45 protein-coding genes (1 of these 45 cut by a window edge) are annotated in these 57,671 nt (G+C 71.0%); 25 read left to right on the top strand and 20 right to left on the bottom strand.

The genetic code is table 11. The features are described from left to right. Window positions 1-933: 933 nt before the first annotated feature. On the bottom strand, window positions 934-2,028 hold the full coding sequence (gene recA / locus B0I32_RS04870) for a recombinase RecA (RefSeq protein ID WP_106235312.1): 1,095 nt from the start codon (window positions 2,026-2,028) through the stop codon (window positions 934-936). A gap of 792 nt (window positions 2,029-2,820) precedes the next feature. Here recA and B0I32_RS04865 point away from each other — a divergent pair. Continuing rightward, on the top strand, window positions 2,821-3,159 hold the full coding sequence (locus B0I32_RS04865; RefSeq protein ID WP_181307017.1) for a hypothetical protein: 339 nt from the start codon (window positions 2,821-2,823) through the stop codon (window positions 3,157-3,159). A 144-nt stretch (window positions 3,160-3,303) separates the two neighbouring features. On the opposite strand, the gene B0I32_RS04860 is transcribed toward B0I32_RS04865, so the two are convergent. Beyond that, window positions 3,304-3,498, bottom strand: a complete 195-nt coding sequence (locus tag B0I32_RS04860) for a DUF3046 domain-containing protein (RefSeq protein WP_106235310.1) — start codon at window positions 3,496-3,498, stop codon at window positions 3,304-3,306. A gap of 240 nt (window positions 3,499-3,738) precedes the next feature. Beyond that, a complete protein-coding gene (locus B0I32_RS04855) occupies window positions 3,739-4,227 on the bottom strand; it encodes a VOC family protein (protein WP_106235308.1) in 489 nt (162 codons plus the stop codon). Between the two features lie 87 nt (window positions 4,228-4,314). Between B0I32_RS04855 and B0I32_RS04850 the strand changes: the two genes are divergently transcribed. From B0I32_RS04850 to B0I32_RS04795, 12 genes are all read left to right on the top strand, one after another. Beyond that, window positions 4,315-9,321, top strand: a complete 5,007-nt coding sequence (locus tag B0I32_RS04850; protein ID WP_425438085.1) for an Lhr family helicase — start codon at window positions 4,315-4,317, stop codon at window positions 9,319-9,321. Window positions 9,322-9,526: 205 nt separating this feature from the next. Further along, complete coding sequence (locus B0I32_RS04845; protein WP_181307013.1) at window positions 9,527-10,132, top strand: TetR/AcrR family transcriptional regulator; 606 nt, start codon at window positions 9,527-9,529, stop codon at window positions 10,130-10,132. Beyond that, window positions 10,129-10,878, top strand: a complete 750-nt coding sequence (locus B0I32_RS04840; protein WP_106235302.1) for an ABC transporter ATP-binding protein — start codon at window positions 10,129-10,131, stop codon at window positions 10,876-10,878. Before B0I32_RS04845 ends, B0I32_RS04840 begins: the two co-directional genes overlap by 4 nt. Next, window positions 10,869-12,611: a hypothetical protein gene (locus tag B0I32_RS04835; RefSeq protein ID WP_181307011.1), complete on the top strand. Its 1,743-nt coding sequence runs from the start codon at window positions 10,869-10,871 to the stop codon at window positions 12,609-12,611. The genes B0I32_RS04840 and B0I32_RS04835 overlap by 10 nt, the downstream gene beginning before the upstream one ends. Before the next feature lie 105 nt (window positions 12,612-12,716). Next, window positions 12,717-13,391: a GntR family transcriptional regulator gene (locus B0I32_RS04830; protein ID WP_106235298.1), complete on the top strand. Its 675-nt coding sequence runs from the start codon at window positions 12,717-12,719 to the stop codon at window positions 13,389-13,391. Window positions 13,392-13,483: 92 nt separating this feature from the next. Then, the gene (locus tag B0I32_RS04825) at window positions 13,484-15,100 is read left to right on the top strand and encodes an ABC transporter substrate-binding protein (RefSeq protein ID WP_106235296.1); all 1,617 of its coding nucleotides are present in this window, start codon (window positions 13,484-13,486) and stop codon (window positions 15,098-15,100) included. Continuing rightward, on the top strand, window positions 15,100-16,059 hold the full coding sequence (locus B0I32_RS04820) for an ABC transporter permease (RefSeq protein ID WP_106235294.1): 960 nt from the start codon (window positions 15,100-15,102) through the stop codon (window positions 16,057-16,059). Before B0I32_RS04825 ends, B0I32_RS04820 begins: the two co-directional genes overlap by 1 nt. Further along, on the top strand, window positions 16,052-16,897 hold the full coding sequence (locus B0I32_RS04815) for an ABC transporter permease (protein WP_219911655.1): 846 nt from the start codon (window positions 16,052-16,054) through the stop codon (window positions 16,895-16,897). The genes B0I32_RS04820 and B0I32_RS04815 overlap by 8 nt, the downstream gene beginning before the upstream one ends. Beyond that, a complete protein-coding gene (locus B0I32_RS61360; protein WP_106235292.1) occupies window positions 16,894-17,859 on the top strand; it encodes an ABC transporter ATP-binding protein in 966 nt (321 codons plus the stop codon). Before B0I32_RS04815 ends, B0I32_RS61360 begins: the two co-directional genes overlap by 4 nt. After that, window positions 17,856-18,824, top strand: a complete 969-nt coding sequence (locus tag B0I32_RS61355; RefSeq protein WP_342751710.1) for an ABC transporter ATP-binding protein — start codon at window positions 17,856-17,858, stop codon at window positions 18,822-18,824. Before B0I32_RS61360 ends, B0I32_RS61355 begins: the two co-directional genes overlap by 4 nt. A 50-nt stretch (window positions 18,825-18,874) precedes the next feature. Continuing rightward, complete coding sequence (locus B0I32_RS04800; RefSeq protein WP_219911677.1) at window positions 18,875-20,629, top strand: gamma-glutamyltransferase family protein; 1,755 nt, start codon at window positions 18,875-18,877, stop codon at window positions 20,627-20,629. Next, window positions 20,626-21,372 (top strand): sulfite exporter TauE/SafE family protein, encoded by a 747-nt coding sequence (locus B0I32_RS04795; RefSeq protein ID WP_106235286.1) that lies wholly within the window; start codon window positions 20,626-20,628, stop codon window positions 21,370-21,372. Before B0I32_RS04800 ends, B0I32_RS04795 begins: the two co-directional genes overlap by 4 nt. A gap of 27 nt (window positions 21,373-21,399) precedes the next feature. Here the strand turns inward: B0I32_RS04795 and B0I32_RS04790 are convergent, their stop codons facing one another. The 3 genes from B0I32_RS04790 to B0I32_RS04780 form a co-directional block, all read right to left on the bottom strand. Next, window positions 21,400-22,485 carry a carboxylate-amine ligase gene (locus B0I32_RS04790; RefSeq protein WP_106235284.1) on the bottom strand — a complete coding sequence of 362 codons (1,086 nt, stop codon included), beginning with the start codon at window positions 22,483-22,485 and terminating at the stop codon, window positions 21,400-21,402. 87 nt (window positions 22,486-22,572) lie between these two features. Further along, the gene (locus B0I32_RS04785; protein ID WP_106235282.1) at window positions 22,573-23,223 is read right to left on the bottom strand and encodes a M15 family metallopeptidase; all 651 of its coding nucleotides are present in this window, start codon (window positions 23,221-23,223) and stop codon (window positions 22,573-22,575) included. Between the two features lie 12 nt (window positions 23,224-23,235). After that, a complete protein-coding gene (locus B0I32_RS04780) occupies window positions 23,236-24,384 on the bottom strand; it encodes an ROK family transcriptional regulator (protein ID WP_106235280.1) in 1,149 nt (382 codons plus the stop codon). Between the two features lie 137 nt (window positions 24,385-24,521). Between B0I32_RS04780 and B0I32_RS04775 the strand changes: the two genes are divergently transcribed. Genes B0I32_RS04775 through B0I32_RS04760 form a run of 4 tightly spaced genes read left to right on the top strand, consistent with a single transcriptional unit; the run spans window position 24,522 to window position 29,185 of the window. After that, window positions 24,522-25,838, top strand: a complete 1,317-nt coding sequence (locus B0I32_RS04775) for an extracellular solute-binding protein (RefSeq protein ID WP_106235278.1) — start codon at window positions 24,522-24,524, stop codon at window positions 25,836-25,838. A gap of 2 nt (window positions 25,839-25,840) precedes the next feature. Further along, window positions 25,841-26,848, top strand: coding sequence for a carbohydrate ABC transporter permease (locus B0I32_RS04770; protein ID WP_106235276.1), 1,008 nt, complete (start codon window positions 25,841-25,843; stop codon window positions 26,846-26,848). Then, entirely contained in the window at window positions 26,845-27,696 is an 852-nt protein-coding gene (locus B0I32_RS04765) for a carbohydrate ABC transporter permease (protein ID WP_106235274.1), read from the top strand. The genes B0I32_RS04770 and B0I32_RS04765 overlap by 4 nt, the downstream gene beginning before the upstream one ends. Window positions 27,697-27,742: 46 nt before the next feature. Beyond that, complete coding sequence (locus tag B0I32_RS04760; RefSeq protein WP_106235272.1) at window positions 27,743-29,185, top strand: glycoside hydrolase family 3 protein; 1,443 nt, start codon at window positions 27,743-27,745, stop codon at window positions 29,183-29,185. Window positions 29,186-29,296: 111 nt separating this feature from the next. Here the strand turns inward: B0I32_RS04760 and B0I32_RS04755 are convergent, their stop codons facing one another. Further along, a complete protein-coding gene (locus B0I32_RS04755; protein WP_281262572.1) occupies window positions 29,297-30,490 on the bottom strand; it encodes an ROK family transcriptional regulator in 1,194 nt (397 codons plus the stop codon). 90 nt (window positions 30,491-30,580) lie between these two features. On the opposite strand from B0I32_RS04755, the gene B0I32_RS04750 reads away from it, so the two are divergent. After that, the gene (locus B0I32_RS04750) at window positions 30,581-32,404 is read left to right on the top strand and encodes an endonuclease/exonuclease/phosphatase family protein (RefSeq protein WP_106235268.1); all 1,824 of its coding nucleotides are present in this window, start codon (window positions 30,581-30,583) and stop codon (window positions 32,402-32,404) included. 8 nt (window positions 32,405-32,412) lie between these two features. Further along, complete coding sequence (locus tag B0I32_RS04745) at window positions 32,413-32,862, top strand: RrF2 family transcriptional regulator (RefSeq protein WP_106235266.1); 450 nt, start codon at window positions 32,413-32,415, stop codon at window positions 32,860-32,862. A 22-nt stretch (window positions 32,863-32,884) separates the two neighbouring features. Here B0I32_RS04745 and B0I32_RS04740 read toward each other — a convergent pair whose 3' ends face one another. Further along, window positions 32,885-34,864 (bottom strand): serine/threonine-protein kinase, encoded by a 1,980-nt coding sequence (locus B0I32_RS04740; protein WP_106235264.1) that lies wholly within the window; start codon window positions 34,862-34,864, stop codon window positions 32,885-32,887. Beyond that, complete coding sequence (locus B0I32_RS04735; RefSeq protein WP_106235262.1) at window positions 34,861-36,786, bottom strand: serine/threonine-protein kinase; 1,926 nt, start codon at window positions 36,784-36,786, stop codon at window positions 34,861-34,863. The genes B0I32_RS04740 and B0I32_RS04735 overlap by 4 nt, the downstream gene beginning before the upstream one ends. A 166-nt stretch (window positions 36,787-36,952) precedes the next feature. Between B0I32_RS04735 and B0I32_RS04730 the strand changes: the two genes are divergently transcribed. Next, entirely contained in the window at window positions 36,953-37,732 is a 780-nt protein-coding gene (locus B0I32_RS04730) for a DNA-formamidopyrimidine glycosylase family protein (RefSeq protein ID WP_106235260.1), read from the top strand. Here the strand turns inward: B0I32_RS04730 and B0I32_RS04725 are convergent. From B0I32_RS04725 to B0I32_RS04690, 8 genes are all read right to left on the bottom strand, one after another. Then, window positions 37,729-38,088 (bottom strand): helix-turn-helix domain-containing protein, encoded by a 360-nt coding sequence (locus B0I32_RS04725; protein WP_106236030.1) that lies wholly within the window; start codon window positions 38,086-38,088, stop codon window positions 37,729-37,731. The genes B0I32_RS04730 and B0I32_RS04725 overlap by 4 nt on opposite strands. 286 nt (window positions 38,089-38,374) lie before the next feature. After that, on the bottom strand, window positions 38,375-38,866 hold the full coding sequence (locus tag B0I32_RS04720) for a CinA family protein (RefSeq protein ID WP_106235258.1): 492 nt from the start codon (window positions 38,864-38,866) through the stop codon (window positions 38,375-38,377). A gap of 3 nt (window positions 38,867-38,869) precedes the next feature. Beyond that, window positions 38,870-39,442 carry a CDP-diacylglycerol--glycerol-3-phosphate 3-phosphatidyltransferase gene (gene pgsA / locus B0I32_RS04715; protein ID WP_106235256.1) on the bottom strand — a complete coding sequence of 191 codons (573 nt, stop codon included), beginning with the start codon at window positions 39,440-39,442 and terminating at the stop codon, window positions 38,870-38,872. After that, the gene (gene rimO, locus B0I32_RS04710; protein WP_106236028.1) at window positions 39,439-40,848 is read right to left on the bottom strand and encodes a 30S ribosomal protein S12 methylthiotransferase RimO; all 1,410 of its coding nucleotides are present in this window, start codon (window positions 40,846-40,848) and stop codon (window positions 39,439-39,441) included. The genes pgsA and rimO overlap by 4 nt, the downstream gene beginning before the upstream one ends. A gap of 70 nt (window positions 40,849-40,918) precedes the next feature. After that, entirely contained in the window at window positions 40,919-41,656 is a 738-nt protein-coding gene (locus B0I32_RS04705; protein ID WP_146178040.1) for a helix-turn-helix domain-containing protein, read from the bottom strand. Window positions 41,657-41,762: 106 nt separating this feature from the next. Then, window positions 41,763-44,282, bottom strand: a complete 2,520-nt coding sequence (locus B0I32_RS04700; RefSeq protein ID WP_106235253.1) for a DNA translocase FtsK — start codon at window positions 44,280-44,282, stop codon at window positions 41,763-41,765. Window positions 44,283-44,374: 92 nt separating this feature from the next. After that, complete coding sequence (locus B0I32_RS04695; RefSeq protein ID WP_106235251.1) at window positions 44,375-44,989, bottom strand: response regulator; 615 nt, start codon at window positions 44,987-44,989, stop codon at window positions 44,375-44,377. Then, a complete protein-coding gene (locus B0I32_RS04690) occupies window positions 44,986-49,011 on the bottom strand; it encodes a HAMP domain-containing protein (protein ID WP_425438084.1) in 4,026 nt (1,341 codons plus the stop codon). The genes B0I32_RS04695 and B0I32_RS04690 overlap by 4 nt, the downstream gene beginning before the upstream one ends. A gap of 95 nt (window positions 49,012-49,106) precedes the next feature. Here B0I32_RS04690 and B0I32_RS04685 point away from each other — a divergent pair, with 95 nt between their 5' ends. Beyond that, window positions 49,107-51,575 carry a SpoIIE family protein phosphatase gene (locus B0I32_RS04685; protein WP_181307007.1) on the top strand — a complete coding sequence of 823 codons (2,469 nt, stop codon included), beginning with the start codon at window positions 49,107-49,109 and terminating at the stop codon, window positions 51,573-51,575. Here B0I32_RS04685 and B0I32_RS04680 read toward each other — a convergent pair. The 3 genes from B0I32_RS04680 to B0I32_RS04670 form a co-directional block, all read right to left on the bottom strand. Next, entirely contained in the window at window positions 51,568-52,500 is a 933-nt protein-coding gene (locus tag B0I32_RS04680; RefSeq protein WP_106236024.1) for an aldose epimerase family protein, read from the bottom strand. The genes B0I32_RS04685 and B0I32_RS04680 overlap by 8 nt on opposite strands. A gap of 12 nt (window positions 52,501-52,512) precedes the next feature. Beyond that, on the bottom strand, window positions 52,513-53,472 hold the full coding sequence (locus B0I32_RS04675; protein WP_106235247.1) for a LacI family DNA-binding transcriptional regulator: 960 nt from the start codon (window positions 53,470-53,472) through the stop codon (window positions 52,513-52,515). Between the two features lie 98 nt (window positions 53,473-53,570). Beyond that, window positions 53,571-54,365, bottom strand: coding sequence for an NAD-dependent epimerase/dehydratase family protein (locus tag B0I32_RS04670; protein ID WP_245955587.1), 795 nt, complete (start codon window positions 54,363-54,365; stop codon window positions 53,571-53,573). 238 nt (window positions 54,366-54,603) lie between these two features. Between B0I32_RS04670 and B0I32_RS04665 the strand changes: the two genes are divergently transcribed. From B0I32_RS04665 to B0I32_RS04650, 4 genes are all read left to right on the top strand, one after another. Continuing rightward, window positions 54,604-55,818, top strand: coding sequence for an ABC transporter substrate-binding protein (locus tag B0I32_RS04665; RefSeq protein WP_245955585.1), 1,215 nt, complete (start codon window positions 54,604-54,606; stop codon window positions 55,816-55,818). Further along, window positions 55,815-56,744, top strand: a complete 930-nt coding sequence (locus tag B0I32_RS04660; protein WP_245955584.1) for a carbohydrate ABC transporter permease — start codon at window positions 55,815-55,817, stop codon at window positions 56,742-56,744. The genes B0I32_RS04665 and B0I32_RS04660 overlap by 4 nt, the downstream gene beginning before the upstream one ends. After that, on the top strand, window positions 56,741-57,601 hold the full coding sequence (locus B0I32_RS04655; RefSeq protein WP_106235241.1) for a carbohydrate ABC transporter permease: 861 nt from the start codon (window positions 56,741-56,743) through the stop codon (window positions 57,599-57,601). The genes B0I32_RS04660 and B0I32_RS04655 overlap by 4 nt, the downstream gene beginning before the upstream one ends. 67 nt (window positions 57,602-57,668) lie before the next feature. Next, window positions 57,669-57,671, top strand: the 5' portion of a protein-coding gene (locus B0I32_RS04650) for an IclR family transcriptional regulator (RefSeq protein ID WP_245955582.1). It continues 765 nt past the right edge of the window; only the first 3 of its 768 coding nucleotides appear in the window; it begins with the start codon at window positions 57,669-57,671; its stop codon lies beyond the right edge, outside the window.

Raw genomic sequence — 57,671 nt, 5'->3', positions numbered from 1 at the left:
GCATCAGCGCCGACCGTGCTGGCTCGGCCCCTGCGCGGCCCGGTTTCGCCATCGTGAAAGCTGGCTTCGTCGGCGTGCGGTTCGGCTTCCGCGTTACTTGATCTGCCGGGGCGGCCGCGGGAGCGGCTCGACTTGGCGCGTCTTTCGTAAGCGTCGCCGAGCTGCTCCGTCCCCTCATCGGGATCGGGCTCTCCGGAGCTGCCGCCCCAGCGTCCAGTCTCTTCGCCAGACCATCCGGCCGTGTTCTCGGCATCGTCAGGAACGCGATCAGGCCAGCGGGACCTTTTCCCGGAACGTCCGGGCTTCCTGGCGGATCCGCCGGAGCGGCGTCCCTTGGCCGGCCACCCCGTATCGCCGTCGTTCTGCTCAGGCGCGAACCAGCTGCTTCCGGCCAGCACCTCGGAGTGCCAGTCGTCGGCGGTGTCTACCTTGGAGCGGGCTTCGGCGGACGGCTTATCGCCGCGTGCGGTCGGTGAGACGTCCGGATGCGGCGGACCGTCCTGACCGCCCGCCCCGTCGCCGTCGGCCTCCACGGATGTGCTGGACCCCGAGAGCGTGCTCTCAGGAGCGTTGTGCGGGGTGGCCTGCCGGGTTGGGGGTTCTTCGATGGGAACGTCGGGCTGTGGTCGTGACGCCCCCGATCGAGTGAGGTCCGTCGCCGACGAAAGGCCCGTATCCGACGGAAGGTCTGGGTCCGGCGGAGCTACCGCGTCCGGCGAGGCGGCCGGGTCCGGCGGGGCGGCGGCGGAGGGTTCCGCCGCCTCGACGGCGCGCAGGCGGATGCGTTGCTCGCGCCACTCGTCCACCGACGGCCAGCCGTCCGTGGCCGAACGGGCCAGGTCGCGCCTGCGTGACGAAGTGGGCTCGGGCCCGGCGCCCCGGTCTGGTGGAGGGGGCGCTTGCGAGCGATCCGTGCTGCTCATGCGTGATCGATCAGACGTCACCCGGCTTCGGGGTGGACTTCGAGCCCCGACCCGAAGGAGCGGCTGCGGCCGGAGCCGGAGCGGCGGCGGCCTCGGCGGGGGCGTCGAGACGCGGGCCCACGCCCAGCTTGTCCTTGATCTTCTTCTCGATCTCGTTGGCCATGTCGGGGTGGTTCTTCAGGAAGTTGCGGGCGTTCTCCTTGCCCTGGCCGAGCTGGTCGCCCTCGTAGGTGTACCAGGCGCCGGACTTGCGGACGAAGCCGTGCTCCACACCCATGTCGATGAGGCCGCCCTCGCGGGAGATGCCCACCCCGTAGAGGATGTCGAAGTCGGCGACGCGGAAGGGCGGGGCCATCTTGTTCTTGACGACCTTGATCCTGGTGCGGTTGCCGACCGCCTCCGTGCCGTCCTTGAGAGTCTCGATGCGGCGGATGTCCATCCGGACCGAGGCGTAGAACTTCAGCGCCTTACCGCCGGTCGTCGTCTCAGGGCTGCCGAACATGACGCCGATCTTCTCGCGGAGCTGGTTGATGAAGATGGCGGTGGTGCCGGTGCTGCTGAGGGCGCCGGCGATCTTACGCAGCGCCTGGGACATGAGACGGGCCTGGAGACCGACGTGGCTGTCGCCCATCTCGCCCTCGATCTCGGCCTTGGGCACCAGGGCCGCCACCGAGTCGATGACGATGATGTCGACGGCGCCGGACCTGATCAGCATGTCGGCGATCTCGAGCGCCTGCTCACCCGTGTCGGGCTGGGAGACCAGCAGAGCGTCGGTGTCGACCCCGAGCTTCTTGGCGTATTCGGGGTCGAGGGCGTGCTCGGCGTCGACGAACGCCGCGATGCCGCCGGCCCGCTGGGCGTTGGCCACCGCGTGGAGGGCGATCGTGGTCTTACCCGAGGACTCAGGACCGTAGATCTCCACGATGCGGCCGCGCGGCAGGCCGCCGATGCCGAGGGCGACGTCAAGGGAGATCGACCCCGTGGGGATCACCTCGATGGGAGCTCGGGCGTCGTCGCCCAGTCTCATGACGGAGCCCTTGCCGAACTGCCGCTCGATCTGAGCGAGCGCGGTCTCGAGGGCCTTCTCGCGGTCGTTGATAGCCATGGAACTCCCCCTGGAGGGTCGTGGTCCGATCAGTCGAGTGAAAGCTACGGCCTGCCACCGACAATTTCTGCCGCAGTCGGGGAAGACGTGGCCCGGCTTTCCTATCGTAGCCGAACGGCTGTTCGATCTCAGCAGAAACACGCAGGTCGTCATTGATCATCAGGCCCCTGGAACCCATCCGGCCCCTACGCATGATTCCGCCTCCCGCTGAGAAGCCAGTTGGGGAACCGGCCGGGGAATCTGTCGGGGAATCGGTCGGGGGAACCGGTCGAGGAACTGTCGAGGGCCAGGGCTTGGACATAGGTCCGGGATGGGACGGGGATGAATCTGCGGCTCGGGCTGTGGGGCGCAAACAGGTCGTGTGGAACGGGACTGCACGAGTCCGGAGCTTGGGTCGGAGCTGAAGCGGGGATCGGACCGAGGGCTGGGGGCTGGGGTGCTGAGGGCTGGGGGCTGGGGGGCCGAGGGGCCGAGGGGCCGAGGGCTGAGGGCTGCTGGCGGCGCCCGGGCTGGGGCTGAGGGCTGAGCTGGGCGTGAAGGGGTCCTGAGGTCGTGATGAAGCCGAGGCACAGGTTCGGAGCGGGACCGGAGCCGCGTTCGGAGTTGAGCTCAGAGCGGAGGGCGGCCGGCTGCGTATGCCAGGAGCGCGAGGGACGGAGAGCGGGGTGAGGGCGGGTGCGTGTCCGTGGAAGAACGGCACTCCGATGATGTACGCGGACGGTTGGGCACTGCGTGTTGTCAGGCGCGATGAGCTGGGGAGACTCACTGCAGGGCGACAGTTGGAGGCGGCACGTGGCGAGCGGCTTCACCGGGGAACGACGTGTCCATCTTGAGGCTCTCGCCGAACTGTTGCCCGCCTACGGCCTGGTCAGCCGGATGGTCGGCGCCGAGGATCCGGTGTTGTGGGTGTGGCACCCCCGCACCGCCCGCCAGACGATCGTCTTCGCCACCCCGTCGAACGACGGATGGCAGCTGTTGTGGTCGCCGGGCGGGCAGGGCGCCGCGAACGATCTGGAGCGTGCGGCCATCGCCCTTCGCCGGACACTCGCGGTGGACGAGCCGGACCACTCAGACAACCCAGACAACTCGGATCACCCTGACCATCCAGACCATCCGGGCCGCTCCGGCTAGAGCGTCGCAGCCCTGCCGGTACGCGGCTCGACCGATAGGTCCGCTGAATCAGGACGGTCACCCGCATCCGGTCAATCATCCGATCGGCGCGACCCCACCCCCAGTCTGCGCGACCACCCCGGAGCGACTACAGCACCGACACGATCACCGCAGCTTGGACGAGACGTCCTCCACCTGGCAGACCGCACGCCACACCGTCTTCGCGCTCTCCCCGTCAGCCAGCGCCTGCACCACGGTCCGCCCGCCCAGCGGGGCGATGACGTAGTCGCGGGCCCACGACTCGGCGTACGTCTCGCCGAAGTGGGCGTTCATCCGTCTCCAGAACTCGGTCAGGCGCATGAACTCAAGTATGGAATCCCGGGAGGTGTGGGTAGGACATCCTCATGCCAAAGACCCCCAAGTCTTCACCCCCGAAGACAGCCAGAGCCAAGGCCAACAGAGCCAGACGCCGCCGGTTACTGCGCGCGCTGCGCCAGACCGTACGTGAGGAGAAGGCGGAGCGCGCCGAGCGGCACGCGGGCATCAGACAGGCACCGCGTGCGGGCACACCGCGGACGCGCAGGGCGTCGCGGCGTTAGGTCACATCACCCGCGCGCCGTACATCTCACCGAGATGGTCGGCGAGCAGCTCCAGGCGGGCGCCGTCGGGGTCCTTGAAGTAGATGGAGGCGCCGCTCTCTATCTGGTGCGGCACGCCGGCCATCTCCAGCTTCCCGCGCAGCCGCTCCCACGTGGCGGGGTCGACGGAGATCGCGATGTGGTGGAGCCCGCCGAGCACTTCCTGGTACGGCCCGAGGTCGAGGCCGGGGAAGTCGAAGAAGGCGAGCAGGTTGCCGTTGCCGATGTCGAAGAAGAAGTGGTTGGAGCCCTCGTAGTCGCGGTTTTCGATGATCTCCGTGAGCGGGAACTCCAGGAGTTCCTGGTAGAACTTGATGGTCCGTTCGACGTCGGAGGAGAGCAGGGCCATGTGGTGGAGACCGCGCGCGCTGCTCGAGGGCCGGTGCGGTAACACGTAGCGCTCTCGTATGTCCGTACGGCGGGCTTCGATGGCCGCGTAATCGATGGTCACGGTCGCTGTATGTCCACGCGGGCGGCCCCTCAATCACCCGGCGCCGGGCCAAATGGGTTTTCTGTCGGTGGCGCGAGGCAGGATGAGCTGGTGAGCTCGCTAGCCCAGTTCAGCCAGGTGACCAGGCAATGGTTCGCCGGAGCCTTCCAAGCTCCCACCGCCGCCCAGGAGGGGGCGTGGGAGTCGATCTCGCGTGGCGACAACACCCTCGTCGTCGCGCCCACCGGGTCGGGCAAGACGCTGGCCGCCTTCCTGTGGTCGCTCGACCGGCTGGCCGCCGAGCCTGATCCGGGCGACCAGGCGGGGCGGGCGGGCACGCGGGTGCTCTACGTGTCGCCGCTCAAGGCGCTGGCCGTCGACGTCGAGCGCAACCTGCGCGCGCCGCTGGCCGGGTTGAAGCAGACGGCGCGCAGGCTGGGGCTGCCGGTGCCGGAGATCTCGGTGGCGATCAGGTCGGGCGACACTCCGGCCGAAGACCGCAGGCGGTTCGCGGCCAGGCCGTCCGACATCCTGATCACCACGCCGGAGTCGCTGTTCCTGCTGCTCACCAGCCAGGCGCGGGAGGCGCTGCGGGGTGTGCGGACGGTGATCGTGGACGAGGTGCACGCGGTCGCGGGCACCAAGCGCGGCGCTCACCTCGCCGTCACTCTCGAACGGCTCGACGCCCTGCTCGACAGCCCGGCGCAGCGGATCGGGCTGTCGGCGACCGTGCGGCCGGTGAGTGAGGTGGCCGCGTTCCTGGGCGGCACGCGACCGGCCACCGTGGTGCAGCCGCCGTCGGACAAGCGGATCGAGGTCGAGGTCGTCGTTCCCGTCGAGGACATGACGGAGATGGAGGGGCGGCCGCGCGCGGAGCCGGCGGAGGAGGAGTTCGCGCCGGAGCCGGCCAACCGGTCGATCTGGCCGCACGTCGAGGAGCGGCTGTTCGACCTGATCGAGGCGCACAGCTCCACGATCGTGTTCGCCAACTCCCGGCGGCTGGCCGAACGGCTGTGCACCCGGCTCAACGAGCTGGCCTACGAACGCCAGCACGGCGCCGCCACCGAGGCCGTCGACCTGTCGATCTGGGAGACGGACCCCTCCGCCGGACCGGGCCTGGACACGGGCCCGACGGGCGCCGACCCGAAGGACGGGGCCGGACCGGACGCCGAGGGCGGGGCCGGACCGAAGGCTGAGGGCGGGGCCGGATCCAGAGCTGAGGGCGGGGCCGCGAACGCGGGAGACCGAGGGCCGCGGGAGCCGGGGCCGGGGCCGGTCAGGCGCATGCCCGCCGACATGATGGCGCAGGCCGGCTCCGGCGGGGGCGTCGTGACGGAGATCGTACGCGCTCACCACGGCTCGGTCTCCAAGGAGGAGCGGGCGCAGATCGAGGAAGCGCTGAAGTCGGGCCGGCTGCCGGCCGTGGTCGCCACCTCCAGCCTGGAGCTGGGCATCGACATGGGCGCGGTCGACCTGGTCGCCTGCGTGGAGGCGCCTCCGAGCGTGGCCAGCGGGCTGCAGCGCATCGGGCGGGCGGGTCACCAGGTGGGCGCGGTGTCCAGGGGGGTCATCTTCCCGAAATACCGCGGCGACCTGGTGCAGACGGCCGTGGTGGCCGAACGGATGAAGAGCGGGCTGATCGAGGAGCTGCGCTATCCGCGTAATCCGCTCGACGTGCTGGCCCAGCAGATCGTGGCGATGACCGCGCTCGACGAGTGGACGGTCGACGAGCTCGAAGAGGTGGTCAAGCGGGCCGCCCCCTACGCGACGCTGCCGAGGAGCGCGCTGGAGGCCACCCTCGACATGCTGGCCGGGCGTTACCCGAGCGAGGAGTTCGCCGAGCTGCGCCCGCGCATCGTGTGGGACCGGGTGACCGGCACCCTGCAGGGCCGGCCGGGCGCGCAGCGGCTGGCGGTCACCAACGGCGGCACGATCCCCGACCGCGGCCTGTTCGGCGTCTTCCTGGTGGGCGAGCGGGCCTCCAGGGTGGGCGAGCTGGACGAGGAGATGGTCTACGAGTCGCGCGTCGGCGACGTGTTCGTGCTGGGCGCGACCTCCTGGCGGATCGAGGACATCACGGCCGACCGGGTGCTGGTCTCCCCCGCGCCGGGCCAGCCGGGCAAGCTGCCGTTCTGGCACGGCGACGCGCCGGGCCGGCCGGCCGAGCTGGGGCGGGCGATCGGGCAGTTCCTGCGCGAGCAGGCCAAACAGGATTCCACCGAACGGATGCGCGCCGCGGGCCTCGACGAGTTCGCCTCGGCCAACCTGCTGTCCTACCTCAAGGAGCAGCGCGAGGCGACCGGCTACGTGCCCGACGACCGCACCCTGCTGGTCGAACGCTTCCACGACGAGCTCGGCGACTGGCGGGTGGTGATCCACTCCCCCTACGGCGCGCGGGTGCACGCCCCCTGGGCGCTGGCGATCAACCGGCGGCTGCGCGAGCGCTACGGCATCGACGTGCAGGCCGTCCACTCCGACGACGGCATCGTGCTGCGCATCCCCGACACGCTGGCCGAGCCGCCGACCGACGTGGCCGCGTTCGACGCCGAGGAGATCGAGCAGATCGTCACCGAGGAGCTGGGCGGATCGGCCATGTTCGCCTCCCGGTTCAGGGAGTGCGCGGGCCGGGCGCTGCTGCTGCCGCGCCGCACCCCGGGCCGGCGCAGCCCGCTGTGGCAGCAGCGGCAGCGGGCCGCCCACCTGCTGGGCGTGGCCTCTCAGTACGCCTCGTTCCCGATCGTGCTGGAGACGATGCGCGAGTGCCTGCAGGACGTCTTCGACGTGCCGGGTCTGGTGCGGCTCATGCGCGACATCGCCGCCCGCCGGGTGCGGCTGGTGGAGGTGGAGACCTCGCAGGCCTCGCCGTTCGCGGCCTCGCTGCTGTTCCACTACGTAGGCGCGTTCATGTACGAGGGAGACGCGCCCCTGGCCGAACGCCGGGCGCAGGCCCTGGCGCTGGACACCACGCTGCTGGCCGAGCTGCTCGGCCAGGCCGACCTGCGCGAGCTGCTCGACCCCGACGTGATCTCCGACAGCGAACGCGAGCTGGCCAGGCTCGACCGGCCGCTGCGCGACCTGGAGGACCTCGCCGACCTGCTGCGCTCGCACGGGCCGCTGCTCGCGCCCGACGTGAGCGTGCGCGGCGGCGATCCGGCCTGGCTGGAGCAGCTCGAACGGGCCCGGCGGGCGATCAGGGTGCGCATCGCGGGCGAGGAGCAGTGGGCGGCCATCGAGGACACGGCGCGCATGCGTGACGCGCTGGGCGTGCCGCCGCCCGTGGGGGTGCCGCACGCCTTCCTGGAGCCGGTGCCCGATCCGCTGGCCGACCTCGTCGCCCGGCACGCCCGTACGCGCGGGCCCTTCCACGCCGACACGGCGGCCGCCAGGTTCGGGCTCGGCGTGGCCGTGGTGAGCGACGCGCTGCGGCGGCTGGCCGCGACGGGGCGGGTCGTCAACGGCGAGTTCCGGCCTGGCGGGCGCGGCGAGGAGTGGTGTGACGCGGGCGTGCTGCGGATGTTGCGCCGCAGGTCGCTGGCCAGGCTGCGCAAGGAGGTCGAGCCGGTCGCCCCCGAGACGCTCGCGCTGTTCCTGCCCGCCTGGCACGGCGTCACCGGCTCCGGCGCGGGGAGCGGTGGCGGCGGGCCGCGCGGTGCGGCGATCGGCGCGGCCCGGGCCATGGACGCGCTCGTCCGCGCCGTCGAACAACTCCAGGGAGCGGCCGTCCCCGCCTCGGCGCTGGAGACCCTGGTGCTGCCGTCCCGGGTGCCCGGCTACCATCCGGCCCTGCTCGACGAGCTGACCTCGGCGGGCGACGTGATGTGGACGGGTCAGGGCTCGCTGCCCGGCGGTGACGGATGGGTGTCGCTCTACTTCGCCGACACGGCGCCGCTGCTGATGCCCGAACCCGCCGAGATCACCATGACGCCGGTGCACGAGCAGGTGCTGGAGCTGCTCGGCGGGGGTGGGGCGCTGTTCTTCCGCGGGATCTCCGACCAGCTCGGCTCGCTGGACGACACGACGCTGGTGTCCGCGCTGTGGGACCTGGTGTGGGCCGGGCGGATCTCCGGCGACACCCTCGCACCGCTGCGCGCCACGCTCGGCACCGGGCGTCCCGCGCACCGGCCGGCCACGACGCGGCGGCGCCGGGCCGTGCTGCCCAGCCGGAGCGGCCCGCCCACGGTGGCCGGCCGCTGGTGGTTGCTGCCCTCCCCCGCCGACGACGCCACCCAGCGCGCCCACGCCCAGGCCGAGGTGCTGCTCGAACGGCACGGCGTGGTGACGCGGGGCTCGGTGACATCGGAGCGGCTGCCCGGCGGGTTCACGCCCGTCTACCAGGTGCTGCGGGCGTACGAGGAGAGCGGGCGGTGCCGGCGGGGCTACTTCGTCGAGGGGCTCGGCGGCGCGCAGTTCGCGTTGCCGGGAGCGGTCGACCGCATGCGCGCCATGGCCCCCGGCATCGCCCCAGGCTCTCCACCGGGCGGATCGACTGGCTGGGGGGCCGGTGAGGCCGGGGGCGAGACGACCGGGGGGATCCCGGGCGGGCCCACCAGCGGAACGGCCGGCTGGGGGGCCGGTGGGGCGGGCGAGGCGACCGGTGGGATCGCCGGTGGGATGGCTGGTCAGGCCGCCGGCGGGGTGGCCGGTCAAGCCGGCGGCGGGGTGGCCGGTGAGGCGGCGTTCGGTGGCCCGCGGGCTGGTCGGTGGGCCGGGGGTGGAGAACGGCCTGGGGCTGGGCGGTCCGACGGCGGGCGGCGGGCCGTGGTGCTGGCGTCCGCGGATCCGGCCAGCCCGTACGGGGCCGCGCTTCCCTGGCCGCAGCGTCCCGGCGACGCCGGGCACAAACCGGGCAGAAAGGCGGGCGCGCTCGTCGTGCTGGTGGACGGTCATCTGGTGCTCTACGTGGAACGCGGCGGCAAGACGCTGCTGTCGTTCACCGATGGTGACCGGCTGCAGCCGGCGGTGGACGCGCTGGCCCTGGCCGTACGTGATGGGGCGCTGGGCAAGCTGACGGTGGAGCGGGCCGACGGCGCCTCCATCGTGGACTCCCCGCTGGCCGCGGCTCTGGAGGCGGCCGGCTTCCATCCGACGCCACGCGGGCTGCGACTGCGGGCCTGAGCGAAAGGGGCGGCGCCCAGTGGTGGTGGGCGCCGTCCAGTGGTGGCGGGCGCCGTCCAGTACCGCGCTCGCCCTGGCTGAGGCATTCGCCGCCGAACCTGCGGACCAGCGCGTATCCGCCTTGACGGCGTGCCTTCTCGGACCTGATCGTCCCGATGGTTGATTGCTCTTCCAAAAATTTGAATGACCGTTTAAAGTTTTGGATGTGCAGCCAGAAAGTCGCACGTTCATTGAAGAGGCCCGCCGGGCCCAGATCATCGCGTGTGCCATCGAGGTGATCGCCGAGCACGGCTACGCCAACGCCACCATGGCCAGGATCGCCAAGCAGGCGAAGATCAGCAGCGGCGTGATCTCGTACCACTTCGGCGGGAAGGACCCGCTCATCCAGGCCGTCGTCGCGGAGGTGGCCAAGCTGGCCACCGACCTGATGCTCCCGCGCATCCTGGCACAGCCCTCCGCGACGGAGGCGCTGCGCGCGTACATCGAGGGCAACCTCGAGTTCATGCGGCTGCACCGCAAGCCCCTCCTGGCGCTGGTGGAGATCGTCACGCACGCCCAAGGCGGGGAAAGCGGCCCGGGGCCGTACGCCGAGCAGGCCGAGGTGGCCATCACCGACCTGGAGAAGATCCTGCACTGGGGCCGGCAGGCCGGCGAGTTCCGCGACTTCCACCAGCGGACCATGGCCATCGCCATCCGGGGAGCCATCGACGCCGTGCCGGGGCGTCTCTTTCACGACCCCGACTTCGACCTCGACCTGCTCACCCGTGAGCTGGTCGCCACCTTCACCATCGCGACCAGGAGACAACCATGACAGCGGCCTTGGAGATCAAGGGCTTAGCCAAGACCTTCGGCGACAAAACCGCCGTGGACCACGTCGATCTGACCGTCCCTCAGGGTTCCTTCTACGGCCTGGTCGGGCAGAACGGCGCGGGCAAGACGACCACGCTGTCCATGGCGGTCGGCCTGCTGCGGCCCGACTCGGGAGCGGCGTGGATCTTCGGCTCGGACGTCTGGTCCGACCCGGGGAAGGCCAAGCAGCTCGTCGGCGTGCTGCCGGACGGCCTGGCGATGCCCGAGCGGCTCACCGGGCGTGAGGTGCTCACCTATCTCGGCCTGCTGCGCGGGCTGAGCAAGGAGGTGGTGGCCGAGCGGGTCGAGGAGCTGCTGTCGGTGCTGGAGCTGGACAGCGCGGAGAAGACGCTCGTCATCGAGTACTCCACGGGCATGCGTAAGAAGATCGCTCTGGCCACGGCACTGTTGCACGCGCCCAAGTTGCTGGTGCTGGACGAGCCGTTCGAGGCGGTGGACCCGGTCTCGGCGGCGACGATCAAGACGATCCTGCGCGGCTTCGTGGCAGGCGGCGGCTCGATCGTGCTGTCCAGCCACGTGATGGCGCTGGTGGAGCAGCTCTGCGACCACGTGGGCGTGATCGACAAGGGCCGGGTGGCGGCGGCAGGCAGGCTGGACGAGGTACGCGGCACGGCCACGCTCGAGGACAGGTTCGTGGAACTGGTCGGCTCCGGCACCACCGCGACTAAGGGGCTGTCATGGCTGTAGCCGTCACCATGGCCCGGATGAAGCTCGCGATTCTGCGTCATTCGCTGAAGGGCGACAAGGGCACCATGATGGCCTCGGGCGGCACGCTCGGCCTGGTGCTCGCGGCGGGCACGATCTACCTGGCCTTCCTGGAGGGCGACTGGCTGGCCGCCGCGCTCGCGGTGTGGATGCTGGGCTGGATCATCGGCCCCGTCTTCTCCGGCGGCGGTGACGAGACGCTGCGCCCGGAGTTCTTCTCCCTGATGGGGCTGCCTCCGTGGCGGCTGGCGGCCGCGCTGCTGGTGTCGGCGTTCGTGGGCGTGGCCCCGGTGGTCGGCCTGATCGCGCTGGCCGGTCTTGTCGTCGCGGCCACCTCACCGGTGAACGCGCTCGTGGCGGTGCCGGCGATGGTGTTGCAGCTGGCGGTGTTCGTGCTGCTGTCGAAGGTGGCGGTGGCGCTGCTGGGCATCGCGCTGCGTTCGCGGGCGGGGGCGATCGGCGCGGGCCTGCTCAACGGTGTGGTGCTGGCCTTCCTGGGCCAGGCGTGGGTGTTCGCGGTGGCGTTCGGGCAGGGCGCGCAGATCCCGGAGTTCGTCCGCTACCTGCCGTCCGGCTGGGGGCTGCTCGCCGTCCAGGGCGACTATCTGGGGCTGGCCGCGATGGTCGTGCTCATCGCGCTGCTGCTGGCGGCGTGGGCGGGGCTGCTGACCCGCCGGGCGGGCGCGAACCGGCCCTCGACCCGCGGCCGGCGGCCGATGCGGGCCCGCAACGGCCGGGAGGCGGTGGTGGCCAAGGAGCTGCGCACCTGGTCGCGGGACCTGGTGCGCAACCACCAGCTCACGTTCGCCCTCGCCTACGGGGTGTTCTTCGCGAGCGCGCCGCTCGTGCTGGGCTGGACGGACATGCTGCCGTGGGCGGCCCCGATCTTCATCGTCATGGCGGCCGCGATGACCTCCAACCTGTACGGCACCGACGGCACCTCCCTCTGGCTCGCCCTGATGACGCCGGGTTCGTCCGACGTGCGAGGCAGGCAACTGGCCTGGCTGGTGACGGTGGGCCCGGTGGCGGTGCTGGTGGCGGTGGCGTGCACGCTGATCACCGGTGGCCCGTGGGCGGTGATCCTGACGGCCACGGCCGCGCTGCTCGGCGGCGGCGCGGGGCTGGTGCCGCTCATCTCGGTGTACGCGCTGGTGCCCAGCACCGACCCGCAGAAACGGGGCGGCAACCCGCTGCGCACGAGCGAGGAGGACGGCGCCCTGACCGGGCTGGCGTACCTGGCGATGGTGCTCGTGGCCCTGACCGGCGCGCCGGCCATCGCCGTCGCGACACTGTACGGCTGGTGGGGTGTCGCGGCCGGGCTGGCCACCGGCGCGCTGTGCTACTGGGGCCTGGGCCTGCTCGCGGATCGGCGGCTGACGGCCCGGGGACCGGAGTTGCTGCACCTCATGCGTACGGGACGCAGGCCGGAGAGCCCCAAGCCGTCCGCGTTCAAGCTGCCCGACATGCCGGCGGCGCATCGGACGATCGTGATGATCTGCTGGGTCCTGGGCGCGATCCCGCTGTTCCCGCAGGGCGTCGTGGCGGCGATCATGGTCTCCAACGGGCAGCTCCGGCACTCCTGGTTCCTGGCCACGTACATGGAGCCCGGGTTGCGCTGGCCGGTGGCGCTCGGTTTCGTCCTGCTCGGCCTGACCATGTACGGCACGGGCCTGTGGCTCCCACACCGGGCGAAGAAGAAGGCGGCGGCCGGGTAAGGACCAGCGCATGCGGCGGTCTCGGGGAGGCGGCCAGGGAAGTGACGGCCGCCGGCTGGTACCCCGGCACAGCGCGGCCGACCTCCTGTATACGATTAGGCCGATATGACTGATTTCACGCTGGGCGCGGCCCACCGGACCTTGCGCGACGAGGTCACCGCGGAGTTGCGCCGCCGCATTCTCGCCGGCGAGCTCGCCCAGGGTGAGCGGCTGGTCGAGGATCGGCTGGCCGCCGCGCTCGGCGTCTCCCGCAACCCGGTGCGCGAGTCCATCAGGGTGCTGGCCGCCGAGGGCTTCATCCAGGTCGTCCCCCGGATCGGCGCCACGGTCGCGCGGCTGTCGGCGGAGGAGGGTGAGGAGCTCTTCGACGTGCGCATGGCGGTGGAGGGGCTGGCGGCCCGGCTGGCGGCGCGCAAGCGGGGGTCGGCCTCGGCCATACGGCTGCGGCAGGTGCTCGACCAGGCCAAGGAGGCGGTGGAGAGCGGCCGGCTGGAAGAGGTGGCCGACTTGAACACCGCGTTCCACCTGGCGGTGGGCGAGGCGGCGGGGAACTCGTACCTCGCCCTGATGATGAAGCCGATGCTCCAGCGGGCGCAGTGGATCTTCAGTCAGACGGCCGCCGTCCGGGGCCCGCACTCCTGGCAGGAGCACCTGAGCCTGTGGGAGGCGATCGAGGCGGGCGACGAGGACGAAGCGCAGGCCAGGGCGGTCGCGCACGTCGCGGCGGCCCGGCGGTCGTTCCTGACCGCGACCCGCGAGCCAAAACCGGCAAACGATTAGGAAACACTCATATAACGACATAGGGTTACGAAACATCCTTGAAATGTCAGATCTTGTATACAGTCTCCTAAACGTTTTCAACGGAGGCCCCCATGCGACCGTCACCCAAGGTCGTCGCGGCGCTCGTGACACTCCCCCTCGCCCTGACGGCTTGCGGCGGCGGCGGATCGAGCACCACACCCGCGGCACCTAGTTCCATAGCCAGCGCCTCGGCCGACCACCGGGCGGTCAAGAGCGGCGGCACGCTCAACATCGCGCTCAACGCCGACCCCGACGCGCTGGACCCGAGCATCTCCACCACGCTCGTGGGCCGCGAGGTCTTCGCGAACATGTGCGAGAAGCTCTACGACATCGACGCCTCCTCCGCTCTCGTGCCGCAGCTCGCCTCGGCCCTGCCCGAGCTCTCCGACGACGGCAAGGAGGTGACGATCAAGCTGCGTGAAGGCGTGAAGTTCAACGACGGCACGGCCCTCGACGCCGACGCGGTGAAGAAGTCGCTGGACCGGCACCGTACGTGGGAGAAGTCGGCCCGCCAGGCCGACCTGGCCGCGGTCACCAAGGTGGACGTCGTCGACCCCGCGACGGTGAAGCTCACGCTGACGCAGGCGTTCACGCCGCTGACCGCGCAGCTCGCGGACCGCGCCGGGATGATCATGTCGCCGAAGGCCCTGGACGCCGACGGCGACAACTTCGGCGCGAGCCCGGTGTGCGTGGGGCCGTTCAAGTTCGCCGGCCGGACCTCCGGCAGCCAGATCACCCTGGAGAAGGCGCCGGACTACTACGACGCGGCCAAGGTGAAGCTGGACAAGCTCGTATACAAAATCATCGTCGACCCCAACGTGCGGGCCGCGAACCTCAAGTCCGGCGACGTGCAGGTGGGCGACCAACTCGCCACCAACACCGTCAAGGGCGTGCAGGCCGACCCCAACCTGACCGTGGTCTCCGGCGGCGGGCTGGGTTACTACGGCTTCCAGATCAACATCGGCAACGCCAGTGGCTCGACCAAGAAGCCGGGCCCGGTGGACACGGCGCTGGGCAAGAGCCCGCAGCTGCGTGAGGCGTTCGAGCTGGCGCTCGACCGGGACGCGATCAACAAGACCGTGTACAACGGCCTGCACGAGGTCGACTGCTTCCCGGTGCCGAACGACAGCCCGTTCCGGCCGAAGGATCTGACCTGCCCCAAGCGTGACCTGGCCAAGGCCAAGCAACTCGTGCAGGCCTCTGGCGTGCCGACGCCGATCCCGGTCTCCATGGCCACGCCGAACGACGCCGTCAACCAGCGCCTGGCGCAGGTCATCCAGTCGATGGTCAAGGAGGCCGGCTTCAACGTGAGCGTGCAGACGGCCGAGTTCGTCAGCGTGCTGGAGCAGGGCAAGGCGGGCAAGTTCGACACCCTGCTGAGCGGCTGGTCGGGCCGGGTGGACGCGGACGGCAACCTGACAAACCTGGTCACCACCCAGGGCAGCAACAACTACGCCGGCATGTCCGACCCGGGCATCGACGACCCGATCAAGCAGGCCGCCGCCGAGACCGACCCGGCCAAGCGCGCCGAGCTGTACGGCGCCGCCATGAAGAAGGCCGCCGAGCTGCGGGGCGTCGTGTACCTGTACCACAACAAGTACTACCTCGGCATGCACAAGACGGTCGCCGGCGTCCAGTACTTCAAGGACGGCCTGCCGCGCTTCGTCACCGCCGGGTTCGCCGCGTAATGCTCTGGTTCATCCTCCGGCGCTGCGGGTCGGCGGTGATCGTGCTGTTCCTGTCCAGCGTCCTGATCTTCCTGGGGATCAGGGCGCTGCCCGGGGACCCGGCCACGGTCATGGCGGGCCAGGAGGCCTCGCCCGCCGCGATCGAGGCCATCCGGCACGAGTTCGGCCTGGACAAGCCGCTGCCCGCGCAGTACGTGGACTACGTCGTCCAGACCGTCACCGGCAACTTCGGCCGCTCGACGCAGGACCAGCTCCCGGTGATCGACATCCTGGCCGAGCGGATCCCCGTGACGCTGGAGCTGTCGGCGCTGGCCATGCTGGTCGCGATCATCGTCGGCGTGGGCGCGGGCATCGTCGCTGCCGTGCGGCGCGGCAGGTTCGCCGACTACGTGGCCACCGGCTTCGGCCTGGCCGGGCTGTCGGTGCCGCACTTCTGGCTGGGCCTGCTCGGCATCCTGCTGTTCGCGGTGACCTGGCAGGTCCTGCCCGCCTCCGGCTACGTCCCCTTCACCGAGGACCCCGGCCAGAACCTGCAGCGCATGATCCTGCCCGCGCTCGTGCTCGGCACCGGCTTCGCGGCGATCCTCATGCGGCAGACCCGCTCGGCCATGCTGGGCGCGCTGTCGGCCGACTATGTCAGGACCGCCAGGTCCAAGGGCCTGCCGGAGGTCAAGGTCGTCGGCGCGCACGCGCTGCGCAACAGCCTGACGACCGTGGTGACCGTGCTGGGCCTGCAACTGGGCGCGCTGATCAGCGGCGCGGTGGTGACCGAGCAGATCTTCGTCATCCCGGGGTTCGGCAAGCTCACCGTGGACGCGGTCCTGACCAGGAACTACCCCGTCATCCAGGCGGTCGTGCTGGTCACGGTGGTCGGCTACGTGGTGGTCAACCTGCTGGTCGACATCGCCTACGCCTTCCTCAACCCGCGGATCCGGCTCTCTGGAGGCGGCCATGACTGAGGTGATGAGAAGGACGCGGCTGTGGCGGCGCTTCCGGCGCAGGCCCATGCCGATGGCCGGCCTGGTGCTGGTGATCGCGTTCGTGCTGCTGGCGCTGGCGGGCCCCCTGGTCACCGGCGACCCGGCCGCACAGGACTACATGGCCACCCTCGCTCCCCCGTCGGGCGCGCACCCGATGGGCACCGACGACCTGGGCCGGGACGCCCTGGCCAGGATCGCGCACGGCGCGCAGGTCTCGCTGCAGGCGGGCGTGCTGTCCACGCTGCTGGCGATGGCCATCGGCATCCCGATCGGGCTGGTCGCCGGGTTCTACCGGCGCTGGCTGGACCCGATCGTGATGCGGCTGGTGGACGTGACGCTGGCCTTCCCGTTCCTGGTCTTCGCGGTCGGCCTGGCGGCGATCATCGGGCCCTCGCTGAAGGGCGTGGTGCTGGCACTGGGCTTCGCCCAGCTGCCCGCCGTCATCCGGATCACCCGCGGCGAGGTGCTGGCGGTCAGGGAGATGGACTACGTGGCCGCGGCCATCGCCGACGGCGCGGGCGACGGGCACATCATCTTCAGATACGTGCTGCCGAACTGCGCCAGCCCTCTCATCGTGCAGGCCACGGTGGCGATCCCGGCGGCGATCATCGGCGAGTCCACGCTGTCGTTCCTGGGCCTGGGCGTGCAGCCGCCGACCCCGTCGTGGGGCGTGATGCTGACGACCGCGCAGCAGTACCTGAGCGACGCGCCCTGGCTGGCCATCTGGCCCGGGCTGATGATCGCGCTGGCCACCCTGGGCTTCAACCTGCTCGGCGACGGGCTGCGTGACGTACTGGATCCGAGGAGCGCCCGATGAGCCTGCTGGAGATCACCGACCTCCGCGTCGGTTTCCGGACCGAGGACGGGCTCGTCCAGGCGGTCAGGGACATCTCGCTCACCCTGGACGAGGGCGAGATCCTCGCGCTGTGCGGCGAGTCGGGCTGCGGCAAGTCGGTCACCGCGATGTCGGTGCCCAGGCTGCTGCCGCCGGACACGACCGAGCTGAGCGGCTCGATCAAGCTGGACGGCCGCGAGCTGACCACACTGCCCGAGTCGGAGCTGCGGCGGGTGCGCGGCAAGACGGTCTCGGTCGTCTTCCAGGAGCCGATGACCTCGCTGAACCCGTCGTTCACCGTCGGCTACCAGATCGCCGAGGTGCTGCGCCGGCACGAGGGCCTGTCCCGGCAGGGCGCCGCCAAGCGGGCGGAGGAGCTGCTGGAGCTGGTCGGCATCCCGGCGCCGGGGCGCAGGATGAAGGAGTACCCGCACCAGCTCTCCGGCGGCATGCGGCAGCGGGTGATGATCGCCATCGCGGTGGCCTGCTCGCCGCGGGTGCTGATCGCCGACGAGCCCACCACGGCGCTCGACGTGACGATCCAGGCCGGGGTGCTGGACGTCTTCCGCGACCTGCGGGACCGGCTGGGCACCGCGATCATCCTCATCACGCACGACCTGGGCGTGGTGGCCGACATCGCCGACCGCGCCGTGGTCATGTACGCGGGCCGCGCCGTCGAGCAGGCGCCGGTGGCGCAGTTGTTCGCCGAACCGCGGCACCCGTACACGCTGGGGTTGATGAAGGCGCTGCCGTCGGCGGCGGTGAACGGGCGGCTGGCGGAGATCCCCGGCATGGTGCCCTCGCCGATGTCGGACCCCGACGAGTGCGCCTTCCATGACCGCTGCCCGCGCGCCCAGGACGACTGCCGGCTGTCCAGGCCACCGCTCGAACGCCAGGCCGACCGTCACCTGGCGGCCTGTTTCCACCCGGGAGGCGGGAAGTGATCCTGCGGATCGACAACCTGGTCAAGCACTACGGCCCGGTACGCGCCGTGGACGGCCTGTCGCTGGAGATCGGCCAGGGCGAGGTGCTCGGCCTGGTCGGCGAGTCGGGCAGCGGCAAGTCCACGGTGGGCAAGTGCGTGCTGCGGCTGACCGAGCCCACCTCGGGCTCGATCGAGCTGAACGGCACGGACATCACCCACCTGTCGCGCCGGGCCATGCGCCCGCTGCGCCGCGACGTCCACATGGTCTTCCAGGACCCGTTCTCCTCGCTCAACCCGCGCTTCTCGATCGAGCAGATCGTCGGCGAGCCGCTGCTGCGGCACAAGGTGTGCGACCGGCGCGAGACGGCCGGGCGCGTGGCGGCCATGCTGGAGAAGGTCGGGCTGCGGCAGGAGATGCGCAAGCGCTACCCGCACGAACTGTCCGGCGGGCAGCGGCAGCGGGTCGGCCTGGCCAGGGCCCTGATCCTGGAGCCCAAACTGGTCGTGGCGGACGAGCCGGTGTCGGCACTGGACGTCTCCGTGCAGGCGTCGGTGCTCAACCTGATCACCGACCTGCAGCGGGACATGGGCTTCTCGTGCCTGTTCATCACCCATGACCTGTCGGTCGTGGAGTTCCTGGCCGACCGGATCGCGGTCATGTACCTGGGCCGGATCGTCGAGTCGGGGCCGACGGCCGAGATCTTCGCGCAGCCGCGGCATCCGTACACGCAGGCCCTGCTGTCGGCCGCGCCCGTGGCCGATCCGGTCAGGCAGCGGGAGCGGCGCAGGATCGTGCTCGGCGGCGACGTGCCGAGCCCGGTGGACCCGCCGGCCGGCTGCCGCTTCCACACGCGCTGCCCGCTGGCGTACGACGAGTGCCGCAGCACCGAGCCTGCCTTGACCGACCCACGTGGCGCGGGCCATCCGGCCGCCTGCCACCTGGTTACGGCGGACCGCGTCCCCGACGCGGCCGCACCCCTATAGAAGGAGCGAGTTTGTTCACCACCAGGCCCGAGCTGAAGGGCGACTTCGGCATGGTCGCCGGTACGCACTGGCTGGCCTCGGCCACCGGCATGGGTGTGCTGGAACGCGGCGGCAACGCCTTCGACGCCGCGGTGGCCGCCGGGTTCGTGCTGCAGGTCGCCGAGCCGCATCTGAACGGCCCCGGCGGCGAGGTGCCGATCCTGCTGTGGAACGAGGCCGAGCAGAAGGTGTCGGTCGTGTGCGGGCAGGGCGTGGCCCCAGCGGCGGCCACCATCGAGCGCTTCACCGAGCTCGGCCTGGACGTCGTGCCCGGCACCGGGCTGCTGGCGGCGACGGTGCCGGGGGCGTTCGGCGGCTGGATGCTGATGCTGGAGCGCTGGGGCACCTGGTCCCTGGCCGACGTGCTGGCCCCGGCGATCCACTACGCCGAGCACGGCGTGCCGGTGCTGGAGCGGATCGCGGCCACGATCGAGTCGGTGCGCACCCTGTTCGAGGAGGACTGGCCGACGTCGGCGGCGACCTGGCTGCCCGGCGGAAACGTGCCCGAGCCCGGCGCCAAGCTGGCCAACCCGGTGCTGGCCGCCACCTACCGGCGGGTGATCGCCGAGGCCGAGTCGGCCTCCGGCACCCGTGAGGGCCAGATCGAGGCCGCCAGGAAGACCTGGTACGAGGGCTTCGTCGCCGAGGCGATCGCCGAGTTCAGCGCCACCACGGCCTGGCGGGACAGCTCGGGCGAGGTGCACGGCGGCCTGCTGACCGGCGACGACCTGGCCGGCTGGGCGGCCTCGGTGGAGGAGCCGGCCACCTTCGACTACCGCGGTCACACGGTGGCCAAGACGGGGCCGTGGGGCCAGGGGCCGGTCTTCCTGCAGCAGCTGGCCCTGCTCGACGGGTTCGACCTGGACGCGATGGACTTCCTCGGCGCCGACTACCTGCACACGGTGACCGAGGCCGCAAAGCTGGCCTTCGCCGACCGCGAGGCCTGGTACGGCGACACCGACGTGCCCATGGACGACCTGCTCAGCCCGGCGTACAACGCCGAGCGGCGGCGGCTGATCGGCGCGCGGGCCAGCCTGGAGCTGCGGCCGGGCGCGCCCGGCGGGCGCACGCCCCGGCTGCCCGTCTTCCCCGAGCCGGGCACGGCGAGCGACGCGCCCGGCCTGTCGGGCTCGCGCAAGCCGCAGGGCGTGGGCGAGCCGACCGTGGCGCGGGACGGCATGGTCAAGGGTGACACGTGTCACATCGACGTCGTGGACCGGTGGGGCAACATGGTGTCGGCCACGCCCAGCGGCGGCTGGCTGCAGAGCTCGCCGACCATTCCCGCGCTGGGCTTCTGCCTGGGCACGCGGGCTCAGATGTTCTGGCTGCAGGAGGGCGTGGCCACGGCGCTGCGGCCGGGCACGCGCCCGCGCACCACGCTGTCGCCGTCGTTCGCGCTGCGGGACGGCAGGCCGTGGCTGGCGTTCGGTACTCCCGGCGGCGACCAGCAGGACCAGTGGAGCGTGAACTTCTTCCTGTCGATCGTCCACGGCGGGCTGAACCTCCAGGAGGCCATCGACGCCCCCATGTTCCACTCCGAGCACTTCCCCAGCTCGTTCTTCCCGCGCGCGTCCCGTCCCGGCGTCATGCACGTCGAGGACCGGGTGGACGCGGGCGTCATCGCGGAGCTGCGGCGGCGCGGGCACGAGGTCGAGACGGCGGGCGCGTGGGCGCTCGGCCGGCTCAGCGCGGTCGCGCGTGACGGCGCCTTCCTCAAGGCCGCCGCCAACCCGCGTGGCGCCCAGGGCTACGCAGCCGGCCGATGACGGCCACCGATCTGCTCTTCCTGGTAGGAGCCGGCCTGCTGGCCGGCGTGGTGAACGCCCTGGCCGGGGGAGGAACGCTCGTCTCCTTCCCCGCCCTGCTGGCGCTGGGACTGCCCGGCCTGACCGCCACCGTGACCAACGCGGTGGCGCTCTGGCCGGGCTACGTGGGCGGCGCGGTGGGCTACCGCAAGGAGCTGCGCGGCCAGCGGAGCAGGACGACGAGCCTGTCGCTCACCGCGGTGCTGGGGGCGTGCGTGGGCAGCTCGCTGCTGCTGCTCACGCCGGGCAAGCTGTTCGAGTCGATGGTGCCGTGGCTGGTGGCCTTCGCCAGCCTCGCGCTGCTGGCGCAGCCGTGGCTGCGCCGGCTCTTCGGGGGCGAGGCCGACGAACCGGTCAGCCGGCTGGTGTACGCCGGGGTGTTCCTCGGCGGATGCTACGGGGCCTACTTCAACGGCGGGATGGGCGTGGTGCTGCTGACCGTGCTCGGCATGTTCCTGCACGACAACCTGCATCGCGTGAACGCCGTGCGGGCCGTGCTGTCGCTGGTCGTCAGCTCGGTCTCGGTCGTCGCCTTCTCGCTGTTCGGCCCCGTGAACTGGCGGGCCGTGGCGGTGATCGCGCCGGCCAGCCTGGCGGGCGGGCTGCTCGGCACCCGCCTGGCCAGGCTCATGCCGCCCAAGGTGCTGCGCGGCGTGGTCGTCGCGTTCGGCCTGGGCGTGGCGGCCGCCCTCGCGCTGCGCTGAGCGAGCGCGCCCGCCACCTGGGTGGGTTCAGGCGACGGTGGCCTCGATGAGGTCGTCCACCACCTCGGCCAGGTCGTTGCCCCTCTCGTACGCCCTGCGCTGGCGCATGGCCCCCGACCCCTTGCGCAGCAACCGGTCGAGGCCCTCCTGGATGAAGGTCAGGTCACCGGCCTGCGCCAGCGCCGGGCGGACGTGCTCCAGCAGCCGCCCGGCCATCACCGCCGCCGGGACCAGCGTGCCGTGCCGTACGTCGAGGCTGTCGCCGCGCAGCCCGTCGCGGGCGGCCCGCCAGTAGGCGGCGCGCAGCACCTCGGCCGGAATCGGCAGACCACGGTCCCCTCGCCGGACAGCGGTCAGCGCGGTGACGACGAGCGCCCTGATCAGCCCGATCAGGGTGAGGCTGTCGGCCACGTCGAGCGGCACGTCGGCCACCCTGATCTCCACGGTGGGCAGGCGCGGCGACGGGCGCGCGTCCCAGTAGACGGTCTTGGCGTCGAGCAGCGCGCCCGACTCCGCCAGCGCCTGGAGGGCGAGCTCGTAGTCGCCGAACGAGCCGAAGTAGGGCGGCGCGCCGGAGACCGGCCAGCGGCCCCAGCTGATCACCCGCCACGACGCGTAGCCGGTGTCGCGGCCCACGAAGAACGGCGAGTTGGCGGCCAGCGCGATCAGCGTCGGCAGCCACGGCCGCAGGTGATTGCCCACGTAGACGGCGTGCTCGGGGTCGGGCACGTCCACGTGCACGTGCAGGGCGCAGATGCTGATCTCGTCCTGGAGGGCCCGGTAGAGGGCCCTGCCCTGCAGATAACGGTCGTCGTCGGTGAGCGGTGAGGGCATCACGGTGCCCAGGACCGGGATGCCGCTCGCGACGACGGCCAGCCCGCACGAGCGGGCCGCGCTCGCCACCTCCTTACGTGCCGCGCGGAGCTGGGAGCCCAGCTCGCTGAGGTCGGCGGAGGGCGGTGTACGAGCCTCCACCTGGAATCTGGTGATTTCTTGCACCACGTCCAGCACGTCGGTCGCGGCGGCCAGGACCTCGGCCGCTCGGGGAGCCACGTGGCGGGTGCGGGGATCAACGATGAGGTATTCCTCTTCGATCCCGATGAGCGGAACCATGCCGGCACCTCACTGGGGGAGTCCACAGTCTCCGCCTCAGGTTGTGCCCGTCCCACACCCGTCGGAAAACCTTTCGACTGAGCGGTGTCAGACGGTAAATTCCACGGGGCCGTACAGCGCGTGCTCTGCCTGCGTGGACATCGCCCAGTAACGGTCCCCGTACGACCAGTGCCACCACTCGGTGGGGTAGTTGACCAGCCCGGCGGGCTCCAGGGCGGCGGCCAGCAGCTTGCGGTGGGCGCGGGCGTCGTCGGAGATGGCGGGGGCGGCGGTGTAGCAGGCGCCGTCGCTCTGCTCGGGGTTGTCGTTGACCTGGGTGCCCATGTCGTACTCGACGCCGTCGGGCGAGCACAGGGTCAGGTCGACCGCCGCGCCGGCGGTGTGCGGGGCGACCTCGACCGGGGAGACGTAACGGCTGGCCGCCACGTACGACTCCTCGGGCGTCAGCCCGGTGAGGGTGGCACGGTATTCGTCGAAGATCCGGCGCTGCGTGGCGACGGGCCGGTAACCCTCGACGATCAGCAGGTGGTAGCCGTCGGGCAGCAGACTCTGGGCGTGCTCCAGCCGGCTCAGCACCCCGGCCCGCAGGTGGGCGTAGGCGCCGCGCTCGTCGGCCAGCCGGGAGTCCACCCGCAGCCGCCCGCGCACGTCGGCCAGCGGTTCGCCGCTTTCGCGCACGGGGATCGAGGTCACACGCGGGTCGGAGATCAGCACGACGTCGTTCGAGGACTGCCACATGGGCAAGAATTCTCACACAGTGTCGGAGAAGACCTGCTCCCGGGCCTGCTCAAGGGCCGCCACCAGGGCGCCGCGCAGCACGGGGTTGCCGGCCACCCGGCTCACCACGACGCTCGGCCTGCTGGGGCACATGCGGGCCACGGCCTCCTCCACCTTGGCCGCCAGCCGCTCGCCGCCGGCCCGGCCGATGTCGCCGCTGAGCACGATGAGGCCGGGGTCGAGCACGACCGTCACGGCCGCCACGCCCAGGGCCAGCCGGGCCGCGACGGCGTCGAGGTAGTCGTCGTCACCGCCGCGGACCAGGTCGGGAACGGTGGCGCCGGCCACGCCGCGCTCGTCGGCCAGGCCGCGCAGGGCGTCGTGGCCCACCAGCCGCTGGAACGAGCCCGTCTGCGGCCGGCGGACGTCGCTGGGCAGCGGCTGCCCGGGGACCGGCAGCCAGCCGATCTCGCCCGCGCCGCCGCTGATGCCCCGGTGCAGGCGGCCGCCGAGCATGACGCCGAGCCCCTGGCCGACGCCGGCCCAGACGAGCACGAAGTCGTCCACGCCGGCGGCGGCGCCGTACCGGTGCTCGGCCAGGGCGACGAGGTTGACGTCGTTCTCTATCGTCACCGAGGCGCCGAGGGTCTCGCGCAGGCTGGCCAGCACGCCGACGTGCCAGGAGGGCAGGTCCACCGAGATGCGCACGTCGCCGGTGAGCGGATCGACCACGCCCCTGGTGCCGATGACGAACGCGCGCAGCCGCGACAGGCTGACGTTGGCCGTGTCGCAGGCCCGCTGGACGGCCGCGTGCACCGCCTTGACGGGGTCCCTGCCGTCGGCCGGGTTGAGGGTGACCTCGACCACCACCCGGCCTGTGATGTCCGCCACAGCGACGGTGAGGCTTTCCGGCAGGACCTCGAGGCCGGCGACGTACGCGCTGGAGGGGACCACGGCGTACAGGGCGGCGTGCGGCCCCCTGCCTCCCGCCCGCTCTCCCGCCACCTCGACCAGGCCCCGTTCCTCCAATCGCGCGAGAAGCTGACCTGCGGTTACCTTGGAGAGCCCGGTACGCGCACCGAGCTCGGCCCGCGTCAGAGGGCCGTCACCGAGGAGCAACTCGAGTGCCGCCCGGTCGTTCAACCGGCGCAGCAGACGGGGGACTCCCGGGTCTCGGCTCATCTGCGCACCCTTCTCGTCACGATCGGCTAACGGGCGTTTCTTTTAAGAAAGTTTCTTGTTAGTTTAACACCATCGTTCGGCATATGACGATCAGCCTGGTGCGGACCGTAGGCCAGCACCCGGGAAGGGAGAACCCTGTGAGGATCGCGAAGATCACGGCCACTACGGTCACCACGGCCGCGCTGGCCCTGGGCCTGGCCGCCTGTGGCGGTTCGAGCGAAGAACCCGCCACGTCCTCACCCAGCGCCGCGGCCGCCTCCGGCCCCAAGTTCGCCGGCAAGACCCTGAGCGTGTGGCGTCTTGGAGACAGCAACCCGGCCGCCGCCAAGTACATGGAGGAGCTCAACGCCGAGTTCAAGACGCAGACCGGCGCCGAGGTCAAGCTTGAGTGGATCCCGTGGCCGCAGGTCGCCGACAAGTTCGCCGCCGCCGCCACCGGCACCGGCCCCGACGTGACCGAGATCGGCAACGACCAGGTCCCGATGTGGCAGAGCCAGGACGCGCTGGAGCCGATCACCGACATCGCCCGCGAGGGCGACAGGTCGCAGATCCCGCAGAACCTGTACGGCTACGAGACCGTCGACAACGAGGTCTACGCCGTGCCGTGGGGCGCGGGGGCCCGCGCGGTGCTCTACCGCAAGGACTGGTTCGACGACCTCAAGATCGAGGTGCCCAAGACCTGGGACGAGCTCGTCGCCGCGGCCAAGAAGATCCAGGGCGAGAAGAAGGGCGTCGACGGCTTCGCCTTCAACGGCGGTTCCGACGCCAACCACCTGCTGGCGGCCTTCGCCTGGTCCGAGGGCGGCGAGTACGCCGTCAAGGAGGGCGACAAGTGGGTCGGCAAGCTGACCGAGCCCGGCTTCGCGGCCGGCTTCGGCACCTACACAGGGCTGGTCCAGGACGGCCTGTCCAGCAAGGCCAACCTGACGCTCAACACCACGGACATCCGTAAGCGCTTCGCCAACGACAAGGTCGCGATGTACCTCACCGCCGCCTGGGACCTGCCCGGCATCGAGGAGGACTCCAAGGGCAAGCTGAAGGGCGACAAGCTCGGCTTCTTCCCGCTGCCCGCCAAGACCGGCGGCGTGGCCGCGTCCTTCTTCGGCGGCAACGACATCGCCCTGTGGGGCGGCACCGAGCAGGCGGAGCTCGGCAAGGAGTACATCAAGCTGGCCACCAGCAAGACCTGGGCCGACCGCTACGCCAAGGAGGGCGGCCTGCTCCCCGTCTACCCCGACACCCTGGCCGCGATGAACGAGGACCCCGCGCAGGGCGCCTTCGCCCAGGCCTTCGCCAAGGCCAAGGCCTTCCCCGCCGACCCCAACTGGTCCGAGGCCGACGCGACCAAGGCCGTGCTGCAGAACGCGGCGCGCGAGGTCATCGAGGGCAAGAAGGACGCCACCACCGCCCTCGCTGACGCCAACAAGGAACTCGAAGAGATCCTGAACCAGTAACGATGGCGAACCCGACAACGGTCGCCCGGGGCAGGGACTCCTCCCCTTCCCCGGGCCGCCGGCGCAACGACCGGGCCGCCCGCGCGAGCGGGCTGCCGGTCTGGAGCATCCCGTACGTGCTGCTCATCCCCGGCCTGGTGGTCATCGCGGGGCTGCTGCTGTACCCGATGGTCCAGCTCGGCATCATGGCCTTCCAGAAGGTCGGCCTGGCCCAGATCCGCGGCACCAGGCCCGCCGAGTGGGTGGGCCTGGACAACTTCGACAAGGTCCTGTCCAACGACATCTTCTGGTCGGCCCTGCGCAACACCGTGGCCTTCGCCTTCGTCGCCGTCAGCCTCACCCTGATCGTGGGCACCGCGGTCGGCGTGCTGCTGCACCGGCTGGGCAGGAAGATGTCGCTGTTCGTGGTCATCGGCTGCATGTTCGCCTGGGCCGTGCCTCCCGTGGCGCAGGGCGTCATCTGGCGCTCCCTGTTCGACGCCGAGTCCGGCATCATCAACTGGGCGCTCAACCTGGTGCCCACCTGGCTGCTCTCCCCGCCGGACGGCCAGGAGAGCTGGTCGGGCACCCCCTGGCTGAACGACACCATCCCGCTCTACATCGCGCTCGTGGTGTGCGTCGTGTGGGCCGGCTTCCCGTTCATCGCGGTCTCCGTCCTGGCCGGGCTCAAGGGCATCCCCGCCGAGCTGTACGAGGCGGCCAGGGTGGACGGCTCGGGCGCCTGGCGCACGTTCAGAAAGATCACCCTGCCGCTGCTCAAGCCGGTCTTCGCCGTCCTGACGATCCTGTCGATCATCTGGGACTTCAAGGTGTTCAGCCAGCTCTACGTGCTGATGAACGGCCCGACCAACCGTGACGGCTTCAACCTGTCCATGTACGCCGTCGCCGAGGCGTTCAAGCCCCCGCAGAAGCTGGGGACGGGCGCGGCGATCTCGGTGGTGCTGACGATCATCCTGCTCATCATCACCGTCGTGTACGTGAGGCAGATCGTGAAGCAGGAGGAGATGTGACCCCGCTCGCACGCAAGAGGCTCGGCAAGATCCTCCTGAACACGGCCGGGATCCTCGTCTTCCTCTACGCCGTCTTCCCCGTCTACTGGATGGTCGCCACCGGCTTCAAGGCCAACGACCAGATCTTCACCACGGAGTTCATCCCGTTCCCGACGCACTTCACCTTCGAGCACTTCGAGCGGGTGCTGACCGAGGGCGTCGCGAACAACTCCATCTGGCTCTACATGCGCAACAGCGCCATCGTGGCGCTCGGCACCGTGCTCATCGGCTCGGCCTTCGCGCTGCTGTCGGCCACCGCCATCGCGCGCTTCCGCTTCAAGGGCCGCGGCACCTTCCTGGTCACGCTGCTGATCGTGCAGATGCTGCCGGCGGAGGGTCTGCTCATCCCGCTGTACATGATGGTCAAGCGGGCCGGGCTGGGCGACCAGCTGATCGGGCTGATCATCACGCAGGTGGCGCTGACGCTGCCGTTCGGCGTCTGGATGTTGCGCACGTTCGTCGCCGCGGTGCCGAAGTCGCTGGAGGAGGCGGCCTGGATCGACGGCGCGGGACGCATGACGACCTTCTGGAGGGTGCTCTTCCCGCTGGTCGCCCCCGGCCTGGTGGCCACCAGCATCTTCTCGTTCATCACCGCGTGGAACGACCTGATCTTCGCCCTCTATCTGATGTCGGGGTCCGAGGGTTACACGATGCCGGTCGCCCTGCAGTACTTCTTCGGCCAGAAGGGCGTCGACTGGGGCGCGATCATGGCCGGATCGACCCTGATGACGATCCCGGTCGTCATCTTCTTCCTGCTCGTCCAACGCCGCATGGTCTCCGGCCTGGTCGCCGGGGCCGTGAAGGGCTGACACCGTACGACGTCGCGGACGCCGTGCGCCGAACTGATGAGGAGCCATGAGTCAGAGTGATCGGGGGCTGCGCCGCCTCGCGGCCGGCACGCTGCTCGTCGCCTTCCAGGGCACCACCGCGCCCGCGTGGGTGCTGCGCGAGCTGGAGCGGGGCCTGGGCGGCGTCACGCTCTTCGGCTTCAACGTGGCCGACCCCGGCCAGGTGCTGGACCTGACCACCGCGCTGAGGGGAGCCGGTGATCCCGTCATCTCGCTCGACGAGGAGGGCGGGGACGTGACGCGGCTGGCGTACCACGTCGGCAGCCCGTACCCCGGCAACGCGGCCCTGGGGGCCGTGGACGACGTCGAGCTGACCCGCCGGGTCTACCGGGCCATCGGCTCGGAACTGGCCGCCTGCGGCATCAACCTGGACATGGCGCCCAGCGCCGACGTCAACACCGAGGCCGACAACCCGGTCATCGGCACCAGATCGTTCGGCACCGGGCCCGAGCTGGTCTCCCGGCACACGGTGGCGGCCGTCGAGGGCCTGCAGTCGGTACGGGTCGCCGCCTGCGTCAAGCACTTCCCCGGCCACGGCGCCACCCGGGTGGACTCCCACCTGGACGTGCCGGTCGTGGACGTCAGCCTGGACGTGCTGCGCGAGCGCGAGCTGGCGCCGTTCCGCGCGGCCGTCGGCGCGGGGGCCAGGTCCGTGATGACCGCGCACGTGGCGGTGCCGGTGCTGACGGGCGACACGCCCGCCACGCTGTCGGGCGCCGCGCTGACCGGGCTGCTCAGGGGCGAGCTCGGCTACGACGGCGTGATCGTCACCGACGCGCTGGACATGCGCGCGATCACCGAGAGCGTGGGCCTGGCCGGCGGCGCCGTGCTGACCCTCGCGGCCGGCGCCGACCTGCTCTGCCTGGGGCCGCTGCCGACGTACGACGACGTGCGGGCGATCGTCGCCGAGATCGAGGCCGCCGTGCGCGACGGACGGCTGCCCCTCGACCGGCTGGAGCAGGCGGCGGCGCGAGTGGCCGAGCTGCGTGCCTGGGCCGCGGGGGCGCCCGAGCGGGTCGCGGCCGAGCAGAACGTCGTCGGCCTGCACGCCGCCCGCCGCGCCGTCCGCCTCAGCGGCTCCGCCGAGCCGCTGGTCGAACCCCTGGTGATCGAGGTGGACACCCCGCCGACGATCGCCGTGGGCGACGTGCCGTGGGGGGTGGGCCCGTGGCTGCCCGACGCGGAGATCGTCCGGGTCGAGCCGGCCGCGGCCGACGTCGCCGGGCTGCTGGCCAAGGCGGCGAACCGGTCGCTGGTCGTCGTGGTCAAGGACGCGCACCGGCATCACGAGAGCCGGAACCTGCTGTCCGCGCTGGTGGCGGCCAGGCCCGACACGACCGTGATCGAGATGGGCCTGCCCGTGTGGCGGCCCGACAGCGCGGCCTACATCGCGACGTACGGCGCCGCCCGGGCCAACGCCCAGGCCGCCGTGGAGCTCCTCACTGCCTGAACCGGGCATAAGGGAGCATCCCGTCCGCCGAGCGCGCCCTGTGGAGGTCCTGGGGCGCGCTCGGGGCCCCCGTCAGCGGGGGTGCTCGCCAGCAGGCCGGTCAGGCGCCCGTCAGGGGGCCAGGAGCTCCTCGCGGGCCTGGTCCAGGGCCGCGAGGACGGCGCCGCGCAGCACCGGGTTGCCCTCCGTCACCGTCGTCGTCACCACCTGAGGCCGTACGGGGCAGATCCGGGCCACGGCCTCCTCGACCCGGGACGTCAGCGCGGACCCGCCGGCGAGCCCCACCTCCCCGGCCAGCACCACCAGGCCGGGATCGAGGACCACGCACACCGCCGCCACCCCGAGGGCCAGCCGGTGGGCGATCTCGTCGAGCAGCGGCTCACCGTCGGCCCCGGCGGCCACGGCGACCCGGACGCACTCGGTCGCGCTGCCGGCCGCGAAGCCGTAACCCTGGGCCAGCTCGGTCACCGCCTCGGCGCTGACCAGCGACTGCAGGCCGCCCGCCAGCGACGGCAGCCGCCCCGGCTGGGTGCGGATGTCCTCGGGCAGCGGCACGCCGGGCACCGGCAGGTAGCCGATCTCCCCCGCGCTGCCGGACCGCCCGCGGTGCAGCCGGCCGCCGAGCATGATGGCCAGGCCGAGCCCGCGGCTCGCCCACAGCAGCACGAAGTCGTCGGCGCCCTGGGCGGCTCCGTCGGCGCGCTCGGCGATCGCGGCGAGGTTGACGTCGTTCTCGATCGTCACCTCGCGCCGCAGGTCGCCGGCCAGGGCCTCGTGGATGCCCTCGTGCCAGCCGGGCAGGTCGAAGGAGAAGCGGATGTCGCCGCTGCGCGGATCGACCACCCCGGGGGTGCCGATGACCACGCCGCGCAGCCTGGAGATGCTGATCCTGGCGCCGCGGCAGGCCTTGGCGATCGCGCCGTGCACCACGGAGACCGGGTCGTCGTGCCCGTTGGGATCGACGGTGACCTCGGCGATCGTGCGGCCGTGGATGTCGGCGACGGCCGCGGAGAGCCGTTCGGGACCGACCTCCAGGCCGGCCACGTAGGCGCTGGAGGCGATCACCGAGTAGAGGGCGGCGTTGGGCCCGCGCCCGCCGGCCTGGGTGCCCACCACCTCGACCAGCCCGCGCTCCTCCAGCCTGGCCAGCGTCTGCGAGGCCGTCACCTTGGACAGGCCGGTCAGCTCGCCGATCTGCCCGCGCGTCATGGGGCCGGTGGCCAGCAGCAGGTCGAGCGCGGCCCGGTCGTTGATCTCCCTGAGCAGTCCGGGCACACCAGGACGTCGCTCCGCGCTGAATCCCACCGTGCATCCCACCGTTGATATCGAAAAGGTTGTTGGAAGTTTAGCGCTCCGGCTCTTGCGCGCCGCGTCAGGCGAACACGAGGATGCCTCATGACCATCCCGCGTGGCCATGCCGTCATGCTGGCGCTCGGCATCGTAGTCCTGTTCGACGTCCTGCGGGTCTTCCTGCCCTCGCTGATCACGCTCTTCGGCCGCGCGGGCGAGACGCCCGCGGAGCTGATGGGCCTGTACGCCGCCGCCTGGTTCATCCTCCCCTTCCTGGCCCTGCTGTCAAAACCGCGTCACGCGCTGGTCGCCGGCGCGGCCGGGCTGGTCGCGGCGCGGCTGCTGCTCCAGGCGGGCGTGAGCCAGCTCTACGTCTCCTCCGCCGGCGTCACGGCCGGCCTGATCCTCCTGTACGGCTGCGCCTGCACGGTCCCCCGCAGGGCCGTGCCGGTCGGCATCATGGGCGGCATCGCGCTGTCGTCCCTCGTCCACCTGCTGCTGGACGGGGTGGACCTGGCCTGGCAGGAGGGCCCGCTGCCCTGGGCGGCCACGCTCGCGCTGTGCCTGGCCCTGTTCCTGGCGCTGCTCTCCGCGCCGCGCGCGGAGGAGGGCGCGCCCGCTCCCGCGCGGATCTGGTTCCTCTTCGGGCCCACGCTGCTGCTGGCCGGGATGGCGGCCACGTCGTGGGCCAAGCCGGAGCAGGGCCCTGAGCCGCTCGGGACGCTCGCGCTCTCCTGGGGTCTGCTGGCGCTGACGCTGGTCGCGGCGACCGCGGCGGCTCTGGGCCCGGCCACCGCCCCGCTGATCGAGCTGGGGCTCGGCATCGCGCTCATCGCGATCACGGTGGTCAGCCACTTGCCGGGCGCCGGCGTCCCCGGGCTGTCGATCGGGTTCCTCGGCAGCATGCTCGCCGCGGCGGGCTCAGGACCCGCGGGCCGGCGCCAGGGCCCGGCCCTGCTCGGCGGCGGCCTCGTCTTCCTCGTCGGGGTGTTCGCCTACTACGCGGCCTACGACCTCGACCTCGGCGTGCCCAATTCCGTGGTGCCCGTGGCGATCTCCGTGCTGGTCGCCGCGGTGGCGGTGGTGCCGCGGCTGGTCCGCGACCCGCCCGTGCAGCTGTCCGCCCGCCGCCGCACCGTGCCCGCCGCCGCGGCCGTCGCGCTCGTGCTGGTGCCGCTGGTGGTGGCCGTCGCCTGGCAGCCCGTGCCCGCCGTGGCGGCCAAGCGCTCGGACGACGTGACGCTGATCGCGTACAACATCCGGATGGGGTTCGGGCTGGACGGGCGGCTGTCGCTGGACCGGATCGCCTCGTGGGCCGCCGCGCAACGGCCCGACATCGTCCTGCTCAGTGAGGTGGACCGGGGCTGGCTGCTCAACGGCGGGCACGACGACCTGGACCGGATCGCCCGCGGTCTGGGCATGCGCCACTACTTCGCGCCGGCGGCCGACAACGTCTGGGGCGACGCGCTGCTCACCAACCTGCCGGTCAAGAGCGTGCGGTCGTACGAGCTGGGGCGGCACGGCTATCCCACGGGGGCGCAGGCGCAGGCCGTCGTCGTCGAGGTGAACGGCAGGGAGCTCGGCGTGGTCAACACCCACCTCCAGGCGCCCACCGGGCAGGCTCCCGAGGTGGCCGCCATCGTGCGGGACCTGGCCGCGAGCCGGCCGGTGATCCTGGCCGGCGATCTGAACACCACGCCCGCCGACCCCGAGATGGGCGTGCTGCTGGCGGCCGGGCTCTCCGACCCCCTGAAAGCCCTGGGCGATCCGCCCACCTCGCCCGCGGACCGGCCGGTGAAACGGATCGACCACGTGCTGATCAGCGCCGGTTTGACGGCGGTTTCGGCCCAGGTACCGCGGTTGCCGTATTCAGATCACCTGCCCGTTCTGACGACCTTGCGCCTAACCAGTGTTGACCAGGAGGGATAATCGAGAACATGCGCCTATCCGCTCGTGTCGACTACGCCCTTCGCGCCGCAGCCGAACTCGCCGCAGCCGGTGCGGGTCCGACCACTGTGGGCGAGCTCGCCAAAGAGCAGGACATGCCGCCCAAATACCTGGAGAACATCCTGCTCCAGATGCGCCGCGCCGGGCTCGTCCGCGGCCAGCGCGGCCCCGAGGGCGGCTACGTGCTGGCCCGGCCCGCCGCCGAGATCTCCCTGGCCGACGTCATCAGGGCGGTGGACGGCCCGCTGGCCAACGTCCGCGGCGAGCGGCCCGAGCACGTCGGCTACCGGGGGCCCGCCGAGTCGCTGCAGCAGGTGTGGATCGCGTTGCGGGCGACCGAGCGCTCGATCCTGGAGGAGGTCACGCTGGAGCAGGTGGCCTCGGGAGCGCTGCCCGAGCGCGTCCGCCTGCTCGCCTCCGACCCCGCCGCCTGGGACTGACCCCTCCCCCGGCGGCCCGTGGTCACTTCCTCGTGTACCAGAAGCGGACCTTGTCGACCACGGACGCGGGGCCGGTGGCCAGGGTCCGCACGGTCCGGCCGGTCTCGTCCGCGATGACCACGCGGAAGTCGTCGCCGGAGCGGATGGTGACCAGCAGATGGCGCTCGTCCAGCCAGCCGCGGAAGGCGGCCCCCTTCCCCAGCCGGGCCTCGCCCTTCTCGGCGCCGCTCATCTCGTCGAGGAAGCAGACGTCGCGCGCGTTGCCGGGGCACTCGGTGCCGAAGACCGTGCCGATCGGCGTACGCACGGCTCCGCCCGGTGAGAGCTTGCCGGGGAACTCCCGCAGCTTCCTGCCCTGAAGGTCCAGCGCCCTGATCACCTCACCGGTCGCCTGGTAGAGGACGCTGTCGCCGGAGCCCCACGCGAACCTGGTCTCGGCCGCGTCCGCCACCTCGACGGTCCTGACCTCCCCCGCGACCACGTCGATCACCGCGAAACCCTGGGCCTTGGCCTTGTCGTCGGTGACAGTCGCGAGCAGCCGCCGTCCGTCGGCGGACCAGACCGGCTCGAACAGCGTGGCGGGCTTGTCCACCGTGCGCAGCTCCCGGTCCTGGCCGGTGGCCCGGTCGCGGATCCGGATGAACTCGAAGCCGCTGCGCCGGAAGCGGGTCACCGACAGTGAGGCCACGTAGCGGCCGCCCGGCGCCACGATCGGCTCCTCCCAGGCGCCGAAGAAGCCGAAGGCCCCGGTGGCGGGGTCGCGCGTGTAGGTCGTGTAGCCGACCCCGTCGCGCTCGTCGCGGTAGGAGGAGACCCAGAGGGGGTCGGCGGGGTTCTCGTGCAGCGTGATCCCGGTGCCGGGGATCTTCACCTCGGTGGTGGACGTGCGCGCCATGTCCCCCGGGCGCGGCGTCGGCAGCGGCACCGACGCCGGCGCGGTGGCGGCGGGCGGTCGCGGCTCCGGCTGAGAACGCGGGAACAGCAGCAGCACCGCCGCGACGACGACCAGGGCCGTGACCACCGCCCCCGCCACCACCGGCCACCTCCCGCGCCACCCGGAAGCCGCGGAAACCTGCTCCCCGGCCTCCGCCTCCCGTCCCTCATCCGACCGCGACCCGCCGGCCGATCGCGGAGCGCCGCTCGGCGGGGCCGCCGACTCCTGGCCCTCGGCCAGCAGTTCGCCCGGGTGGCGCGGCGTCCGTTCGGGAACGGGGTGCCCGAGCAGGGTGAGCAGCGCCTGCGCGGCCGTGGGCCTGGCCGCGGGGTCCTTGGCCAGGCAGCGGGCGGCCAGCTCGCGCAGGTCGCCGTCGAGCTCACCGAGGTCGGGCTCCTGGTGCAGGATGCGGGTGATCAGCGCGGCCACGTCGCCGGTGCCGAACGGCGGCCGGCCGTTGGCGGCGGCCACCATGGTCGAGGCCCAGGCGAACAGGTCCGCGGCCCGGCCCACCGGCCGGTCGGCGAACTGCTCGGGCGCCATGTACGGCGGCGTCCCGACGAGCTCCCCGCCGGCCTCGGTCTCCTCCAGGGCCCGCGAGATGCCGAAGTCGATCACCCGCGGCCCGTCCCTGCTGAGCAGCACGTTGCCCGGCTTGAAGTCCCGGTGCACCACCCCGGCCTGGTGGATCGCGGCCAGCGCGGTCAGCGTCCCGATCGCCAGCCGGCGCAGCTCGGCCCCGCGCAGCGGCCCCCTGTCCATGATCACACTCGCCAGGGAGGGGCCGTCGACGTACTCGCTCACCACGTACGGCATGCCGTCGAGCTCGCCGCTGGCCAGCACCTGCGCGGTGCAGAACGCCTTGACCCGCCGCGCGTACCCGACCTCCTGCCGGAAGCGCGAGCGGGCCTCGGCGTCGTCCAGCTCCGCTCCCAGCATCTTGATCGCCACCCGCCCGCCACCGGGCGACTCGCCCAGGTAGACGACGCCCTGCCCGCCCACGCCGAGCCGCCCGACCACGCGGTGCTCCCCCACCTGGACGGGATCGTGCGCGAGCAGCGGCCTCATGACCGCGGCACGCGGGCGAACTGGAGCAGCACCGGGCCGTCCGTCGCCAGGTCGGCCAGCACCCGCTTGACATCGCCGATGAAGTCGATGATCTTGATTTGCTGGGTCTTCTTCTTGCCCGGATCCTGCACCATCAGGTGTTTCTCGTTGAACCAGCCGAGGAAGGAGCCCTTGGCGTCGCCGAAGTCGACCGTCGCCTGCCGCGCGCCGGTCGCGAGATCCCACACGCACAGCTCCTTGCCGTTCGGGCAGACGGTGGCCAGCCGCTTGCCGGACGGGGAGAACCACTCGCCGCCGCGCGGCAGGCCCACCCAGTGCATGGTCTTGGTGACCTCGCCGGACGTGTCGTAGAACTCGATCCCGGAGTTCTTGCCGTCCCAGAATCCGCGCACGATCGTGCCGTCGGGGGCGAAGTTGTAGTACAGGGAGGGGTTGTCGGTGTATTCGGTCTCGACGTGCACGGCCTTCCTGGTGGCCAGCTCGATCACCACGAACCCGACCAGCCGCCGCTCCTTGTCCTGGTCGTAGACCGAGACCAGCAGCCGGCCGCCGTCCCTGGACCAGACGGGCGTCAGGCCCTGCAGGGGCTTCTTGACGGTGCTGACGACGAAGGACTCTCCGGTGGACATCCGGACGAACTTGATCTGGTCCAGCTCGGAGGTCTGGAACTTCAGCATGGGGTTGAGCGCCACCCAGTCGCCGCCGGGTGAGAGGACGGGCTGCTCGTAGCTGCCCACCTCCTTGAACTCCCCGGCGGGCGGCCTGGCGAAGCTGGAGAACTTACCGCCGGAGCCCAGGTAGGAGACCAGCCGCATCGAGTCGTCAGGATGCTCGTGCAGAGTCACGGCGACATCCTTCAATTTCGTGTCGGTCAGGCCCTTCTTCTTCACGTCGTCCGACGGCGCCTCGGTCTGCACCGAGGTGATCGTGGGCGTGGGGGCGGCGCCGGGCGCGGGCGTGACGGCGCTCGTCGGCTTGGCGGTGGCGGCCGTACCCCTGGTCGCGGGGCGGTCGCCGGTCAGCACCTGGAACCCCACGGCCGACACCAGCGCCCCGGCCACGAACGCGGCGGTCAGCGCGAGCACGCTCCGGCCGCGCCGGGGCGGCGGGGCCGGGGCCTCGGCGGGGCCGCCGTCCACCCGCCCGGTCAGCAACGAGGTCTGCCCGACCAGCCGCAGCAGCACCTCGCTGGCCGCCGGCCGCGCCTCGGGATCGTGGTCCAGGCAGGCCACGATCAGTCCGTGCAACTCCCCCAGCTCCGGCAGGTCCGCCTGACCGCCGGTGATCCGAGCCACGGTCTCCGCCATCGACCCGCCCTCGAAGGGCGAAGCTCCGCTGACCGCGAACACCATCGTCGCCGCCCACGAGAACACGTCCGCCGCCGGCCCCGCCGTGCCGCCTTCCAGCCGCTCGGGGGCGGTGTAGGCCGGCACCGCGACCTTCCGCGTCGACACCGACGCCTGCGCCATCGCGTGTTCCAGCCCCGCGTCGGCCACCCGGGGCCCGTCGGGCCCCAGCAGCACGTTGCCCGGCCTGATGTCGCCGTGCACCAGCCCCGCCTGGTGCAGCGCGACCAGCGCCGTGATCGTCCCGGCCGCCAGCCGGTGCAGCCCCACCCCGTCGACCGAACCGCCGACCTCCGCCAGCGAGGGGCCGTCCACCCATTCGGCCACCAGATACGCCTGCTCGCCCTGCACGCCCGCGTCCAGGACCTGGGCCGTGCCGACCGCCGAGACCGCCCGCACCGGTTCCATCTCCCGCAGGAACGTCTCCGGGTCGACCTCGGCCGGTAATAATCGCACCAGGACCGGCTCTCCGGTCCTCGACCGCCCGGCGAACACCCCGGGCGCCAGCCGCCCGTTCAGCCGATAACCCGCGACCTCCGCGGGATCTCCCGCACGTAAATCAGTGATCTCCGGCATGCCGTGCTCAAGCCTTCCGTCAAGGCCGTCTCCTGATCGCCATTATGGCCACGAACCCCCGCAAAAGCAGCGAATCATTGACGCGAAGCCCTGCCGGGAACCCCTCTGGGCCGGTCAAGCGGACGCGGCCACGACACCGGCTTCTCGGGCTTCTTAGACTGGAGAGGTGCCTGAGGGAGATGCCGTCTACCGCACCGCCGCCCGCCTCAGAGGCGCGCTCGACGGGCGCACGCTCACCCGGTCGGACTTCCGGGTCCCGCAGCACGCCACCGCCGACCTCACCGGCCGCGCGGTCCTCACCACCCTCTCACGCGGCAAGCATCTGCTCACCCGCGTCGAGGGCGGCCTGACCGTGCACACCCACCTGCGCATGGACGGAAGCTGGCTGGTCACGCCCGCCGGCCGGCGCACCGCCCCCGGCGACCGGGTACGGCTGATCCTGGCGAACGCGGAGTGGCAGGCGGTCGGCGTCAGGCTGGGAATGGTGGACCTGGTCAGGACCGGCGACGAGGCACGCCTGGTGGGCCACCTGGGGCCGGATCTGCTGGGGGCCGACTGGGACCCGGACGAGGCCGTGCGGAGGCTGCGAGCGGCGCCCGGCAGGACCATCGGGGAGGCGCTGCTCGATCAGCGCAACCTGGCGGGGATCGGCACGATCTTTCGCGCCGAGACCCTGTTCCTGCGCGGGGTCTGGCCGTGGAAGAAGGTCGGGGAGATCGAGGATCTCGACGGGCTGGTGGCACTGGCCCAGCGGCTGCTGGACGCCAACAAGGCACACGCGGGCACGGTCACCACAGGCGATCGCCGCCCGGCGAACGCGACGTGGGTCTACGGCAGGGCGGGGAGGCCCTGTCGCCGATGCGGCACCCGCATCAGCCGCGGGGAGATGGGGATGCGGCCACAGGAACGGCTGATCCTGTGGTGTGCGGGCTGCCAGCCGCGTTAGGCGGCCACCATGTCCTTGACTTCGGGGAACACGGAGTCGGAGATCGACCCGGGCGGAACCGTCTCGGAGAGGGCAAGTCGCTCGTGCTCGGGCACGTCGGCGAGCACAGGGGCAGCCTGGAGCTCCGCCAGCGCGAACTGGTCGGAAACCTCACGCAGCACCTGCGAAAGCGGCACCCCGAGCGCGCCGCAAATGGACGCGAGCAGCTCGGACGAGGCCTCCTTCTGGCCACGCTCCACCTCGGACAGGTAGCCGAGCGAGACGCGTGCCAGTGTCGACACCTCGCGCAGCGTGCGCCCTTGCCGCACCCGCAACCGCCTCAGCACGTCGCCGAGCAGCTGACGCAGCAGAATCATCTGTCGCTCCCTCCCCGGCGCGGATGTCTTCACCACGCCCCGCGCGATCGGTTCGTGCCGCACATTTTGCTTCTTCGCTTCGTACATACTCCTCGCCGTCATCACTGGGCGACTCCGCCCCTGGACCGCCGCTCGTGCCTCGTTGCGCGACTCATCAGGCCCGCCTGCCGGGCGCTCGGTGCTTGCAGTTGGCTCACGGACCTCACTCACAGCTCCACCGTACCCGTATCCACCGACACCGCGTCAGACCGTGCCTCGGATGTTCGCTCGGGACGTAACACGGTAATCACCCGGAATGTTCCCCTATGTTCGCCTTCAGCACACCTGACAGTAGATCGACTGCCTCGTCCACCGTCTCTACCCTGATACGTTCACGCGACCCTTCAAGTCTCAATTCCCGGGCCCAAATCTGCCCGCCGGGCCCCGCCACGGCCACGAAGACGGTGCCGACCGCCTTGCCGTCCTGCGGCTCGGGCCCCGCGACCCCCGTCACCGCCAGCCCGTACGTCGCCCCGCACACCCGCGCGACCCCCGCCGCCATGCCGGCCGCCACCTGCGGATGCACGGCCCCCTCGCGCTCCAGCAGCTCACCCGGCACCCCCAGCAGCTCGTGCTTGAGATCGGTGGCGTAGGAGATCACCCCGCCCCTGAACGCCTTGGAGGAGCCGGACACCGCGGTGATCGCGGCCCCGATGAGCCCTCCGGTCAGCGACTCCGCCACGGCCACCGTGGCCCGCCGCTCCACCAGCGTCGCCAGCACCTCGGCCACATCCGCCATCGATCACTCCCCGCGTGCCCGTTTGGCCACTTGACGCAGTCGCACGGCCCTGAAGATGTAGTCGACGCCCGTGCCCACGGTCACGACGACCGCTCCGCCCATCACCACCCACTTGACGGGGTCGGGAATGCCGGGCAGGAGATAGAGCACGATGGCGGCGATCTGCAGCACGGTCTTGACCTTGCCGCCGTAGCTGGCCGGGATGACCGCGTGCCGCAGCAGCACGAACCGCAGCCCGGTGATGGCCACCTCCCGGCCGACGATGACGATCGTGACCCACCAGGGCAGCTCGCCGAGGATCGACAGGCTCACCAGCGCCGCCCCGGTGAGCGCCTTGTCGGCGATCGGGTCGGCGATCTTGCCGAAGTCGGTGATGAGGCCGTAGCGCCGGGCCAGCTCGCCGTCGAGGTGATCGGTCAGCGAGGCCACCCCGAACAGCGCCAGCGCGCCCAGGCGCCAGCCCGTGCCCGGCAGGAAGAGACAGACGACGAAGAAGGGGACGAGCACCAACCGGAGGACCGTGAGGACGTTGGCGATGTTCCACGGGCTTACCACGCGGCGCTCGTCCCTTTTCATGGGCCGGCCTTGATGCGCGCGATCAGGTCAACCCCCTCGGCGTCGACCACCACCGCGCGTACGATCTGCCCCTTGACCAGGCCGATGCCCTGCACCGTGACCGAGCCGTCCACCTCCGGGCCCTGGTGCGCCGCCCTGCCCTCGTAGCCGCCGTCGCCGAGGTCGTCGTCGATCAGGACGTCGACCTCGGTGCCGATGCGCTCCTCCGCGCGCTGGGCGGTCAGCTCCTCGGCCAGTTCGGTGAGCACGCGCACGCGCTCGTCGACGACCTCCTGCTCCAGCTTGCCCGGCAGCCCCGCGGCCTCCGTGCCGTCCTCGTCGGAGTAGCCGAACACGCCGATCACGTCGAGCCTGGCCTGCTCCAGGAAGCCGACCAGCTCGCCGAACTCCTCCTCCGTCTCGCCGGGGAAGCCCACGATGAAGTTGGAGCGCACGCCCGCCTCGGGGGCGCGCTCGCGGACCGACTCCAGCAGCCCGAGGAAGCGCCCGGGGTCGCCGAAGCGGCGCATCCGGCGCAGCACCGTGCCGCTGGCGTGCTGGAAGGACAGGTCGAAGTAGGGGACGACGCCCTCGGTGGCGGTGAGCACCTCGATCAGGCCCGGACGCAGCTCGGCCGGCTGGAGGTAGCTGACCCGCACCCGTTCGATGCCCTCGACCGCGGCCAGCTCCGGCAGCAGCTTCTCCAGCGCCCGCAGGTCGCCCAGGTCCTTGCCGTAGGAGGTGGAGTTCTCGCTCACCAGGACCAGCTCGCGCACCCCCCTGTGAGCCAGCCAGTCGGCCTCGGCCAGCAGCTCGTCGGGCTTACGGGAGACGTAGGAGCCGCGGAAGGCGGGAATGGCGCAGAAGGTGCAGCGCCGGTCGCAGCCCGAGGCCAGCTTGAGCGAGGCCACCGGGCTCTCGTCGAGCCGTTTGCGCAGCACGCGCGGCCCGCTGGCGGGCGCCAGGCCCGCCGGCAGGTCACCGTGACCGGGGATGCTCGTCTTGGCCGCGCTGGCACGGTCCACCGGCGAGATGGGTAGCAGGGTGCGGCGGTCGCGTGGGCTGTGCGGCTTCAGCGGCCGGCCTTCGAGCACGTCGTCGAGGCGGCCGCCGATCTCGGCGTAGTCGTCGAAGGAGATGACCGCGCTGGCCTCGGGCAGTGCCTCGGCCAGCTCGTTGCCGTAGCGCTCGGCCATGCAGCCCGCGGCGACGACCTTGACGCCCGAGTCGGCGGCGGCCAGCAGCGTGTCGATGGAGTCCTTCTTGGCCGAGTCGATGAAGCCACACGTGTTGACGACGACGACATCGGGGTCGTCGTCGCCCAGCTGCCAACCGGCAGCCTCGAGTCGCGCGGCCAGCTCCTCGGAGTCGACCTCGTTGCGTGCGCAGCCCAGAGTGATCAGCGATGCGGTTCGGCGGGATGACATGGTGAACACTACGGTATCGGGAGTTGGCCACCACCTGTTGCACGGGCTCCCCCGCGCGACCCGCCCGCTGCTACCGTGACTGCGGTTTCGGCGGCCCGAACGAGCGCCGCACCATGTCCCCGCTGCCGCCGAGACCCTTGACCTTCTTGCCGTTGACGTGCAGCGTTACGGCTCCGGCGTCGGAAAGCAGCACGTTGACCTTCTCCGGCGCCTTCCAGGTGGACGTCTTGCCCGCCTTCAGCGTGCCCGAGAACAACTTCTGCCCTTCGGCGTCGTGCACGTTCACGTACGACGACCGCTTCGCCTTGATACGCACCGTCACCAGGCCCTTGGCGCTCACCTTGGACGGCGCCGGCCTGGGCGCCTCGGTGATCGGCGTGTTCGGCGGGACGCTGGGCCGGGCCGAGGCCGCCCGCACGTCTCCCGTCCGCACCTGGTCACTCGCGCCGCCCAGCACCCGCATGGTGCCGAAGACCACGACGATGGCCAGGGCCACGCCCAGCGCCATCGTCCAGTTGGGCCCCCGGCGCTCGGGCACGTTGATCTTCCGGTCCGCCTGGAACACGGCCGAGGCCCGCACCGGTTGCGGCACCCCTCCGTGGTTCTGGTCGTAGAGATGGACCGTGGCCTCGGGGTCGAGCCCCACGGCGGCGGCCACGGCCCTGACATGCCCTCTGGCGTAGAAGTCACCCCCGCACTGGCCGTACTCATCCTGTTCCATGCCATGGATGATCGCCTCGCGAATCCTGGTAGCCGCGCTGACCTGCGCGACCGTTAGCCCGGCCGACTGCCTGGCCGCTGCCAGCATGGCCCCGATGCTCTGCTCCTGCACAGCGAACGCCCCCCACCACACCGACTACTCTTCGTGGTGGTACATATTCAATCAGTTATCGCCAGGCAAGCGCGCATTGGGGTCATTCGCCACGCAGATCGGCCAGCAAACCAGGCAGATCGTCGGGCTTGACCAGCACTTCGCGAGCCTTGGAACCCTCGCTCGGGCCGACCACGTTGCGGCTCTCCAGCAGGTCCATCAGCCGCCCCGCCTTGGCGAACCCGACCCGCAGCTTGCGCTGCAACATCGAGGTCGAGCCGAACTGCGTGGTCACGATCAGCTCCGCCGCCTGGATCAGCACGTCGAGGTCGTCGCCGATCTCCTCGTCGATCTCCCGCTTGACCGGCGCCGCCGCGACGTCGTCGCGGTATTCGACCTGCATCTGCTCCTTGCAGTGCGAGACGATCCCGGCGATCTCCTTCTCCGAGACGAACGCGTTCTGGATCCGGATCGGCTTGCTCGCGCCCATCGGCAGGAACAGCGCGTCACCCTGGCCGACCAGCTTGTCGGCGCCGGGCTGGTCGAGGATGACCCGCGAGTCGGTGAGCGAGGACACCGCGAACGCCAGCCTGGACGGCACGTTGGCCTTGATCAGGCCGGTGACGACGTCCACGCTCGGCCGCTGGGTGGCGATCACCAGGTGGATGCCGGCCGCGCGGGCGAGCTGCGTGATGCGCACGATCGAGTCCTCGACGTCACGCGGGGCCACCATCATCAGGTCGGCCAGCTCGTCCACGATCACCAGCAGGTACGGGTAAGGCTGGTAGACCCGCTCGCTGCCGGGCGGCGGCTGCAGCTTGCCCGCCCGCACGGCCTTGTTGAACTCGTCGACGTGCCGGAACCCCGAGGCGGCCAGGTCGTCGTAGCGCCGGTCCATCTCGCCCACGACCCATTCCAGGGCCTCGGCGGCCTTCTTCGGGTTCGTGATGATGGGGGTGATGAGGTGGGGGATGCCCTCGTACACGCTGAGCTCGACCCGCTTGGGGTCCACCAGCACCATGCGCACCTCGTCGGGGGTGGCCCGCATGAGGATGCTGGTGATCAGCCCGTTGACGCAGACCGACTTGCCCGCGCCGGTGGCGCCCGCGATGAGCAGGTGGGGCATCTTGGCCAGGTTGGCCACGATGGTGCGGCCCTCGACGTCCTTGCCCAGGCCGACGATCATCGGATGGTGGTCGGCCTGCGCCACCTGCGAACGCAGCACGTCGCCGAGCGAGACCAGGTCCTTGTCGGCGTTGGGGATCTCGACGCCGATAGCCGACTTGCCCGGGATCGGCGACAGGATGCGCACGTCCGCCGACTTGACGGCGTAGGCGATGTTCTTGGTGAGCGCGGTGACCTTCTCGACCTTGACCGCGGGCCCGAGCTCGATCTCGTAGCGGGTCACGGTCGGCCCCCGCGTGAAGCCGATCACCTGCGCGTCGATGGCGAACTGCTCCAGCACGCTGGTGAGCGCGTTGACCACGGTCGTGTTGGCCTTGGTCTGCGGCTTGGGCGCCGTGCCCTGCTTGAGGTGCTGCAGGTCGGGCAGCCCGTACGGGCCCGCCTGCGGCGACAGCACGAGCTGCTCGACCTTGCGCGGCGCGGGCGTCGGCTGCGGCGGCTCGGGCTTGCGCTCGGCCTCGGGAGCGGGCGTTTCCTCCTCGTCCGTCAGCCCCGGCACGATCTCGGGCGAGTGGTCTGGCCGCTTGTCCTTCTCGGCCAGCACCGGGGTGTCGTACGGCTTGACGATGTCGCCGCCCTCGCCGTCCTCGCCGCCTTCGCCCTTCTTGGTCCTGGTCCGCTTCCTGGCCGGCTGCTTCGGCGTCTCCTGCTCGGCGTGCCGCTCGAACAGCAGGTGCCTGAGCTCGGCCAGCCGCTCGGGGATGCGGTGCACCGGCGTGGCGGTGATCACCAGCACGCCGAACCCGGACAGGAGCAGCAGCAGCGGGATCGTCACCCACGGGGGCAGGATGCTCATCGGCGGCGCCGACACGATGAAGCCGACCATGCCTCCGGCCTGCGCCACCTTGTCCATGCCCTGGCCCTCGCCGGCCGGGTAGGGGGTGTCGTTGGCCACGTGGATGACGCCGAGCACGCCGACCATCAGCGCGGCCCAGCCGATCACCATGCGGCCGGTGTCGGCGTTCTGGTCGGGGTGGCGCAGATAGCGCCAGGCCAGCAGGCCGAGCAGCAGCGGCAGCGCCCAGGCCAGCGAGCCGAACACGCCGTGCACGGTCGCGTTGACCACTCCGGCCACCGCGCCGTCCGAGGTGCGCCAGGTCATGGCCGCGAGCACGATCGCGCCCGCGAGCACGGTCAGGCCCATCCCGTCGCGGCGGTGCGCCGGATCGAGCTCCCTGGCGTTCTTGCCCAGCGCCCTGGCCGTGCTGCCGATGCCGTTGGCGAGCAGCATCCACAGCCCGACGATCAGCTTGCCGATCATGGTGAAGACCCAGCTGATCGGGTCCTGATGGGTCACCGGGGACTTGCGGCCGGACGCGGCCGTCTTGGCCCTGGGCCGCCCCGCCGGCGTGCTCCCGCGCTTGGCGGTGGTCGAGCGAGACGAGGCCGACCGCTTCGCCGGCCCCTTCGATGCGCTTTTCGGCGTACGGGTGGCCATGATGCCAAAGGTACGACGGAGACACCGCAGAACGCGCGCAGCCACGCCGATGTCCTGACACGAACCTCACCCGGCGGGCTCGTCCGCCCTGCTCATTCCCGCCCCCGTACGGACGACACCGCCTCGAACGCGGCCTGCATGGCCCCCACCCGGTCCGCCAGATCCTTGACCGCCTCCCGCAGCCCCTCGTCCTCCCCCTCCACCTCCGACAGCCCCGCGAGCCGCGACTCCACCGCCCCGAGCCGGCGCGCGAAACCCGCCAGCGCCTCGTGGTCGCGGACGAGCTGGGCCAGCAGCGCCGCCTGCTCCCTCAGCACCGAGGACTTGCGGAACAGCTCCATGAACACCGTCACCTTGGAGCGCAGCACCCAGGGGTCGAAGGGCTTGGTGAGGTAGTCGACCGCGCCCACCGCGTACCCCCGGAAGGCCGAGCCCGCGCCCGGCTCGGTGCCGGTCAGGAAGATGATGGGCACGTCGCGGGTCTGGTCGAGGCGCTTGATGTGGGTGGCGGTCTCGAACCCGTCCATGCCCGGCATGAGCACGTCGAGCAGCACGACGGCGAAGTCGTGGCGCAGCATCAGCTTCATCGCCTCGGCCCCCGACCTGGCCTTGAACAGGACCTGCTGCAACGGCCTGAGCACGGCCTCCAGCGCGACCAGGCTCTCCTCGTTGTCGTCCACCACCAGGATCTTGACCTGCCGGTTCATCCGCCGGCCTCCCGTTCACCCGCGAGCCACCCCCGCATCACCTCCAGGAGCTGGTCCACGTCCACCGGTTTGGGCACGTAGTCCGAGGCTCCGCAGGCGATCGTCTTCTCCCTGTCGCCCGGCATGGCCTTGGCGGTGAGCGCGATGATGGGCAGGCCGGCGAAGGCGGGCGTCTGGCGTACGGCGGTGAGCGTCTCGTAGCCGTCCATCTCGGGCATCATCACGTCCATGAGGACGAGGGCGATGTCCTTCTCGCGTTCGAGGGCCTCCAGCCCCTCCCTGCCGTTCTCCGCGTAGACGATCTCCATGCCGAGGCGGCCGAGCACGTGCGTCAGGGCGTAGACGTTGCGGATGTCGTCGTCCACGATGAGCACCCGCCGCCCCGCGAAGATCTCCCCGGCCGGGCTGTCCTTCAACCGGATGAGCGTGGAGCGCCACGGGTCGTCGCCGTCGGCGGCCGGCCACCCGGCCGGGGCCGTGAGGGTCTCCGGCATCGGCTCCTCCGCCCACTCCAGCTCGTCCGCGAGCGTGGCCGTCGCCCGGCCGGCCGGCACGAACAGGGTGAACGTGCTGCCCAGGCCGGGATCGCTGACGGCGTGGATCTCGCCGCCGAGCAGGCGGGCGATCTCGCTGCTGATCGACAGGCCGAGGCCGGTGCCCCCGTACTTGCGGCTGGTGGTGCCGTCGGCCTGCTGGAAGGCGCCGAAAATGGCCGGCAGCTTGTCGGCGGCGATGCCGATGCCGGTGTCGCTGACCGCGAACGCGATCATCGGGCGGCCCTCGGGGTCGGGCCGGTCCCCGGCGACGGAGACGACCAGGCGCACCTCGCCGGCGGAGGTGAACTTGACCGCGTTCGACAGCAGGTTGCGCAGGATCTGCTGCAGCCGGCGCTCGTCGTTGTAGAGCTGGACGGGGGTGCCGGGGGTGACCTCGATCTCCAGCTTGAGCCCCCGGTCCACGGTCAGCGGGCGGAAGGTGGCGTCCACGTAGTCGAGCAGCTTGCTCAGCGGCAGCCGTTCAGGCCGCACGTCCATCCGCCCGGCCTCGATCTTGGACAGGTCGAGGATGTCGTTGATGAGCTGGAGCAGGTCGCTGCCGGCGTTGTGGATCGTGGTGGCGAACTCGACCTCCTGCTCCGACAGGTTGCCGCCGGGGTTGTCGGCCAGCAGCCTGGCCAGGATGAGCAGGCTGTTGAGCGGTGTGCGCAGCTCGTGGGACATGTTGGCCAGGAACTCCGACTTGTAGCGGGAGGAGGTGGCCAGCAGGTGGGCCTTCTCCTCCAGCGCGGCGTTCGACCTGCGCAGCTCGGCCTGCTGGCGCTGCAGCTCGTCCGAGCGGCCCTGGAGCTGCTGGGCCAGGCGCTGCGACTCCGACAGCAGCGCCTCGGTGCGGGCGTTGGCGATGATGGTGTTGATGGCCACGCCGATGGTGACCACGAACTGGTCGAAGAAGGCCAGGTGCACGTCGCTGAACCGGCTGAACGAGGCCAGCTCGATCACCCCGAGCACCTTGTCCTCGAACACGATGGGCAGCACCACCACGCTGGCCGGAGCGGCCTCGCCGAGCCCCGTGTGGACCTTGATGTAGCCGGGCGGCACGTCGCCCAGCAGGATGCGCTTGCGTTCCAGGGCCGCCTGCCTGATGAGCCCGGGCCCGGCGGTGCCCTGGCCGGGCAGCACGTCGTGGGCGGCGCCGTAGCCGGCGATGAAGGCCAGCGAGCCGTCGAAGGAGGCGGCCTCGGCCAGGAAGAAGGCGCCGTACTGGGCGCTGACCAGCGGCGTCAGCTCGCGCAGGATCAGGTCGGCGACCTCGACCAGATCGCGGTGCCCCTGCATGAGGCCCGCGATGCGAGCCAGGTTGCTCTCCAGCCAGTCCTTCGCGCGGGTGGTCTCGCGCAGGTTGGCGACCATGAGGTTGACGTTGTTCTTCAGCTCGGCGACCTCGCCCTTGGCCTCGACGCTGATCGAGCGGCTGAGGTCGCCCTGGGCGACGGCGCTGGCCACCTCGGCGATGGCGCGGACCTGGGTGGTGAGGTTGCCGGCCAGCTGGTTGACGTTCTTGGTCAGGCGCTCCCAGGTGCCGTAGACGCCCTCGACCTCGGCCTGACCGCCCAGCCTGCCCTCCGAGCCGACCTCGCGGGCCACCCTGGTCACCTCGGACGAGAACGAGGACAGCGTGTCGACCATGGTGTTGATCGTGGTCTTGAGCTCCAGGATCTCGCCCCGGGCGTCCACGTCGATCTTCTTCAGCAGGTCGCCGTTGGCGACGGCGGTGGCGACCTGGGCGATGTTGCGTACCTGGCTGGTGAGGTTGGAGGCCATGAAGTTGACGTTGTCGGTCAGGTCCTTCCAGACCCCGCTCACACCCCGCACCTGCGCCTGACCGCCCAGCCGCCCCTCCGTGCCCACCTCACGCGCCACCCGCGTCACCTCGTCGGCGAACGCCGACAGTTTGTCCACGGTGGCGTTGATGGTGTCCTTGAGCTGGAGGATCTCGCCCCGGGCGTCCACGGTGATCTTCTTGGACAGGTCGCCGTTGGCGATGGCGGTGGTGACCATGGCGATGCTGCGTACCTGGCTGGTCAGGTTGGAGGCCATGAAGTTCACGTTGTCGGTCAGGTCCTTCCACACCCCCGACACACCCCGCACCTGCGCCTGACCGCCCAGCCGGCCCTCCGTGCCCACCTCACGGGCCACCCTGGTCACCTCGTCGGCGAACGCCGACAACTGCCCCACCATCGTGTTGACGGTGTCCTTGAGCTGGAGGATCTCGCCCTTGACGTCCACACTGATCTTGCGGCTGAGGTCGCCCTGGGCGACGGCGGTGGCCACCTGCGCGATGTCGCGCACCTGCTCGGTGAGGTTGGAGGCCATGAAGTTGACGTTGTCGGTCAGGTCCTTCCAGACCCCGCTCACACCCCGCACCTGCGCCTGACCGCCCAGCCGGCCCTCCGTGCCGACCTCGCGGGCCACCCGCGTCACCTCGTCGGCGAACGCCGACAACTGCCCCACCATCGTGTTGATGGTGTCCTTGAGCTGGAGGATCTCCCCGCGCGCGTCCACGGTGATCTTCTTCGACAGGTCGCCGTTGGCCACCGCCGTGGTCACCTGGGCGATCGAGCGCACCTGCGTGGTCAGGTTGGAGGCCATGAAGTTGACGTTGTCGGTCAGGTCCTTCCAGGTGCCGAGCACGCCCTTCACCTCGGCCCGGCCGCCCAGCTGACCCTCCGTGCCGACCTCGCGGGCCACCCTGGTCACCTCGCTGGCGAACGCCGAGAGCTGGTCGACCATCGTGTTGACGGTCAGCTTGAGCTCCAGCAGCTCACCGGTGGCCTCGACGGTCACCTGCCTGGTCAGGTCGCCCCTGGCCACGGCGGTGGTCACCACCGCGATGTCGCGCACCTGGGCCGTCAGCCGCCCGGCCATGGCGTTGACGGCCTCGGTCACGTCGCGCCAGCTGCCCGACATGCCCTGCACCTTGGCCCGGCCGCCGAGCCTGCCCTCGGTGCCGACCTCGCGGGCCACCCGCGTCACCTCGCCGGAGAACAGCGCGAGCTGCTCGACCATGCGGTTGACCGCCTTGCCCATCAGCTGCAGCCCGCCGCGCAGCGGCCGGTCGTCCTCCTGGAGGTCGACCCGCTTGGACAGGTCGCCGTCCGCGACCGCGTTGAGCACCCTGGTGGCCTTGGCGGCGGGGATGACGAGCGCGTCGATGAGGGTGTTGACGGCGGCCACGTTGACCGCCCAGCCGCCGGTGCCCGGGCTGGGGCTGAGCCGCTCGTCGAGCCGCCCGCGCCTGGCCACCTCCGTGCGCAGGCGGGTCAGCTCGCCGGAGAGGTGCTCGTTGCGGTCGAGGACCTGGTTGAGCGTCGTCGCCAGCTCCGCCAGGAGGGGATCGCCGGGCAGTTCGAGCCTGGCTTTGAAGTTGCCGTCACGCAGCCCGCGCAGGGCCACGAGCAGCGGGCGGAGATCCGCCGGATGGAGCGGTCCATGTGCGTAGGGGGATTCCAACTGCGCGACCATGGCGGCCTTCTTCACAACTGGAGGCATCAACGGCATCAGTCTGCCACTCTGAGAGTGACCGAACTGCCACATCGAGTGATGTTCTAGGACGCAGAGTGGACACGACCAAGGTGTCGAGCACGGCCTTCGACGGCACTCCCCACGCACCGGCGCACGCCCGCAAGTTCGTCCGCCAGGTGCTCGGCGAGTGGCGCCTGAGCCACCTCGCCGAGGACGCCGTCCTGCTGACCAGCGAGCTCGTCACGAACGCGGTGGTGCACGCCGGCACCGGTGTGGAGCTGACCTGCCGGCTCGACGTGGACGCGAGCCCGGCCAGGCTGGAGATCGAGGTCGACGACCACCACCCCAGCCGGACCATCTCCGGCGTCGCGGCCCCCGCCGAAGACGACGACGGGCAGCCGGCCACCTCCGGCCGCGGCCTGGCCCTGGCCCAGATGCTCGCCGACGCCTGGGGGGTGACGTACACGAGGACGGCCAAGCGGGTCTGGGTGCGCCTGGAGATCGGCGAGGGCTGCGAGCAGCAGGAGATCCTGCCGGGCCCGACGGGCCTGGTCGCCGCCCCCGTCGTGGCGCCGCTGGAGACCCTGCACGTCGGCGTGGTGGTCTGCGACCTCGACGGGGTGGTGGAGTCGTGGAACTCCGAGGCGGCCGAGTTGCTCGGCTGGCCGGCGGAGCTGGTGGTGGGCCGGTCGCTGAAGGAGCTGGTGGCCTGGCGCGGCTCGGGCCCGTACGCGCTGTCGCTGGCCGACACGCTCGGCCTCGGCCGCTGGCGGGGCGAGACGCGGATGCGGCACCGCGACGGCAGGCTCGTCCCCGTCTACGTCTCCCACCTGCGCACCCGCGGCCACGCCGGAGAGCGCAGGACGATCTGGATGATCGTGGCCTGCGACCACCGCCACGTCCTGACGCCGCCGCCCCAGCCGCTGCGCAGGGAGGCGGGCCGGCGGATCAAGGACCTGATCGACCACGACATGCCGCTCGCCGAGCTGCTCAGCACGATCGCCCAGATCGTGCAGGTGTCCAGCGCGGGCGACGCCTCCTACGTGCTGCTGGCCGCCGACACCGGCGGCCAGTTCGGCGTGGCCGCGGGCGCGGGCGCCACGGCGGGGCTGGTCGGGGTGCTGGCCACGGGCGTGTTCTGCGCCGACCGCAAGGCGCCCACGCTGATCGACGACCTGCTCGGCGCGGACGTGGAGCTGGCCGAGCAGCTGCGCGCCAGGTCGCTGGCGTGCGCGCCGCTGCTGGTGTCCGGCGAGGTGATCGGCTATCTCGTGGTCACGGCCGCGCAGCCGTCGCGCTTCGACCAGGAGCTGACGGTCAGCCTGCAGCACATCGCCGACCAGGTGGCGGTGCCGGTGCAGCGGGAGCGGCTGGCCGAGCGCGACCGGGCGCACCGGGGGCGGCTGTCGTTCCTGGCCGAGGCGGGCGAGCTGCTGGCCGGCGTGCACGACGAGGAGCTGATCGCGGCGCTGACGGCGCAGCTCGTGGTGCCGAAGATCGCCACGTGGGCGGCGGTCTACCTGACTGATCTGGCCGGCATGACCAGGCTCGCCCACGTCTGGCACAGCGAGGAGAGCCACAACTCCGCGCTGCGCAAGTCGCTGCCCGCCATCCCCCGCACGGCGCTGCACGAGGTGGCCTGGCCGGTGGGCCCCGAGACGGTGCTGGCCTTCCCGCTGCTGACGCAGGGCCGGTCGCACGGCGCGCTGGTGATCGGCCGCTCCGACCCGACGCTGCCGCTGGAGCTGGCCGACCTGCTGGCGGACCTGTGCCGCCTGGTGGCGCTCAACCTGCACACGGCCATGCTGTACGCCAGGCAGGCGACCACCTCCCGCGTGCTGCAGCGCAGCCTGCTGCCGATGCGGGTGGCCCCCATGCCGGGTCTGGAGTCCGCGGTGGTCTACGAGCCGGCCGAGGAGGGCGCCGACGTCGGGGGCGACTTCTACGACCTGTTCACGGTGGCCGACCACTGGTGCTTCGCGCTCGGCGACGTGTGCGGCAGCGGCCCGGAGGCGGCCGCGGTCACCGGCCTGGCCAGGCACGCCGTACGCCTGCTGGCCAAGGAGCACTACACGGTGGCCGACATCTTCGACCGGCTCAACCAGGCGCTGCTCGACGAGGGCGACGAGGGCAGGTTCCTCAGCCTGCTGTGCGGCGAGCTGACCCCGCTGCCGCAGGGCGGCGCACTGTGCACGATCGCCTCGGCCGGCCACCCTCCGCCTCTCCTGCTGCGCACCAGCGGCGAGGTCGAGACCATGGCGACCCCGCAGCTGCTGCTCGGCATCGAGTCCGGCGCCAGATTCTACGTGGAGACGTTCGAGCTGGCGCCGGAGGAGGTGCTGCTGTGCGTGACCGACGGCGTGACCGAGCGCCGCGCCGGCGGCCGGCTGCTCGACGACGGCGACGGGCTGTCCGAGCTGCTGTCGGGCTGCACGGGCCTCAGCGCCCACGCCGTGGCCGAGCGGGTGCGGCACGCCGTCGAGACGTTCGCCGCCGAGCCGTCGCAGGACGACATGGCGCTGCTGGTGATCAAGGCCTCCGGCGCCCTGCGGCAGGTCAGATGAACCGGTACGTCGTGGTCGAGGTGCGCCGCTCGCCCGGGCGCAGCACCGTGGAGGGGAACTGGGGCTGGTTGGGCGAGTCGGGGAAGTGCTGCGTCTCCAGGCACAGCCCCGCGAACGGCCCGTACGGCGTCTGCACCCCGTCGAGCATGCCGCCGGCGTAGAACTGCACGCCCGGCTCGGTGGTGGTGACCTCCATGGTGAGGCCGCCGCCCTTGACCTCGATGCCGCCGTCGAGCACGAAGCAGTGGTCGTAGCCGCCGTCGTAGCGCTCGCCCACGGCGTGCGGCTCGGTGAAGTCGAACGGCGTGCCCTTGACCGGCGCAAGCTCGCCCGTGGGGATCTTGTCGTCGTCCACCGGCAGGTAGTGGGTGGCGTCCATCCTGATCACGTGGTCGAGGACGTCGCCCTCGCCCTTGAGGTTGAAGTAGGAGTGGTTGGTCAGGTTGACCACGGTGGGCGCGTCGCTCTCGGCCGCGTAGTCGATCCGCAGCGCGTCGCCGTCCAGCGTGTACGTGACCGAGGCCGTCAGCGTGCCGGGGAAGCCCTGGTCGCCGTCTGGGCTGGTCAGCGTCAGGGTCACCGACGACTCGCTCTGCGCGGCGATCGTCCACACCCTGCTGTCGAAGCCCTCGGTGCCGCCGTGCAGGCAGTTGGGGCCGTTGTTGGCGGGCAGCAGGTGCTCGGTGCCGTCGAGGGTGAAGCGGGCGTGGGCGATGCGGTTGCCGTAGCGGCCGACGACGGCGCCGAAGTAGCGGCTGCGCGTCCGGTAGTCCTCGATCGTGTCGAGCCCGAGCACGACGTTGACCCCGTCGACCTCCAGCCTGCGCACGACGGCGCCGTAGGTCAGCACCTCGGCGCGCAGCCGTCCCGACACCAGCTCCACCTGTTCGACCTGCTCGCCCGAAGGCAGCGTTCCGAAGTTCATGACGGCGCTCATTTATGGGGCCCTTCCCGTGGACTCGCGGACTATGAGGTCGGTGTCGAGGGTCACGGTCGCGCCCTCGCCCCCCGACTGCAGGAGCAGGTCGACGGCCATCCTTCCCGCCGCGGCGGCCGGCATGGCCACCGTGGTCAGCTTGGGGCGGTTGAGCCGTCCCGGAAGGATGTCGTCGAACCCGATCACACTTATCTGGTCTGGTACCCCTATCTCCATCGCCGACAGCCCCTCGATGAGTCCGAGTGCGAGGAGGTCGTTGTAGGCCAGCACCGCGGTCGCCCCGCAGGCGGCCACCTCGGGGGCCACGGCCAGGCCGCCGCCCTCCGTGGGCTGGTTGGGGCCGAAGAAGACCAGGTCGAGCCCGACCGCCTCGGCGGCCGCGCCCTGCATCTCGTTGCTGGTCCACGAGCCGATCGGGCCGGACACGAGCGCGATCCTGTGGTGGCCGAGCGCGGCCAGGTGGTCGAGGGCGAGCTTGGCGCCCTGGGCGACGTTCATGAGCACGGCGGGCATGCCCTTGATCCGCCGGTTGACCACCACGAACGGCACGTCCTCCGCCAGCCGCTCGATCATCTTGTTCGACAGCCGGGGGCTGCACAGCAGGACGCCGTCCACCTGCTTGGCGAAGGTCCTGATCAGCTCTTCCTCGACCCCGGGGTCCTCGTCGGTGTCGGCCACGAAGACGTGGTAGTCACGGCCTCTGGCCTGCGACTGGGCCGCCTTGATGAGCGGCGGGAAGAACGGGTTGGCGATGTCGGCCACGATCAGGCCCATGTTGAACGTGCGCCCCGTGGTGAGCGCCCTGGCGGCGCGGTTGGGCCGGTAGCCGAGGTCGTCGGCGGCGGCCAGCACCCGGGTCCTGGTGGCCGGGTTGACCAGGTGCGGCGCGGAGAAGGTCCGGGACACGGTGGAGACGTGGACGCCGCAGGCGCGGGCCACGTCCTTGATCGTCGCCGCCATCGCCGTCCTCCCATGCAAACGGTTGCCAGATCAAACCTTGGCGTTCGCGGCTGACGCCGTCAAGGTTCTTGCAACCGGTTGCTTAAAGCGGTGTCAGCTCACCACTTCCCGCCGAGCTCGTTCAGCGTGAAGACGCCGCCCGCGCGGTGGTGCAGCGGCTCGGACAGGTCGGGCTCGCCCTGCGCCTCGATGAGGGCGGCGGCGAACGGCTCGGAGCTGTCCTTGGACTCGAAGCCGATGGCCTCGGCCTCCTCCAGCGACCACCAGCGGCGCGGGCTGTCGGAGACGCCCCAGACCACGTGGTAGCCGGTCGCGCTCAGCCCGGCCTCGACCAGGCGGGTCAGGTCGTCGGGCGAGATCCAGGTGGCCAGCCCGCGCGTGTCGGCGGGGGCCTCGTTGCAGGTGCCGAGGCGGACGACGGTGACGTTCATGCCGAAGCGGTCGTGGTAGAGGCTGCCGAGGGCCTCCATGACGACCTTGCTCACGCCGTAGAAGGTGTCCGGCCTGGGGAAGGCGTAGTCGGGCAGGTCCTCGCCGGACTCGGAACGGGTCTGGTAGCCGGCCGCGTGGTGGCTGCCCATGAGCAGGAGGTGCTCGACCCCCTCCTTCCGCGCCGCCTCCAGCAGCACCTGGGTGCCGTTGATGTTGGCCTGCACGATGTCGGCCCAGGGGTGTTCCCTGCTCTGGCCGCCGAGGTGCAGCACGGCGTCCACGCCCTTCATCGCCTCGGCCACGGCGGCCGGGTCGGTCAGGTCGGCCGTCACCCATTCCTCGCCGGGCCCGGGCTCGACCGGCTGGATGTCGGAAAGCCGCAGCGTGCGGCCCGCACGCGCGAGCCGTGGCCGGAGCAGCGTCCCGACCTTTCCCGAGGCCCCTGTCATGAGAATGCGCATGCCTCAATGATGTACATGAATCTGACTGAAATTCACATCCTTGAATATTGACCGTGAGCCGTGCCACTAGTTACGTTCACAGGCACACATCCAAGTCCACGACTCATGTCCACATATGTGAACAGGAGGCGGTCTGATGTCACATCGTCTGCTGGGAGCCGCGATGACCGCGGCTCTGGCCTTAGGAGTGACAGCCTGCGGTTCCGGGGGCTCATCATCATCTAGTTCCGACAACGCTTTGGAGATCTGGATCAGGCAGCCGCCCGATTCCGAGTCCGCCAAGACCGCCGTGAAGCTGGCCGACGCCTTTACCAAGGCCAGTGGCGTGAAGACGAAAGTCGTCGCCCTTTTCGACGACTTCGAGACCAAACTGAACCAGCAGGCGGCGCAGAAGGACCTGCCCGACATCGTCATCAACGACACCGCCCAGCTCGGCAACATGGTGTCGCAGGGGTGGCTGCAGCCGGTCGACAAGGCCGCGCTCAAGGGTGGCGACCAGCTCGCGGAGACCGCCTGGACGGCCGCCACCGGGGCCGACGGCAAGTTCTACGCGGCCCCGTTCTCGGCCCAGTCGTTCGCGCTGATCGTACGCAAGGACTGGCGCGAGAAGGTGGACATGGAGCCTCCCGCGACCTGGGAGGACCTGGCCAAGCTGGCCGTCGCGTTCACCGAGAAGGACCCCGACGGCAACGGCCAGAAGGACACCGCCGGCTTCGTGGCCCCCGCGGGCACCAAGCGCGGCTACGCCTCCTGGTACGCCTCCTCGCTCATCTACGCCAACGGCGGCGACTTCATCAAGGCCACCGGCGGGGGCAAGTACGCCGCCACGGTGAACGATCCCAAGACCGTGGAGGCCGTGCAGTTCCTCCAGGACCAGTTCTGCAAGACCAAGACCGTCAACCCGGGCGCCGTCAGCAACGACACCACCGTCACGCACGAGGTGTTCGAGAAGGGCCAGGGCGGCATCTACCTGGTCGGTCCCTACGTGCTGGCCAGGTTCGTCAACAGCATCGGCACCGACAAGATCGAGGTCCTGCCGGTGCCCAAGGGCCCGTCCGGCGGTCCCGGCACGCTCGGCGAGGGCGAGAACGTCTACATGATGGCCGGGTCCCCGAACCCGGACAACCAGAAGAAGTTCGCCGAGTTCGCCATCTCGCCCGAGGGCCAGAAGATCGGCATGAACAAGGACGCCAACGGCGCCATCGTCCGCCTGCCGGTCAACACCACGGTCGACATGGCCGCCGAGCGGCAGGACCCGCGCTGGAAGGTGTTCCAGGAGTCGTACGCGAACGCCGTCTACGCGCCGCCGGTGCCCAACTGGGCGCCGATCCGCCAGACCTCCGCCGACACCATCAACGCGGTCTGGGCCGACTGCTCCGCCAACGTCAAGACGGCGATGGATGAGCTCAACACGAAACTCACCCAGGAACTGCAGAGCCAGAAAGCGTCATGACCTCCACACTCGCCCCGGCGTCCGGCCGGACGGCGGCTCCCGGCCACCCGCCGAAATCGGCGCGGTGGCGGGGACCGCTGATCGCCTGGCTGTTCCTGGCGCCCGCGCTGCTGCTCTTCCTGTACTTCAAGTTCATCCCGATGTTCGTGGGCCTGTGGAAGAGCCTGTTCAAGGTCCAGACGTTCCTCGGTGACGAGTGGGTCGGGTTTCAGAACTACCAGACGATCATCACCGACGACGAGTTCGGCGCGGCGATCTGGCACAGCGTCGTGCTGGCCTTCGGCACCACGCTCGGCTCGCTCGTGCTGGGCCTCGGGCTGGCGCTGCTCATCGAGGGGCCGGCGCGGTACCTGTGGTTCGTCAGGACCGCGGCCTTCCTGCCGGTCGTGACCACGATGGCGGCCGTGGCCGAGGTGTGGCGGATCATGTTCCACCCGGCCGACAGCGGGATGCTCAACATCGTGATCGGCTGGGCAGGCGTCGATCCGCAGCCGTGGCTGGCCAGCGAGGACTCCTCGCTGATGTCGATCATGCTGATGAGCATCTGGCGCGGCACCCCGTACGACATGATGATCTTCCTGGCCGGTCTGGTCGGCGTGAACCGCAGCCTGTACGAGGCCGCGGCCGTGGACGGCGCCTCCACCTGGCGGCGGCTGCGGCACATCACGCTGCCCGCGCTGCGGCCGGTGTTCTGGATCCTGTTCACGCTGGCGGCCATCCGCGGCCTGCGGGTCTTCGTCGAGGTCTACGTCCTGACGAACGGCGGTCCGAACGGCTCGTCCGAAGTGCTGATGACCTTGATCTACAAGCTCGGGTTCCAGAAGAACGAGCTGGGGGTCGCCTCGGCGGGCGGGATCGTGCTGTTCCTGGCCACGCTGGCGCTCACCGTGATCGTGCAGATGTTGCGCAGGAGGCAGGCGGCATGAGGTTCGACAGCGCGCTGGGCCTGGAGTCGCGGCGTGGCCCGTTGGCCACCACCGGGAAGGTCCTGATTTATGGGGCTATGGTGGTCGTTTTCACCGGGCCGCTGATCGGGCTGCTCATGAGCGCCTTCAACAAGACCCTGGACCCCACCTCCTTCTCCCTGTGGCCGGACGAGTTCACCCTGGAGAACTTCATCAAGGCCCAGGACAAGAACGTCTACCTGTACCTGCTCAACTCCTTCATCGTCGTGGGCTTCGGGCTGCTGCTGCAGGTGCTGGTGAGCGTCTTCGCGGCGTACTCGCTGGCCCGCAAGAAGTTCCGCGGCATGACGTTCGTGATGCTGCTCATGCTCGCCACGATGATGCTCCCCGAGGAGATCATCGCGATCCCCCTCTCCCTCGTCCTGGCCGACATGCCGCTGCTGCACGTCAACCTCATCGGCACGTACGCCGGCATGATCCTGCCCGTCGGGGCCTGGGGGTTCTCCATCCTCGTCATGACCGAGTTCATGAAGGAGGTGCCGGTCGAACTGGAGGAGGCGGCGCGCATCGACGGCGCGGGAGAGCTGCGCATCTTCGCCACGATCATCCTGCCGCTGTGCCGCCCCGCGCTCGGCGTGATCGGCGTCTTCGGCTTCACGATGATCTGGGACCAGTACCTGCTCCCCCTGATCGTCGCGCCACAGTCGGAGATGTGGACGCTGCCCGTCGCGCTGCGCTCGCTGCGCTCCGACGAGGAGGTCGGGATCGGCGTGCTGCTGGCGGCCTCGCTGCTGGCGCTGCTGCCGTCGATCATCGCGTTCCTGGCGTTCCAGCGGCAGTTCATGCGCGGGCTGACGAGCGGCGCGGTCAAGGGCTGACTGTCCATGTATCTGGACGGCATCCCATATCCTGGATGCCCGAGCCCGCCGATGGATACGAGATGGGATG

Source organism: Nonomuraea fuscirosea, assembly GCF_003001935.1.
GTDB classification, from domain to species: domain Bacteria; phylum Actinomycetota; class Actinomycetes; order Streptosporangiales; family Streptosporangiaceae; genus Nonomuraea; species Nonomuraea fuscirosea.
Note: the sequence above shows the minus strand (reverse complement) of the source record. Positions and strands in the feature narration are given on the sequence as shown.

What these genes read in the sequence shown, in the direction of transcription:
- recA (WP_106235312.1), bottom strand. Translation starts at nt 2,028, where the DNA reads ATGGCTATCAACGACCGCGAGAAGGCCCTCGAGACCGCGCTCGCTCAG.
- B0I32_RS04860 (WP_106235310.1), bottom strand. Translation starts at nt 3,498, where the DNA reads ATGCGCCTGACCGAGTTCTGGAGACGGATGAACGCCCACTTCGGCGAG.
- B0I32_RS04840 (WP_106235302.1), top strand. Translation starts at nt 10,129, where the DNA reads ATGACAGCGGCCTTGGAGATCAAGGGCTTAGCCAAGACCTTCGGCGAC.
- B0I32_RS04835 (WP_181307011.1), top strand. Translation starts at nt 10,869, where the DNA reads ATGGCTGTAGCCGTCACCATGGCCCGGATGAAGCTCGCGATTCTGCGT.
- B0I32_RS04830 (WP_106235298.1), top strand. Translation starts at nt 12,717, where the DNA reads ATGACTGATTTCACGCTGGGCGCGGCCCACCGGACCTTGCGCGACGAG.
- B0I32_RS04825 (WP_106235296.1), top strand. Translation starts at nt 13,484, where the DNA reads ATGCGACCGTCACCCAAGGTCGTCGCGGCGCTCGTGACACTCCCCCTC.
- B0I32_RS04820 (WP_106235294.1), top strand. Translation starts at nt 15,100, where the DNA reads ATGCTCTGGTTCATCCTCCGGCGCTGCGGGTCGGCGGTGATCGTGCTG.
- B0I32_RS04815 (WP_219911655.1), top strand. Translation starts at nt 16,052, where the DNA reads ATGACTGAGGTGATGAGAAGGACGCGGCTGTGGCGGCGCTTCCGGCGC.
- B0I32_RS61360 (WP_106235292.1), top strand. Translation starts at nt 16,894, where the DNA reads ATGAGCCTGCTGGAGATCACCGACCTCCGCGTCGGTTTCCGGACCGAG.
- B0I32_RS04800 (WP_219911677.1), top strand. Translation starts at nt 18,875, where the DNA reads ATGGTCGCCGGTACGCACTGGCTGGCCTCGGCCACCGGCATGGGTGTG.
- B0I32_RS04795 (WP_106235286.1), top strand. Translation starts at nt 20,626, where the DNA reads ATGACGGCCACCGATCTGCTCTTCCTGGTAGGAGCCGGCCTGCTGGCC.
- B0I32_RS04790 (WP_106235284.1), bottom strand. Translation starts at nt 22,485, where the DNA reads ATGGTTCCGCTCATCGGGATCGAAGAGGAATACCTCATCGTTGATCCC.
- B0I32_RS04785 (WP_106235282.1), bottom strand. Translation starts at nt 23,223, where the DNA reads ATGTGGCAGTCCTCGAACGACGTCGTGCTGATCTCCGACCCGCGTGTG.
- B0I32_RS04780 (WP_106235280.1), bottom strand. Translation starts at nt 24,384, where the DNA reads ATGAGCCGAGACCCGGGAGTCCCCCGTCTGCTGCGCCGGTTGAACGAC.
- B0I32_RS04770 (WP_106235276.1), top strand. Translation starts at nt 25,841, where the DNA reads ATGGCGAACCCGACAACGGTCGCCCGGGGCAGGGACTCCTCCCCTTCC.
- B0I32_RS04760 (WP_106235272.1), top strand. Translation starts at nt 27,743, where the DNA reads ATGAGTCAGAGTGATCGGGGGCTGCGCCGCCTCGCGGCCGGCACGCTG.
- B0I32_RS04750 (WP_106235268.1), top strand. Translation starts at nt 30,581, where the DNA reads ATGACCATCCCGCGTGGCCATGCCGTCATGCTGGCGCTCGGCATCGTA.
- B0I32_RS04745 (WP_106235266.1), top strand. Translation starts at nt 32,413, where the DNA reads ATGCGCCTATCCGCTCGTGTCGACTACGCCCTTCGCGCCGCAGCCGAA.
- B0I32_RS04740 (WP_106235264.1), bottom strand. Translation starts at nt 34,864, where the DNA reads ATGAGGCCGCTGCTCGCGCACGATCCCGTCCAGGTGGGGGAGCACCGC.
- B0I32_RS04735 (WP_106235262.1), bottom strand. Translation starts at nt 36,786, where the DNA reads ATGCCGGAGATCACTGATTTACGTGCGGGAGATCCCGCGGAGGTCGCG.
- B0I32_RS04725 (WP_106236030.1), bottom strand. Translation starts at nt 38,088, where the DNA reads ATGATTCTGCTGCGTCAGCTGCTCGGCGACGTGCTGAGGCGGTTGCGG.
- B0I32_RS04720 (WP_106235258.1), bottom strand. Translation starts at nt 38,866, where the DNA reads ATGGCGGATGTGGCCGAGGTGCTGGCGACGCTGGTGGAGCGGCGGGCC.
- pgsA (WP_106235256.1), bottom strand. Translation starts at nt 39,442, where the DNA reads ATGAAAAGGGACGAGCGCCGCGTGGTAAGCCCGTGGAACATCGCCAAC.
- rimO (WP_106236028.1), bottom strand. Translation starts at nt 40,848, where the DNA reads ATGTCATCCCGCCGAACCGCATCGCTGATCACTCTGGGCTGCGCACGC.
- B0I32_RS04705 (WP_146178040.1), bottom strand. Translation starts at nt 41,656, where the DNA reads ATGCTGGCAGCGGCCAGGCAGTCGGCCGGGCTAACGGTCGCGCAGGTC.
- B0I32_RS04700 (WP_106235253.1), bottom strand. Translation starts at nt 44,282, where the DNA reads ATGGCCACCCGTACGCCGAAAAGCGCATCGAAGGGGCCGGCGAAGCGG.
- B0I32_RS04695 (WP_106235251.1), bottom strand. Translation starts at nt 44,989, where the DNA reads ATGAACCGGCAGGTCAAGATCCTGGTGGTGGACGACAACGAGGAGAGC.
- B0I32_RS04690 (WP_425438084.1), bottom strand. Translation starts at nt 49,011, where the DNA reads ATGGTCGCGCAGTTGGAATCCCCCTACGCACATGGACCGCTCCATCCG.
- B0I32_RS04680 (WP_106236024.1), bottom strand. Translation starts at nt 52,500, where the DNA reads ATGAACTTCGGAACGCTGCCTTCGGGCGAGCAGGTCGAACAGGTGGAG.
- B0I32_RS04675 (WP_106235247.1), bottom strand. Translation starts at nt 53,472, where the DNA reads ATGGCGGCGACGATCAAGGACGTGGCCCGCGCCTGCGGCGTCCACGTC.
- B0I32_RS04670 (WP_245955587.1), bottom strand. Translation starts at nt 54,365, where the DNA reads ATGCGCATTCTCATGACAGGGGCCTCGGGAAAGGTCGGGACGCTGCTC.
- B0I32_RS04660 (WP_245955584.1), top strand. Translation starts at nt 55,815, where the DNA reads ATGACCTCCACACTCGCCCCGGCGTCCGGCCGGACGGCGGCTCCCGGC.
- B0I32_RS04655 (WP_106235241.1), top strand. Translation starts at nt 56,741, where the DNA reads ATGAGGTTCGACAGCGCGCTGGGCCTGGAGTCGCGGCGTGGCCCGTTG.